At 33.1% G+C, this 57,671-nt stretch carries 49 protein-coding genes and 2 tRNA genes (2 of these 51 running past the window's edge); 37 read left to right on the top strand and 14 right to left on the bottom strand.

Annotation, left to right across the window (positions count from 1 at the left end):
• The 3 genes in view from gltB to AC2TDS_RS08835 are tightly spaced (at most 20 nt apart) and all read right to left on the bottom strand, a layout consistent with a single transcriptional unit that may run on beyond the window.
• Positions 1 to 3,584 carry the 5' portion of a glutamate synthase large subunit gene (gltB, locus tag AC2TDS_RS08845; protein ID WP_484738732.1) on the bottom strand. Its footprint begins 928 nt before the window's first position, so only the first 3,584 of its 4,512 coding nucleotides appear in the window; it begins with the start codon at positions 3,582 to 3,584; the stop codon falls past the left edge of the window.
• A 20-nt stretch (positions 3,585 to 3,604) separates the two neighbouring features.
• On the bottom strand, positions 3,605 to 4,843 hold the full coding sequence (locus AC2TDS_RS08840; RefSeq protein ID WP_484738731.1) for an ammonium transporter: 1,239 nt from the start codon (positions 4,841 to 4,843) through the stop codon (positions 3,605 to 3,607).
• 15 nt (positions 4,844 to 4,858) lie between these two features.
• The gene (locus tag AC2TDS_RS08835; RefSeq protein ID WP_484738730.1) at positions 4,859 to 5,197 is read right to left on the bottom strand and encodes a P-II family nitrogen regulator; all 339 of its coding nucleotides are present in this window, start codon (positions 5,195 to 5,197) and stop codon (positions 4,859 to 4,861) included.
• Positions 5,198 to 6,061: 864 nt separating this feature from the next.
• Here AC2TDS_RS08835 and AC2TDS_RS08830 point away from each other — a divergent pair.
• Positions 6,062 to 6,847 carry a tRNA pseudouridine synthase A gene (locus AC2TDS_RS08830; RefSeq protein WP_484738729.1) on the top strand — a complete coding sequence of 262 codons (786 nt, stop codon included), beginning with the start codon at positions 6,062 to 6,064 and terminating at the stop codon, positions 6,845 to 6,847.
• 154 nt (positions 6,848 to 7,001) lie between these two features.
• Here AC2TDS_RS08830 and AC2TDS_RS08825 read toward each other — a convergent pair whose 3' ends face one another.
• Positions 7,002 to 8,144 carry an acyl-CoA dehydrogenase gene (locus tag AC2TDS_RS08825; protein ID WP_484738728.1) on the bottom strand — a complete coding sequence of 381 codons (1,143 nt, stop codon included), beginning with the start codon at positions 8,142 to 8,144 and terminating at the stop codon, positions 7,002 to 7,004.
• A gap of 100 nt (positions 8,145 to 8,244) precedes the next feature.
• Here AC2TDS_RS08825 and AC2TDS_RS08820 point away from each other — a divergent pair, with 100 nt between their 5' ends.
• The 33 genes from AC2TDS_RS08820 (at position 8,245) to rfbB (ending at position 38,179) form a co-directional block, all read left to right on the top strand.
• Positions 8,245 to 9,315, top strand: coding sequence for an anhydro-N-acetylmuramic acid kinase (locus AC2TDS_RS08820; protein ID WP_484738727.1), 1,071 nt, complete (start codon positions 8,245 to 8,247; stop codon positions 9,313 to 9,315).
• A 332-nt stretch (positions 9,316 to 9,647) separates the two neighbouring features.
• Positions 9,648 to 10,874 (top strand): Glu/Leu/Phe/Val dehydrogenase dimerization domain-containing protein, encoded by a 1,227-nt coding sequence (locus AC2TDS_RS08815; RefSeq protein ID WP_484738726.1) that lies wholly within the window; start codon positions 9,648 to 9,650, stop codon positions 10,872 to 10,874.
• Positions 10,875 to 10,896: 22 nt separating this feature from the next.
• Positions 10,897 to 12,369, top strand: a complete 1,473-nt coding sequence (nhaB, locus tag AC2TDS_RS08810; protein ID WP_484738725.1) for a sodium/proton antiporter NhaB — start codon at positions 10,897 to 10,899, stop codon at positions 12,367 to 12,369.
• A gap of 113 nt (positions 12,370 to 12,482) precedes the next feature.
• A complete protein-coding gene (locus AC2TDS_RS08805) occupies positions 12,483 to 13,169 on the top strand; it encodes a MotA/TolQ/ExbB proton channel family protein (RefSeq protein WP_484738724.1) in 687 nt (228 codons plus the stop codon).
• Positions 13,169 to 13,561, top strand: a complete 393-nt coding sequence (locus AC2TDS_RS08800; RefSeq protein WP_484738723.1) for an ExbD/TolR family protein — start codon at positions 13,169 to 13,171, stop codon at positions 13,559 to 13,561. Before AC2TDS_RS08805 ends, AC2TDS_RS08800 begins: the two co-directional genes overlap by 1 nt.
• Before the next feature lie 7 nt (positions 13,562 to 13,568).
• On the top strand, positions 13,569 to 14,390 hold the full coding sequence (locus tag AC2TDS_RS08795; RefSeq protein ID WP_484738722.1) for an energy transducer TonB: 822 nt from the start codon (positions 13,569 to 13,571) through the stop codon (positions 14,388 to 14,390).
• Between the two features lie 41 nt (positions 14,391 to 14,431).
• Entirely contained in the window at positions 14,432 to 15,640 is a 1,209-nt protein-coding gene (locus tag AC2TDS_RS08790) for a bifunctional folylpolyglutamate synthase/dihydrofolate synthase (protein ID WP_484738721.1), read from the top strand.
• Positions 15,641 to 15,800: 160 nt separating this feature from the next.
• Positions 15,801 to 15,875: transfer RNA gene (locus AC2TDS_RS08785), tRNA-Val, on the top strand.
• 31 nt (positions 15,876 to 15,906) lie between these two features.
• A tRNA-Val gene (locus AC2TDS_RS08780) sits at positions 15,907 to 15,981 on the top strand.
• Positions 15,982 to 16,188: 207 nt separating this feature from the next.
• Positions 16,189 to 17,466 (top strand): nucleotide sugar dehydrogenase, encoded by a 1,278-nt coding sequence (locus AC2TDS_RS08775; protein ID WP_484738720.1) that lies wholly within the window; start codon positions 16,189 to 16,191, stop codon positions 17,464 to 17,466.
• Positions 17,466 to 18,398: a Gfo/Idh/MocA family oxidoreductase gene (locus tag AC2TDS_RS08770; RefSeq protein WP_484738719.1), complete on the top strand. Its 933-nt coding sequence runs from the start codon at positions 17,466 to 17,468 to the stop codon at positions 18,396 to 18,398. The genes AC2TDS_RS08775 and AC2TDS_RS08770 overlap by 1 nt, the downstream gene beginning before the upstream one ends.
• A gap of 124 nt (positions 18,399 to 18,522) precedes the next feature.
• Positions 18,523 to 18,957: an adenylyltransferase/cytidyltransferase family protein gene (locus AC2TDS_RS08765; RefSeq protein ID WP_484738718.1), complete on the top strand. Its 435-nt coding sequence runs from the start codon at positions 18,523 to 18,525 to the stop codon at positions 18,955 to 18,957.
• A 4-nt stretch (positions 18,958 to 18,961) separates the two neighbouring features.
• On the top strand, positions 18,962 to 20,287 hold the full coding sequence (locus tag AC2TDS_RS08760) for a UDP-glucose dehydrogenase family protein (protein WP_484738717.1): 1,326 nt from the start codon (positions 18,962 to 18,964) through the stop codon (positions 20,285 to 20,287).
• A 145-nt stretch (positions 20,288 to 20,432) separates the two neighbouring features.
• Entirely contained in the window at positions 20,433 to 21,056 is a 624-nt protein-coding gene (locus tag AC2TDS_RS08755) for an SIS domain-containing protein (protein ID WP_484738716.1), read from the top strand.
• Positions 21,053 to 22,048: a Gfo/Idh/MocA family protein gene (locus AC2TDS_RS08750; protein WP_484738715.1), complete on the top strand. Its 996-nt coding sequence runs from the start codon at positions 21,053 to 21,055 to the stop codon at positions 22,046 to 22,048. The genes AC2TDS_RS08755 and AC2TDS_RS08750 overlap by 4 nt, the downstream gene beginning before the upstream one ends.
• 56 nt (positions 22,049 to 22,104) lie before the next feature.
• On the top strand, positions 22,105 to 23,022 hold the full coding sequence (locus AC2TDS_RS08745) for a phosphoglycerate dehydrogenase (RefSeq protein ID WP_484738714.1): 918 nt from the start codon (positions 22,105 to 22,107) through the stop codon (positions 23,020 to 23,022).
• 8 nt (positions 23,023 to 23,030) lie between these two features.
• Complete coding sequence (locus AC2TDS_RS08740) at positions 23,031 to 23,780, top strand: SDR family NAD(P)-dependent oxidoreductase (protein WP_484738713.1); 750 nt, start codon at positions 23,031 to 23,033, stop codon at positions 23,778 to 23,780.
• Entirely contained in the window at positions 23,758 to 24,843 is a 1,086-nt protein-coding gene (locus AC2TDS_RS08735; protein WP_484738712.1) for an AroB-related putative sugar phosphate phospholyase (cyclizing), read from the top strand. Before AC2TDS_RS08740 ends, AC2TDS_RS08735 begins: the two co-directional genes overlap by 23 nt.
• A gap of 5 nt (positions 24,844 to 24,848) precedes the next feature.
• Positions 24,849 to 25,301 (top strand): NanQ anomerase/TabA/YiaL family protein, encoded by a 453-nt coding sequence (locus AC2TDS_RS08730; protein WP_484738711.1) that lies wholly within the window; start codon positions 24,849 to 24,851, stop codon positions 25,299 to 25,301.
• Positions 25,301 to 25,978 carry an acylneuraminate cytidylyltransferase family protein gene (locus AC2TDS_RS08725; protein WP_484738710.1) on the top strand — a complete coding sequence of 226 codons (678 nt, stop codon included), beginning with the start codon at positions 25,301 to 25,303 and terminating at the stop codon, positions 25,976 to 25,978. The genes AC2TDS_RS08730 and AC2TDS_RS08725 overlap by 1 nt, the downstream gene beginning before the upstream one ends.
• Before the next feature lie 55 nt (positions 25,979 to 26,033).
• A complete protein-coding gene (locus AC2TDS_RS08720) occupies positions 26,034 to 27,221 on the top strand; it encodes a hypothetical protein (RefSeq protein WP_484738709.1) in 1,188 nt (395 codons plus the stop codon).
• Between the two features lie 133 nt (positions 27,222 to 27,354).
• Positions 27,355 to 28,629, top strand: coding sequence for a hypothetical protein (locus tag AC2TDS_RS08715; RefSeq protein WP_484738708.1), 1,275 nt, complete (start codon positions 27,355 to 27,357; stop codon positions 28,627 to 28,629).
• A gap of 50 nt (positions 28,630 to 28,679) precedes the next feature.
• Positions 28,680 to 29,780: a 6-hydroxymethylpterin diphosphokinase MptE-like protein gene (locus AC2TDS_RS08710; RefSeq protein WP_484738707.1), complete on the top strand. Its 1,101-nt coding sequence runs from the start codon at positions 28,680 to 28,682 to the stop codon at positions 29,778 to 29,780.
• Between the two features lie 8 nt (positions 29,781 to 29,788).
• A complete protein-coding gene (locus tag AC2TDS_RS08705; protein ID WP_484738706.1) occupies positions 29,789 to 30,454 on the top strand; it encodes a cyclase family protein in 666 nt (221 codons plus the stop codon).
• A gap of 12 nt (positions 30,455 to 30,466) precedes the next feature.
• Positions 30,467 to 31,225 carry an HpcH/HpaI aldolase family protein gene (locus AC2TDS_RS08700; RefSeq protein WP_484738705.1) on the top strand — a complete coding sequence of 253 codons (759 nt, stop codon included), beginning with the start codon at positions 30,467 to 30,469 and terminating at the stop codon, positions 31,223 to 31,225.
• Positions 31,222 to 32,376 (top strand): hypothetical protein, encoded by a 1,155-nt coding sequence (locus AC2TDS_RS08695; RefSeq protein ID WP_484738704.1) that lies wholly within the window; start codon positions 31,222 to 31,224, stop codon positions 32,374 to 32,376. Before AC2TDS_RS08700 ends, AC2TDS_RS08695 begins: the two co-directional genes overlap by 4 nt.
• Entirely contained in the window at positions 32,373 to 33,290 is a 918-nt protein-coding gene (locus AC2TDS_RS08690; protein ID WP_484738703.1) for an NAD-dependent epimerase/dehydratase family protein, read from the top strand. The genes AC2TDS_RS08695 and AC2TDS_RS08690 overlap by 4 nt, the downstream gene beginning before the upstream one ends.
• Entirely contained in the window at positions 33,287 to 33,970 is a 684-nt protein-coding gene (locus AC2TDS_RS08685) for a PIG-L deacetylase family protein (RefSeq protein ID WP_484738702.1), read from the top strand. The genes AC2TDS_RS08690 and AC2TDS_RS08685 overlap by 4 nt, the downstream gene beginning before the upstream one ends.
• 10 nt (positions 33,971 to 33,980) lie before the next feature.
• Positions 33,981 to 34,544, top strand: a complete 564-nt coding sequence (locus tag AC2TDS_RS08680) for a sugar transferase (RefSeq protein ID WP_484738701.1) — start codon at positions 33,981 to 33,983, stop codon at positions 34,542 to 34,544.
• An 11-nt stretch (positions 34,545 to 34,555) separates the two neighbouring features.
• Positions 34,556 to 35,395, top strand: a complete 840-nt coding sequence (locus tag AC2TDS_RS08675) for a formyltransferase family protein (RefSeq protein ID WP_484738700.1) — start codon at positions 34,556 to 34,558, stop codon at positions 35,393 to 35,395.
• A 1-nt stretch (position 35,396) separates the two neighbouring features.
• On the top strand, positions 35,397 to 35,981 hold the full coding sequence (locus AC2TDS_RS08670) for a PglD-related sugar-binding protein (protein WP_484738699.1): 585 nt from the start codon (positions 35,397 to 35,399) through the stop codon (positions 35,979 to 35,981).
• 35 nt (positions 35,982 to 36,016) lie between these two features.
• Positions 36,017 to 36,904, top strand: a complete 888-nt coding sequence (gene rfbA / locus AC2TDS_RS08665) for a glucose-1-phosphate thymidylyltransferase RfbA (RefSeq protein ID WP_484738698.1) — start codon at positions 36,017 to 36,019, stop codon at positions 36,902 to 36,904.
• Positions 36,905 to 37,129: 225 nt separating this feature from the next.
• The gene (gene rfbB, locus AC2TDS_RS08660) at positions 37,130 to 38,179 is read left to right on the top strand and encodes a dTDP-glucose 4,6-dehydratase (protein WP_484738697.1); all 1,050 of its coding nucleotides are present in this window, start codon (positions 37,130 to 37,132) and stop codon (positions 38,177 to 38,179) included.
• Positions 38,180 to 38,315: 136 nt separating this feature from the next.
• Here rfbB and AC2TDS_RS08655 read toward each other — a convergent pair whose 3' ends face one another.
• The 6 genes from AC2TDS_RS08655 to porU form a co-directional block, all read right to left on the bottom strand.
• On the bottom strand, positions 38,316 to 40,160 hold the full coding sequence (locus AC2TDS_RS08655; protein WP_484738696.1) for an amino acid ABC transporter substrate-binding protein: 1,845 nt from the start codon (positions 40,158 to 40,160) through the stop codon (positions 38,316 to 38,318).
• 130 nt (positions 40,161 to 40,290) lie between these two features.
• Entirely contained in the window at positions 40,291 to 41,826 is a 1,536-nt protein-coding gene (gene guaA, locus AC2TDS_RS08650) for a glutamine-hydrolyzing GMP synthase (RefSeq protein ID WP_484738695.1), read from the bottom strand.
• A gap of 56 nt (positions 41,827 to 41,882) precedes the next feature.
• Positions 41,883 to 42,947, bottom strand: coding sequence for a 3-oxoacyl-ACP synthase III family protein (locus AC2TDS_RS08645; protein WP_484738694.1), 1,065 nt, complete (start codon positions 42,945 to 42,947; stop codon positions 41,883 to 41,885).
• Between the two features lie 111 nt (positions 42,948 to 43,058).
• Positions 43,059 to 43,541 (bottom strand): cytidine deaminase, encoded by a 483-nt coding sequence (gene cdd / locus AC2TDS_RS08640; protein ID WP_484738693.1) that lies wholly within the window; start codon positions 43,539 to 43,541, stop codon positions 43,059 to 43,061.
• 77 nt (positions 43,542 to 43,618) lie between these two features.
• Positions 43,619 to 44,698, bottom strand: coding sequence for a type IX secretion system outer membrane channel protein PorV (gene porV, locus AC2TDS_RS08635; RefSeq protein WP_484738692.1), 1,080 nt, complete (start codon positions 44,696 to 44,698; stop codon positions 43,619 to 43,621).
• A 45-nt stretch (positions 44,699 to 44,743) separates the two neighbouring features.
• Positions 44,744 to 48,130 (bottom strand): type IX secretion system sortase PorU, encoded by a 3,387-nt coding sequence (porU, locus tag AC2TDS_RS08630; RefSeq protein WP_484738691.1) that lies wholly within the window; start codon positions 48,128 to 48,130, stop codon positions 44,744 to 44,746.
• A gap of 204 nt (positions 48,131 to 48,334) precedes the next feature.
• Between porU and gldJ the strand changes: the two genes are divergently transcribed.
• From gldJ to AC2TDS_RS08615, 3 genes are all read left to right on the top strand, one after another.
• Positions 48,335 to 50,044, top strand: a complete 1,710-nt coding sequence (gldJ, locus tag AC2TDS_RS08625) for a gliding motility lipoprotein GldJ (protein ID WP_484738690.1) — start codon at positions 48,335 to 48,337, stop codon at positions 50,042 to 50,044.
• 62 nt (positions 50,045 to 50,106) lie between these two features.
• Positions 50,107 to 51,363, top strand: a complete 1,257-nt coding sequence (locus AC2TDS_RS08620; RefSeq protein WP_484738689.1) for a UDP-N-acetylmuramoyl-tripeptide--D-alanyl-D-alanine ligase — start codon at positions 50,107 to 50,109, stop codon at positions 51,361 to 51,363.
• Positions 51,364 to 51,444: 81 nt separating this feature from the next.
• The gene (locus AC2TDS_RS08615) at positions 51,445 to 52,200 is read left to right on the top strand and encodes a tyrosine-protein phosphatase (protein ID WP_484738688.1); all 756 of its coding nucleotides are present in this window, start codon (positions 51,445 to 51,447) and stop codon (positions 52,198 to 52,200) included.
• Positions 52,201 to 52,327: 127 nt separating this feature from the next.
• Here the strand turns inward: AC2TDS_RS08615 and AC2TDS_RS08610 are convergent, their stop codons facing one another.
• From AC2TDS_RS08610 to AC2TDS_RS08595, 4 genes are all read right to left on the bottom strand, one after another.
• A complete protein-coding gene (locus AC2TDS_RS08610) occupies positions 52,328 to 54,691 on the bottom strand; it encodes a GumC family protein (protein ID WP_484738687.1) in 2,364 nt (787 codons plus the stop codon).
• A gap of 7 nt (positions 54,692 to 54,698) precedes the next feature.
• A complete protein-coding gene (locus AC2TDS_RS08605; RefSeq protein WP_484738686.1) occupies positions 54,699 to 55,466 on the bottom strand; it encodes a polysaccharide biosynthesis/export family protein in 768 nt (255 codons plus the stop codon).
• Between the two features lie 30 nt (positions 55,467 to 55,496).
• Positions 55,497 to 57,404, bottom strand: coding sequence for a polysaccharide biosynthesis protein (locus AC2TDS_RS08600; RefSeq protein ID WP_484738685.1), 1,908 nt, complete (start codon positions 57,402 to 57,404; stop codon positions 55,497 to 55,499).
• Positions 57,405 to 57,465: 61 nt separating this feature from the next.
• A protein-coding gene (locus AC2TDS_RS08595) for a DUF2892 domain-containing protein (protein WP_484738684.1) crosses the window boundary here: on the bottom strand, positions 57,466 to 57,671 show its 3' portion. Its footprint extends 310 nt past the window's final position; only the last 206 of its 516 coding nucleotides appear in the window; its start codon lies off the right edge, out of view; it ends in the stop codon at positions 57,466 to 57,468.

The raw sequence follows: 57,671 nt of genomic DNA, 5'->3' as shown, positions 1-57,671 counted from the left end.
TTTATTGCCTTGTTCGAATTTAACTTGTAACTTTTTCCAATCATTTCATCTAAAGTTCTGAATCCTAGTTGCGCCATAATTTCTCTCAATTCTTCGGCTACGAAATACATAAAATTTATTACGTGTTCTGGTGTTCCTTTAAAGTTTTTTCGTAGCTCTGGGTTTTGAGTAGCAATACCAACAGGGCAGGTATTTAAATGGCAGGCACGCATCATTATGCAACCAGACGCAACCAATGGAGCTGTTGCAAATCCATATTCTTCAGCACCTAATAAAGCTGCGATAGCAACATCTCTTCCTGTTTTTAATTGACCATCACATTCTAGAACTACTCTGTTTCTCAAGCCATTTAAAACTAAGGTTTGCTGAGCTTCTGCTAATCCAAGTTCCCAAGGCAATCCGGCGTGCTTTAAAGAGGTTAAAGGAGAAGCTCCAGTACCTCCATCATATCCAGAGATTAAAATAACATCAGCCTTTGCCTTAGCAACACCAGCTGCAATGGTACCAACACCAATTTTAGAGACTAATTTCACATTAATCCTTGCTGTTCTGTTGGCATTTTTTAAATCAAAAATTAGCTGTGCTAAATCTTCGATAGAGTAAATATCATGATGTGGAGGAGGAGAAATTAACCCAACATACGGGGTTGAATTTCTCACAGCGGCTATCCAAGGGAGTACTTTTTCTCCTGGTAATTGCCCTCCTTCACCAGGCTTCGCTCCTTGAGCCATTTTAATTTGAATTTCTTTAGCGTTCGTTAAATAATTACTAGAAACACCAAACCTTCCTGATGCCACTTGTTTAATGGCACTATTTTTCCAATCTCCGTTTGTTTCCTTCACAAACCTTGCTTTGTTCTCACCACCTTCACCGGAATTACTTTTTCCACCAATTCGATTCATTGCAATAGCAAGGTTCTCATGCGCTTCCTGACTAATGGAACCGTATGACATGGCACCTGTTTTAAAACGTTTGACGATTTCAGTCCAAGGTTCAACTTCATCAATAGAAATGGGGTCTAAGTTGTTGAATTCAAACAAGCCTCTAAGGGTCATGAGGTTTTCACTTTGCTTGTTGATTTTCTCTGCATAAACCTTATAGCTTTCTTTGCTTTTACTCCTTACGGCTTGTTGAAGTTTAGCCACTGTTGTTGGATTAAACATGTGTTTTTCACCGTTTCTTCTCCATCGATAGTCTCCACCAATTTCTAGATCTAAAACAGAGGGGTAGTTTTCAAGTTTAAAAGCTCTATCAAACCTATTTTGAATGTCTTTATCTAAGATAACGAGCCCAATACCACCAATTCTTGAAGGAGTAAAAGGAAAATATTTCTCTACAAAAGTCTTTTTTAAACCCAAAGCTTCGAAAATTTGAGAAGCTCTGTAGGAATGTAAGGTTGAGATTCCTATTTTGTTCATTATTTTTAAAATCCCTTTACCTATTGCTTTGTTAAAGTTTTCAACGGCGGTTTCTTCATCAATACCTTTTATAACCTCGGTTTTTACTTGTTCTCTAATGATTTCATTTACCAAATATGGATTGATGGCACTTGCACCATATCCGAAAAGTGTAGCAAAATGATGTGGCTCTCTTGCTTCAGCGGTTTCAATAACAATGCCGAATTTTGATCTTTTTTGACGATTATTTAAGGAGTGATGTACATATGAACAGGCTAATAATGCGGGAATAGGTGCATTGTGTTCGTCTATATTTCTATCTGAAAGAATAATAATATTAGCTCCTTTGAAAACAGCTTTTTCAACGGCTTGTAAAATAGTATCGAGTGCTTTTTCTAAACCGTTTACTCCTTCATTAATAGGGTAAAGAATAGGTATTGATACAGCTTTAAAATCCGGATGATCTACATTTTTAATTTTATCTAAATCGTCATTTGAAATTACCGGATTTTGGATTCTTAATTTTTTTGCTTGTTCAGGAATGACATCAAAGATGTTTCTATCTCCTCCAATAGCAAGGCTTATATCCGTAATTAATTCTTCTCTAATTCCATCTAATGGAGGGTTTGTTACTTGTGCAAATAATTGTTTAAAGTAATTGTATAATAATTGAGGTTTGTCTGATAATACGGCAATTGGGGTATCAGTGCCCATGGAGCCAAGAGCTTCTTTAGCCTTTGTTGCCATTGGTTTGATAATGGTATTAATTTCCTCAATCGTATAACCAAAAGCACGTAATCTTGTTTTGTAGTTTGTAGGTTCAATTGGACACATATTATTGGTGTATGGAACATCTGATAAGGGTAAGGTATGTTCTGAAACCCAATTTTTGTATGGCTTTTTTGAAATAATTTTTGATTTTATTTCTTCATCTTCTATAATTCTACCAGCATTCATATCCACCAAAAACATTTTACCAGGTTCTAGTCTACCGTGTCTTTCTACATTTTCTGGTTTTACATCAACCACCCCAATCTCAGATGACATAATTACAAATCCGTCTTTAGTAACCGTATATCTTGAAGGTCTTAAGCCGTTTCTGTCCAGAAGAGCTCCAATGTAATTTCCATCGGTAAAAGGAACGGATGCAGGCCCATCCCACGGTTCCATAATACAGGAATTATATTCATAAAAAGCCTTTTTGTCGTCAGACATTGTTTGGTGTTTTTCCCAAGCTTCGGGTACCATGATCATCATTACTTCTGGAAGAGATCTCCCCGTCATTAATAACAACTCAACAACTAAATCCATCGAGGCAGAATCAGACTTACCATCTCGTACAATTGGAAAAATCTTTTTAATGTCTTCACCGAATAAATCACTTTCCATCAACTCTTCACGAGCACGCATTCTGCTTACATTACCTCGAAGTGTATTAATTTCTCCATTATGACACATATATCGAAATGGCTGTGCCAAACTCCATGCAGGAAACGTATTGGTAGAAAATCGTTGATGTACTAGTGCCAATCTAGTTATTACATCTTTTTCTTTCAAGTCTGTATAATATCTTCCTATATCTTCTGGAATTAATAGTCCTTTATAAATTAATGTTGTGGTAGAAAGACTAGGAACATAGAAATATGCAGCCTGAGATAGCTTTGATTTTGAAATGATATGCTCAGCAACTTTACGCGCAGCAAATAGTTTTGCGTTAAATTGTAAACTACTTAACTCGAGATCATTTTTATCAACAAAAAGTTGCTTTATTTTTGGTTCTGTTTTCGCGGCAATTTCCCCCATAAAAGACGTGTCGACAGGTACATCTCTCCATCCAATGATTCGTAATCCTTGCTTTTTTATTTCTTCTTCAAAAACAGAAATACAATAATTAGACTGGTTTGAGCTTTTGGGTAAAAAGACCATCCCAACCGCATATTTTTTGGGCTCAGGGATAGGAAAAGCACATACTCGTTTAAAAAACTCATGGGGAATATCAATTAAAATGCCTGCACCATCACCTGTTCTGCCATCTGAACTCACGGCTCCTCGGTGTTCTAGTTTTACTAGAATTTCTAATGCATTATGAATAATGGTGTTAGATTTCTCTCCTTGCAAATTACAAATGAAACCTGCGCCACAATTATCTCTTTCAAATTCGCTCAAATACAGTCCCTGATCTTTCATATAGTTGTTGTTTTAGTATTCTAGTGTTCGTTTAATCTAAAATCTGGATAAGCATTGATTCCGTGTTCAAACTTATCTAGACCTTCTAATTCTTCTCTTTCACTTACTCTAATTCCAAGAGTTTTCTTTAAAGTAAAAATGATCACGAATGATGAGATTATGCACAAAAAAGCATAGGCTAATACCCCTATTAGCTGAGAAATAAATTGACTCCAACTGGCTAATTTCCCGAAAACACCTACGGCTAGTGTTCCCCAAATACCACAAAATAAATGAACAGCAATGGCACCAACTGGGTCATCTAATTTTATTTTGTCAATCAAACTTACCGCAAATACAACGAGTAACCCCGAAACAGCTCCGATGATAATAGCATCTGTCGGCAGCATTTGGTCTGCTCCCGCAGTGATGCCCACTAAGCCTCCTAAAATACCATTCAAAAACATGGTTAAATCAAAATTCTTATACCATAATGTTGATGTTACAAAAGCAAAAACACCTCCAGATGCTGCTGCTAAACAGGTAGTAACAAGTGTTAATGAAGTTGCTTTTGGGTCAGCAGAAAGAACAGAACCACCATTAAAACCAAACCACCCTAGCCAAAGGATTAATACTCCGGCTGTTGCAAGAGGTATATTATGGCCTTGAATAGCTTGTGGTTTTCCATTTTTAAATTTTCCAATTCTTGCACCTAGTAGATAAACAGTTACTAGAGCTGCCCATCCGCCTACTGAATGAACTAGAGTAGAACCGGCGAAATCGTAAAAAGGAGTAGTTCTCATGTCTAAAAATCCACCACCCCATTTCCAAGACCCGGCAATTGGATATACAAGTCCTACATAAATAATCGTAAAAATTATAAAAGGACCTAATTTCATGCGCTCTGCAACTGCACCAGAAACAATGGTTGCTGCTGTTGCCGCAAACATTCCTTGAAATAAGAAATCGGTCCAATAGGTGTACCCTTGGTTATAGCTTAAGTCTAGCATACCATTTTGTAGAGGAGCGTCCAATCCGAATCCGGAGAACCCCAGAATTCCCAAAGAATTTTGTGTAAAACCGGGATACATTAGATTGAATCCTATTAAGCAATACAATAAGAGTCCAATGGTGATGATAAAAATGTTTTTAAACAAAATGTTTATGGTGTTCTTTTGTCTAGTTAACCCTATTTCGAGAAGAGCGAACCCCAAGTGCATCATAAACACAAGTGCTGTACAGATCATCATCCATACATTATTAATCGTAAGTATTTCCATAATCTAGTAGTGTTGTTAGTTTAAAGTATCTTTTCCTTTTTCTCCTGTTCTAATTCTATAGCATTCATCAATGTTTGAGATAAAAATTTTCCCATCACCTACTACACCAGTGGCAGCGGCAGACAGAATTGCATCGATAGCAGGTTTTTTGAACTCATCATTTACTACGATAGATAAGTACCTTCTTTGTATATCACTGGTACTATAAGAAACACCTCTGTACACATGCCCTTCCTTTTCATTTCCTAAACCGGTTACATCCCAATAGGAAAAGAAATTGATTCCTACCTGATGCAAAGCTTCTTTAACTTGATGGAATTTTGATTTCCGAATAATAGCTTCTATTTTCTTCATTGATTAATTTGTGTTAATTAAAAATGGTTACTTGTTATTCACTGTTCAACATTTAACTCTATAAAGGTTGAACTTTAAAACGGATAAAATTTCATTTGATGTTACCGTAGAAATTTTAAATAGTCATTTCAAATAGATACATTAATTGCTTAAGGTTTCTTAAGGTCTAGCTCGTTAGTTTTATTGTAAAGCTATCGAGACGGTTTTACTAGAGATAGTTTACAAATCATCATACAGTATCTCCGAAGAGGGTAAAACGGACTGTAATTTGACTTTACGAAAACAGAATAGATTAAGAAATGTATAGGTGTTTTAATGTATTTGGAAGTTAAAATTGTAACTACTTTTCGGTCTATTGTTAAAATGGATGGAATTGCAATTACGAGATTTTTTTTATCTGTTTTCAACCATGCAATTGTTAGAAAACAGATAAAAAAAACGTATAATATGACTAAATATGTAGTGTACAGAATGAATGTTTATTAGTTGGTTATATGACAAAGTTCATTTAAAACTCGCTAATAAACAAATGCTTAGGGTGGTTTGAGTGGTCGAAAACGATTTCAAAAAGGACTAAGGTGTTAAAAAATTGCACTCAAAAATGCTAATACATTAAATTGAGGTAAACTGATACGTATGAAAATGCGAACTAGTTAAAAAAGAAAAGAAAAATTACGGATCTCATAAAAATGCATTTTTTTCAAAAAAAGTATGTTTTTATCGTTTTTTATTGAGGTTTTTTTATCGTTTGGCATTTTTTGATAAATAAAAAATGTTAAAATTCGATTTTGTTTGCGAATATTGTAATTATTTATACTGAATAAAAATAAGAAAGACACTAAAATCACCTTAGATTTGCATTTTATGAATTATAAGTATTCTTATTTAGTAAATATCCAGTATTTAGGTTTTCGTTTTCATGGTTGGCAAAAGCAGCCTAATTTAAAAACAGTGCATTGGGCGATTGACAAAACACTGAAGTTCGTTTGTAAAGGGGTAAGAAGTAAATCAGTGGGAGTTGGAAGAACGGATGCCAAGGTTTCTGCTATTGACTACTATTTTCAACTATTTGCTGATGAAAAGGTGAAAGAAGGCCATTTTATAAAAACCTTTAATATAAATTCACCTTCAGATGTTCGAGTAATGAGTGTTGAAGAAATAGTAGATGAAACATTTAATATTATCCAACATCCTAAAATAAAAGAATATCGATATTATTTTTCTTTTGGAGAAAAGAATCATCCCTATTGCGCTCCTTTTTTGACAGGAATGATAGATCATCTGGATATTGATTTAATGATGGAAGGCGCAAAATTATTTGAAGGGTACCATAATTTTAGAAGATATTGTACAAAACCTTCGGAGGAAACAAGGGTAGAAAGGGAGATTAAGGAGTGTAAAATTGTGGTCAATAAAGAATTAAGCGCTTCTTTTTTTCCCGAAAAAAGTTATGTGTTAATCATTAGAGGTGAAGGTTTTTTACGAAATCAAATTCGATTAATAATGGGAGCATTATTTGAATTAGGTAAGGGGCATTTTGATATAGATTTTATTGAGAAGTCATTAAACCCTGAAAGTGATATAGAGTTTTTAAAAACAATAGCCCCATCTTCAGGGTTGCACTTACATTCGGTTAATTTGAAGGAATAAATACAGAAGGAATACCACGATGTTAACAATGCCATTATAATGTTCTGAGTATGTATTGATTTAATATAATAATTCGAGTTGAAAATAGTTGTTAAATGAAAAACCCATCAATATTGATGGGCTTTTATAGTTTTTTAGAATTTGAGAGGTGTATTTAAGCATTAATTAAACTTCTCGAAATCACAATTTTTTGAATTTCAGAAGTTCCCTCGTAAATCTGCGTGATTTTAGCATCACGCATTAAACGCTCTACATGGTATTCTTTAACAAAACCATTACCGCCATGTATTTGAACAGCTTCAACTGAATGTTCCATAGCTACTTTAGAGGCATATAATTTAGCCATTGCACTCGATTGATCATAGTTTTTACCTGCATCTTTGTCACAAGCAGCTTTCATAACAAGATGACGTGCCGCCGAAATATCTGTGTACATATCAGCCAATTTAAAGGCAATAGCTTGGTGGTTGCAAATTTCTGTACCAAAAGCTTTACGCTCTTTTGAATATTTTAAAGCTAATTCATAGGCTCCAGAAGCGATACCTAAGGCCTGAGCAGCGATACCAATACGCCCACCAGAAAGAGTTTTCATGGCAAACTTAAAGCCAAATCCGTCTTCACCAATTCTATTTTCTTTAGGTACTTTAACATCATTAAACTGTAATGTATGCGTATCAGAACCACGAATACCTAACTTGTCTTCTTTTGGACCGATATGGAAACCTTCCATTCCTTTTTCTAAAATAAAAGCATTGATTCCACGATGCTTTTTACTCCTGTCGGTTTGCGCAATAACTAAATAAACATCGGCGCGACCTCCATTTGTAATCCAGTTTTTAGTACCATTTAATAAATAGTGATCACCTTTGTCTTCAGCAGTTGTTGCCTGAGAAGTTGCATCACTTCCAGCTTCAGGTTCACTCAAACAAAATGCGCCTATCTGTTCTCCCGTAGCTAATTTTGTTAAGTATTTTTGTTTCTGCTCTTCAGATCCATAAGCTTCTATACCGTAGCAAACTAATGAATTGTTAACAGATACCATTACAGAGGCAGAGGCATCAATTTTAGACAGTTCTTCCATAATCAATACGTACGAAACACTATCCATTCCACTTCCTCCATATTTTGGATCTACCATAATACCCATAAAACCTAGCTCACCCATTTTTCGAACTAATTCGTTCGGAAATTCTTGTTTCTCGTCTCTTTCAATAACTCCTGGTAACAATTCGTTTTGCGCGAAATCACGGGCCGCATCACGAATCATTAAATGCTCTTCAGTAAGATTAAAATCCATTATTAATTAATATAAAATATTTGTTAAATTCGTAAAAAATGTTCCCAAAGATACTTTTTTAATGTGAAATATTCAATATACTTTTCTATTTTTACTGAATATGATAGGAGATAGTCTTAATATTATCGGATTAATGTCTGGAACATCGTTGGATGGAGTTGACTTAGTGTATACTAGGTTCCAAAAAAGTGATTATACAAATTTCAAGATTGTACACTCAGAAACAATTTCGTATTCCGAAAATTGGAGATCAAAGTTGCAAGAAGCTATCTTTTACCCAGAACAAAAGTTAAAAGCTTTGAATATCTCATATGGCGTTTTTCTGGGAGAAGTTATGAATGACTTCATAGGTAAACATGCTATTGAAGAAATTGATTTTATCGCTTCTCATGGACATACCATTCTTCATCAACCAGACAAAGGGATTACTTTACAGATAGGAGATGGGCAAACCATGGCGAACGCTACAAAACAAAAGATAGTGTGTGATTTTAGAGTACAAGATGTGCAATTAGGAGGGCAGGGAGCTCCTCTCGTACCTATTGGGGATAAGTTGTTGTTTTCCCACTACGATTATTGTGTTAATTTGGGTGGTTTTGCCAATGTGTCCTACAATTTTGAAAACAAACGAATTGCTTTCGATATATGTGCAGTGAATATTGTATTAAACCATTATACCAGGAAACTTGGTTTAGCCTATGACGATGAAGGAAAGATAGCGGCTAAAGGAACCGTTGATACTGAGCTTTTGAATCAATTAAACAGCCTTTCTTTTTACGATACGCTTCCTCCAAAATCATTGGGATTGGAATGGGTGCAAAAATATATTTTCCCGTTATTGGATGCCAAAGAAATGGATACTTCTACTCTACTAAGAACCTTTGTTGAACACGTCGCAATACAAATTAGTAAAATTATACAAAAGCCTTCAACAATTTTATATACTGGCGGGGGAGTATTTAATACGTTTTTAATGAAAAGAATAGAATTTTACACAAAACAGAGAGTAGTATTAGTAGAAAAGAAGCTTATAAACTATAAAGAAGCTTTAGTGTTTGCTTTTTTGGGGATGTTACGTGTTAAAAATCAAATTAATTGTTTAGCTACAGTAACAGGGGCTTGTAGAGATCATTCATCAGGGAAAATTTACCATCCTAATATTGATTTGTAAAGTAGATACTTAACATACGTCTTAAATGGTATAACTACAGGAACGTTTTTTGTTTTTAAAACTTTATTTGTGTTTTTATACGACAGTTTTGTAGTGAGCTTAGCCCTTTTAAGAATGAAAAAATAATTAACTTTTTAAAAAATAAGGCATAACGAATTTAGAGTGCCAAAAATATATTTTTTTATGGTAAGTTTGTGAAGTAAATAAATGTTAAAAAACAACAAAAATGAATCAGCTTTAACACCCCATTTTAGGGGTAGAATTTTAAATTATGGTGGATGCTATTAGAAAAGAAAATTAAGTAAAGTTGAACATTATTTATATACTTTAAAATGAAAGAATTATTAAAAAAATACGAAGAAAAACAACCAGAGATTGTTTTTAATTGGAAAGATGCAGAAACAGAGGCTGAAGGATGGACTGTTATAAACTCATTAAGAGGAGGAGCTGCAGGCGGAGGAACTAGAATGCGTAAAGGGTTGGATAAATACGAGGTGATGTCGTTAGCCAAAACAATGGAGGTAAAATTTACCGTATCAGGACCTGCAATTGGAGGAGCAAAGTCAGGGATTAATTTTGATCCGCATGATCCTCGTAAAAAGGGAGTGTTAGAACGTTGGTATAAAGCCGTTGCACCGTTGTTGAAAAATTATTATGGAACAGGTGGTGATTTAAATGTTGATGAGATTCACGAAGTTATTCCAATCACAGAAGATAGTGGTGTGTGGCACCCCCAAGAAGGTGTGTTTAATGGGCATTTTAAGCCAACAGAAGCAGACAAAATAAATAGAATTGGGCAACTGCGTCATGGAGTAATCAAAGTACTGGAAGATGAAAGCCTATCTCCTAACGTTTTAAGGAAATATACCGTTGCAGATATGATTACAGGTTATGGAGTAGCAGAGGCAGTACGTCACTATTACGATATATATGGAGGTAGTGTCAAAGGAAAAAGAGCAATTGTTCAAGGTTTCGGAAACGTTGGTTCTGCAGCAGCCTATTATTTATCGCAAATGGGAGCCAAAGTTGTTGGGATTATTGATAGAGATGGTGGTGTGATCAATGAAGAAGGTTTTTCTTTTGAAGAAATCAGAGACCTTTTCTTAAATAAAGACGGAAATACGTTAGTTGCTGAAAACATGATCCCTTTTGAAGAGATGAATGCTCGTATTTGGAATTTGCCTTGTGAAATATTTACTCCTTGTGCGGCTTCTAGATTAGTAAAGCAAGAACAAATAAATCAAATGATCCAGACTGGATTAGAGGTGATTTCATGTGGTGCAAATGTTCCTTTTGCAGATAAAGAGATATTTTTCGGGTCAATAATGGAAGATACAGATAAAAAAGTAAGTTTAATTCCCGATTTTATTTCCAACTGTGGTATGGCAAGAGTTTTTGCATATTTTATGGAAAGAAGAGTTGAAATGAGCGATCAAGCTATTTTTGAAGATACCTCAAACACCATAAAAAAGGCGTTACAAAGAACTTTTGCTAGGAGTGCGTCAAAAACAAAAATAAGTGAAACGGCTTTTGAAATAGCATTGAAAGAGCTAGTTTAAAAGCAATAAATTATTATATACTATGTTTAAATATTTTTTAGGAAACAGCCCTAGATGGTTCAAAATGGCCATGATTGGCTTTTTAATCTTTAATGTTTTTTCGTTTTTCGTCTTGGGAAAAACAGTTACTGCTTGGCTTTTTATAGCAGAATTTATATTTACCTTGGCAATGGCGCTAAAATGTTACCCGCTTCAGTCAGGAGGATTATTAGCTATTGAGGCGTTAGTATTAGGATTAACAACACCTAAAAATGCATACCATGAAGTTGATCAAAATTTGGAAGTTATTTTGCTTTTAGTTTTTATGGTAGCGGGTATTTATTTTATGAAGCCTTTGTTAATGTATATATTTAGTAAAGCATTCACTAAAATAAAATCTAAACTAGTTTTATCGCTTCTATTTGTATTCATGTCAGCAGTGCTTTCGGCATTTTTAGATGCGTTGACTGTAACAGCGGTTTTGATTAGCGTTGCTGGTGGTTTTTATGGAGTTTATCACAAGATTCATTCTAATTTTTCCGATTATGACCAAGACGGTGTTTTAGATCAAAAAGAACTAAGCGGAGAAACTTTAGAGCAATTTCGTAGTTTTTTGAGGAGTTTAATAATGCATGGAGTGGTAGGTACCGCTTTAGGAGGCGTGTGTACCTTAGTTGGAGAGCCTCAAAACTTACTCATAGGAGAAAGAATGGGGTGGGATTTTATTGAATTCTTCATGAAAATGGCCTCTATTACGATTCCTGTGTTTTTTGCAGGATTACTGACTACAGTTGTTTTAGAAAAAACAGGATGGTTTGGCTTCGGAGCAAAATTACCAAAAGTAGCCGCGGAAATTATTGCGGGATATACTATCGAAGAAGATAAAAAACGAACTGACAAACAAAAATATGGTTTAATAGTTCAAGGTGTTTCTGGAATATTATTAATTGCCGGTTTAGCAATGCATTTAGCGCCCGTAGGATTTATTGGTTTAGCGCTAATTATCATTCAAACATCGTTTATGGGTATCATAGATGAGCATCAATTGGGTCCTGCCTTTGAAGAAGCTCTTCCTTTTACCGGGTTGTTAGTAGTGTTTTTTGTGATTGTGGCAATGATTCATGATCAACATTTGTTTAGCCCTATAATTCATTGGGCATTAGCACAAGACCCACATTCTCAACCAGCCTTGTTTTATGTAGCCAATGGTTTCTTGTCTGCTATTAGTGACAATGTGTTTGTAGCTACGGTTTATATTGGTGAAGTTGAAAGTGCTTTTAAAAGCGGAGCAATTGATAGAGAGCATTTTGAGAAATTAGCAATAGCAATTAATACAGGAACAAACCTGCCAAGTGTAGCTACACCAAATGGTCAAGCCGCATTTTTATTCCTATTAACATCTTCTTTAGCTCCCTTAATTAACTTATCATACGGAAGAATGGTCAAGATGGCTTTACCGTATACTATCGTTTTAGGAGGTTTAGGGTATATAATGGTTAAATTAATACTGTCTTAAATTTAAAACACGTATATTTTATATTTTTAAATCCTGAATGAATTAATTCGGGATTTTTTTGAACAATTAAAAGTTAACTCAATCGTTAGTAATTAAAACATAAATCTATTTTAATGTTAGCATATTTCCAAGAACAAACAGAATTGTTAGAAGAAACGACGCAAGAGAGAACATTATCTATTTACAACTTGATAATGGATGGTGGAGTTGGAGGACAGATAATTATAGCAATACTATTCGTGTTGTTAGCTGTTGCTTTGTATATCTATTTTGAACGATTTTTTGCTATCAAAGCAGCTTCAAAAGTAGATAAGAATTTTATGAATCAAATTAAAGATCATGTAACTAATGGTAAACTTGAAAGTGCAAGAACATTATGTGAACATACAGGAACGCCGGCTGCGAGATTAATAGGTAAAGGAGTTTCAAGAATCGGAAAACCATTAGATGATATCAATAAAGCCATTGAAAATGCTGGGAAATTAGAGATATATAAGTTAGAGAAAAACGTAAGTGTTTTAGCTACAATAGCAGGGGCTGCTCCTATGATTGGGTTTTTAGGGACAGTAATTGGAATGATTGTTGCCATACACGAAATAGCAAACTCGGGAGGGCAGATAGATATAAAAATGCTTTCGGATGGACTATATACTGCGATGACAACAACAGTAGCAGGGTTAATCGTAGGGATTATTGCGTATATTTCGTATAACCATATCGTGGTTCGCACAGATAAAGTGGTGTATCAGATGGAGGCAAAGTCGGTTGAGTTTTTAGACCTTTTAAATGAACCAGTATAATGAATCTAAGAGGAAGAAATAAAGTAGATCCAAGTTTTAATATGTCGTCAATGACAGATATAGTTTTTTTGTTATTGATCTTTTTTATGCTTACGTCGACATTGGTTACGGTAAGTGCGATTGACGTTCTACTGCCAAAAGCAGGAGGTAAAACTGAAAATCAAACCTCAGTAGCTGTGACAATTACCAAAAATTCTTCTTTTTATCTGAATAAATCAAAGGTAAGTGCCTCGAATTTAGAAAGAGAACTCTTAATGAAGGTAGGGGCAGATAAAAAGAAGACAGTAGTAATACGAGGAGATCAGAATGTTCCTTATAAAAATGTGATGAAGGTGATTGATATTGCTAATAGAAATAAATTAAAAATGATTTTAGCCGTAAAAGGTAAGTAGGATTGGTATGTCAATATTAGATACAAAACATAAAAGAAAATCAGCATTAATTACGGTAGGTATCCTACTATTGTTGTTATTTGCAATGTTCAACTATGGAATGAAATACTTGGATCCACCTATTGAATATGGACTGGCTATTAATTTTGGGAATTCTGATACTGGAGCAGGAAAGCCCGTGGAGAAAACTAAACAAAAAGCTAGCCCAGAAAAGGTAGAAGAAGTGGTGGAGGAAAAGCAAGAGGAAACGTCTGATAAATCCCTAAAAGAAGATGTGATTACAGATGATTTAGCAAAAGATGTACCTGTAGTTGAAAAAAGTGTAGAAAAAAAAGAGGTCGTAAAAGAAATACCCAAAGAAATAAAGCCTAAGGAGAAACCAAAGCCTAAGCCCTCCAAAGCAACAACGGATGCCTTAAATAGCTTGTTAAAAGGAACCTCTAAAGAAGGAGCAGCCTCTGGAGAAGGAGATGATACTAAACAAGGAGTTAAAGGAAATAATAAAGGAGATTTAAACTCTTCAAAATATTATGGAAACTCAGGGAGTGGCTCTGGAGGAAATTATAATCTTGCAGGAAGAAAAGCTTTGGATAAACCTATAGAAAAACCGGATTGTCAGGAAGAAGGGGTTGTAGTAGTGAGTATAGAAGTAGATAAGAATGGAAAGGTTATAAAGGCTATTCCTGGAGTAAAGGGGTCTACGAACACCGCTCCATGTTTGCTAAAGCCAGCAAAAGAAGCAGCACTGAGAACAAAGTGGAATCCAGATGGAAATGCTCCTACAAAACAAAAAGGGACTATAATATACAAGTTTTCCTTAACGCAATAACTGCCTATTTATTATATAGATTAAAGAATTTAGCTGAATTAATGACTTACCAAGAGACTATAGACTGGATGTTTGCTCAGTTGCCAATGTACCAACGTCAAGGAGAAGCAGCCTTAAAAAAAGATTTGACGAATATAGTTGCACTGTCAAATCATTTAAGAAACCCTGAAAAAAAGTTTAGAGCAATTCATGTTGGGGGCACTAATGGCAAAGGATCTACTAGCCATATGCTAGCTTCTATTTTACAAGAAGCGGGCTATAAAGTCGGATTGTATACATCACCACATCTAAAAAACTTCACAGAACGCATTCGTATTAATGGAGAAGAAATTTCTAAAGAGTCAGTTGTTGAATTTATTTCAAAAAATAAGGTCTTTTTGGAGAAACAAAAGCTTTCGTTTTTTGAAATGACGGTAGGCCTAGCTTTTAATGAGTTTGTAAAAGAAAAGGTAGATATCGCTGTCATAGAGGTTGGCCTTGGAGGAAGATTGGATTCAACGAACATTATTTTTCCTGAGGTTTCGGTAATTACAAATATAGGACTAGACCATACGCAGTTTTTGGGAGAAACATTGCCTGAAATAGCTTTTGAAAAAGCAGGGATAATAAAACATAAAGTCCCAGTGGTTATAGGTGAACGTCAAGGTGAAGTTTCGAATATTTTTGTAAAGAAAGCAGAAGAATGTCAGTCTGAAATTGTATTCGCTTCAGATATGCAGGAGCAATATGCTACTGATCTGTTGGGTGATTATCAGTTAAAGAATGTTAAAACAGCGATAGCAGCTATCAAACAACTGAGAAGTTTTACTGTTTCTCAAGAAGATATAAGAAACGGACTTTTAAGAGTAGCTGAGAATACCAATTTAAAAGGAAGGTGGCAAATTTTACAAGAAGTGCCTAAAATAATATGCGACACAGCACATAATAAAGAAGGGTTGTTTTATACGTTGAATCAATTAAAAAAAGAGGCGTACGAAAAATTGCACGTGGTATTAGGTGTAGTATCAGATAAAAATATAGATGAAATATTGCCAATGTTTCCTAAAAAAGCAAGGTACTATTTTTGTAAACCAAGTGTTTCAAGAGGGCTTTGCGAAATCGAACTAAAAGAGAAAGCAGCAGTCCATGAATTGATGGGTGAAAGTTTTGTTTCTGTAAAAGAAGCTGTTAGGGAACTGAAGTTAAATATGAATAAAAACGATGTAGGATACATAGGAGGAAGTACGTTTGTTGTGGCAGAAATTTTGTAAAAAAATGACGAAAAATATTGTCAATTCTAAAAACAGTTATATATTTGCATCCGCAATTAATAAGCAAGAGCCCGGAGCTAAGTTTGTAAAGTATATCCTGAATAATTACAAAGGAAGTTAAAATTGCGAAACTCGATCCTTTGAGAGTATAAAAAAATAAGGGCGCGTAGCTCAGTTGGTTCAGAGCACTTGGTTTACACCCAAGGGGTCGGGGGTTCGAATCCCTCCGCGCCCACAAACTCATCCTTAGAGAGTATAAAATATAAGGGCGCGTAGCTCAGTTGGTTCAGAGCACTTGGTTTACACCCAAGGGGTCGGGGGTTCGAATCCCTCCGCGCCCACGAGAGAAAAGCTACCTTTTTAGGTAGCTTTTGTTATTTATAAAGCTATGATTTATTTTGGGTTAAGAACAAACTATTCTTAAACTTCAGCAATTGTTCTTGAGCCCCAGACTTGGTAACTTATTCTATTTATAATGATGATTTTTTTAAGATAATTGTAAAAAACCTTTTTCGTAACTTCGTCAGTTCAAAATTATTTATGATTTAATGAGAAACCCAGTTATAGCAATTATTGGATTAGGATACGTAGGATTACCATTAGCTAGGCTTTTTGCTACTAAATATAAAGTAATAGGTTTTGATATAAAAGAAAAAAGGGTTTCTGAATTGAAAGATGGAGTAGATGTTACCCTTGAAGTTGATAACCAAATTTTAAAAAGTGTTCTAATAAATGACTTGGAACATGAGAAAGGTCTTTTTGTAACATCGGATTCAAGTATTTTAAAACACTGTAACTATTATATTGTTACGGTACCTACTTCCGTGGATAAAAATAATCAACCAGTTTTAGAACCACTTATTTCTGCTAGTAAAACTATCGCAAAGTATTTACATAAAGAGGATATTGTCATTTACGAATCAACAGTTTACCCTGGAGCAACTGAGGAAGATTGTATCCCGGTTTTAGAGGCTGTATCAGAATTGAAATTCAACCATGACTTTTTTGTTGGGTATTCCCCTGAGCGAATCAGTCCAGGGGATAAAGTCAGAACTGTGGAGAATATTTTAAAAGTAACTTCTGGTTCTACACCTGAAACAGCAAAAAAAGTTGATGATTTATACAAGTCTGTCATAAAATCAGGAACGCATTTGGCCTCTTCAATAAAAGTGGCAGAGGCTTCAAAAATAATAGAAAACTGCCAAAGAGATATCAACATTGCTTTTGTTAATGAGTTAGCTAAGATTTTTAGTTTAATGAATATTGATACGAGTGAAGTGCTTGAAGCAGCTGCTACAAAATGGAACTTTTTACCCTTTAAACCAGGGTTGGTGGGAGGTCATTGTATCGGAGTTGATCCTTATTATTTGGCGCAAAAAGCACAGCAATATGGGTATTATCCAGAAATTATATTATCAGGTAGAAGATTAAATGATGGAATGGGGGCTCATGTGGCTTCTGAGATTGTTAAATTGATGATAGATAAGGAAGTGAAGGTAAAAGGCGCAAATGTTTTAATTTTAGGAATAACATTTAAAGAAAACTGCCCTGATACAAGAAATACAAAGGTTGTTGATGTGATTCATGCGTTAACGAGTTTCGGGGTAAATGTGGAAGTGTATGATCCTTGGGCCAAAAACGTTGAAGTAAAGAATGAATACGGAATAGCCCTTCTTGAGGACATTCGTGGAAAAAAATATGAAGCGATTGTTCTTGCAGTTTCTCATAGTGAATTTAGAAACATTGATATCTTAAATTTAAAAAGTAAAAAATCAGTAGTTTATGACGTTAAAAACTTCCTGAAACTTAAAGACAAAAGTTTGTAATGAAAAATTTCGCAATGATTGGCGTGGCAGGTTACATAGCTCCAAGGCATTTAAGAGCTATTAAGGATACAGGGAATACATTGATAGCAGCATTGGATAAATTTGACAGTGTTGGTATTATGGATCGTTATTTTCCAGAAGCTGATTTTTTTGTTGAATTCGAACGTTTTGATCGGCATATTGAAAAAATGAAAAGACAAAATAATGTTCAATTAGACTATGTAAGTATTTGCACACCTAATTATTTACATGATTCTCATATCCGTATGGCGTTAAGAAGAGGGGCAAATGCCATTTGCGAAAAACCATTAGTGTTAAATCCGTGGAATATAGATGCGCTACAAATGATGGAAAAGGAATCGGAAAGCAAAATAAACACGATACTTCAATTACGTTTGCATCCCAGTATTATTAGGTTAAAAAACAAGGTTGTAAACGAAAACAAAAAAGAAAAGTACGATGTTGATCTCACCTATATAACCTCAAGAGGAGGATGGTACCATGTTTCATGGAAGGGAGATGAAAGTAAGTCCGGAGGTATTGCTACCAATATTGGAATCCATTTTTATGATATGTTGTCTTGGGTGTTTGGTGAAGTTCAAGAGAATATAGTGCATTTAAGAGAAAAGGATAAGACGGCTGGCTATTTAGAATTTGAGAAAGCGAGAGTACGATGGTATTTGTCTATTGATGAAAACTCCCTTCCCAAAGAAATAAAAGAAAAAGGAGAACGTACGTATCGCTCAATGATAGTAAATGAAGAAGAAATCCAATTTAGCACAGGATTTACAGAGTTGCATACAGAGAGTTATGCGCAAATTTTAAAAGGAAAAGGTTTTGGTTTAAAGGAGGCTAGGTCTTCAATTGATATTATATATAACATAAGGAACAAAGAAGTGGTAAATTTTGGAGAAAAACATTTTTTTTTGTAAAAGAACCTAATATATTTGTCTTTTAAAAAGAAAGAAGAAAATGAAACCAATATGTTTAAAATGAATATTCATTTTAAACAGGAAGGGTTACATGTGACCAGATAAAACAACTAACTATAAACACATGAAAATCGGAATTACTTTCAGTGCTTTTGACTTATTACATGCAGGGCACATAAAGATGTTAGAAGAAGCTAAACGTCAATGTGATTATTTGATTTGCGGACTTCAAACGGACCCCACTCTCGATAGACCTGATAAAAACAAACCTGTACAGTCTGTAGTTGAACGTTATATTCAACTAAAAGGATGTAAATATGTAGATGAGATTGTACCCTACGCAACGGAGCAAGATTTAGAAGATGTTTTACGATCTTTCCATATAGATATTAGGGTAATAGGTAATGAATATGCAAACAAACAATTTACAGGAAGAGATTATTGTGAAAAAAAAGGAATAAAGTTATATTTTAACAAAAGAGAACATCGTTTTTCAAGTACTGGTTTACGTAAAGAGGTGCATGAAAAAGAAAGTCTCAAGGATAAAGATAAGAAATAGATAGATGAATATAGCCGTTATAGGTGCAGGCTACGTGGGTTTAGTTTCAGGAACTTGCCTTTCTGAGATGGGTAATAAAGTTACTTGTGTTGATGTTGACCTAGATAAAATAGATAAACTTCGTAAGGGTATCATTCCCATATACGAGCCTAGTTTAGAGTCTCTTGTTACAAAGAATGTAGCCATGGGTAATTTGTTTTTTACAACAAGTTTAGAAGAGGTGATAAAGAATGTTGAGATGGTTTTTATTGCGGTAGGAACCCCTATGAGAGAGGATGGCTCAGCGGATTTACAATATGTGCTTTCTGTAGCGAAAGAGATTGGAGGAAAAGTAAATGATCGTCTAATAGTGGTGAATAAATCTACGGTACCTGTGGGAACCGCCGATAAGGTGAAAGAGACGATTCAACAAGAGTTAGATAAAAGAAATGTGAAAGTAGAGTTTGATGTAGTTTCAAATCCTGAGTTTTTGAAAGAAGGAGATGCTATTAATGATTTTATGAAACCAGACCGAGTGGTGATTGGCGCCGAAAGTGAGTATGCTTTTGGAAAAATGAAAGAAGTTTACAGTCCGTTTTTTAGAACGCATGATCGCTTTATTACCATGGATATTCGATCGGCAGAAATGACCAAATATGCTGCCAATGCCATGCTAGCTACAAAAATTTCATTTATGAATGAAATAGCTAATATTTGTGAAAGAGTTGGAGCAGACGTAAATAATGTCCGTATTGGTATAGGTTCCGATAAGCGTATAGGGTACAGTTTTATTTATCCTGGTATTGGTTACGGAGGAACTTGTTTTCCCAAGGATATCGCGGCTTTAAAGAAAACTAGTTTGGATAATGGATATGAGCCGAGTTTGATAAATGCGGTAGAAAAAATAAATCAAAATCAAAAAATATTTTTTGTTGAAAAGATTTTACATAGATTTGGTGAAAATTTATCGAAAATGGTGTTTGCTATTTGGGGCTTGTCGTTTAAACCAGAAACAGATGATATGAGAAAGGCTCCATCAACCTATGTTATAAAGGAGCTTGTAAGAAGAGGAGCCAAAGTTAGAGCCTATGATCCGAAAGCAATGGGACAAGCAAAAAACATTTATTTAAAGAATTTTAATGATATTGAATACGGCGAGTCTAAATATGAGATTTTGAAGGATGCAGATGCCTTGATATTGTTAACCGAATGGAAAGAATTTCGCTCACCTGATTTTAATAAAATAAAAAGCCGACTAAAATATCCTGTTATTTTTGACGGAAGAAATCAATATCAGATTTTTAATATGGAGGGTAAGGGCTTTGAGTATTTCTCTATTGGAAGAGGGTAGAAATCAATTTTTGATAAATTTAATAATGATACGAATTCTTTAATTGTAGTTCAGTTACAATAAGAATAAATATAGTAGGAATATTGTCCAATTAGATCAGTGAACTTTTGTTCAGTTAATTGAAAAATTAGAAAATAAAATAAGAATGATACAATACGCAGAAAAGTACCTAGGGTCCATAGAACAAGGAATGAGGAACTCTAAATATAAAGTCAATGGAGAAAAGAAGGACATGGAAAGCTTCTTTGATGATTTAAATGATTTTACCAAGGAGGTTAGGTCTAGTGGAGGAAGATTGTTTTTCTTCGGTAATGGAGCGAGTGCGGCTTTTTCAAATCATATGGCACTAGATTGGTCAAAGAATGGAGGGATATTAGCTCTTTGTTTAAGTGATAGTGCTATGTTAACAGCTTTGGCTAACGATTACGATTTTGAAGGATGTTTTTTAGAATTTTTAAAGATTAATAAGCCTAGTCCTAATGACTTGGTAATTACTACAAGTTCTAGCGGAAATAGTAAAAACGTTGTAAATGTTTTAGAATATTGTAGAGAGAATGATATAAAAACTTTTGGGCTTAGTGGTTTAAATGAAGGGAATAAAACGGAATTAATTGCTGATTTTTCTCTTTTTGTACCAATGAAAACCTATGGAATGGTAGAGTGTATACATCAAGTTTTTCATCACTTAATGCTTGATAAATTTATGGAAGTAGAAGAGTGGGCTAAAACGGAATCTCAAAATATGGATGCTGAAAATTTTAAATTATGATTAGAATAGGGATTGCTGGGTTTGGTAAAATAGGTCAATTGAGAGCGCAAATTTTATCAGAAAGAAAAGATGTTTCCATTGTAGGGGTTTATGACGTTAAAAAACCTGAGGAACTTAATTCTATGACATTTTATGATTCTTATGAAAAGCTTATAGAAGCAGATATTGATGCAGTGTTTATTTGTGCTTATAATACGGTTTTAGCAGAGTATACAGCTAAAGCTTTGAATAAAGGAATTCATGTTTTTTGTGAAAAGCCGCCAGCAATGAAAACAGAAGACTTAGGAGTGGTTTTTGAGGCTTTAGAGTCTTCTAAGAAAGTGCTGAAGTATGGGTTTAATCATAGATACCATTATTCGATAATGGAAGCTAAAAAAATAGTGGATTCTGGAAAAATGGGAAAACTTCTTTGGTTGAGAGGAGTTTATGGAAAAGCTGGAAGTATAGATTATGATAAGAACTGGAGGAATTATAAAAAGTATTCTGGAGGAGGGATTTTGATTGATCAAGGAATTCATATGTTGGATTTAATGAGGTATTTTTCGGGAGAAACCTTTAATAAAATTAATAGTTATATTACTACGGCATATTGGGATATTAAAGTAGAGGATAATGCTTTTATTTTAATGCAATCAGAAAATAATGTAATTGCTAGTATGCATTCCAGTGCTACACAATGGAGGCATAAATTCCTTTTAGAGATGTGTTTTGAAGAAGGATACTTAAACTTAGATGGAATTCTGTCAGGAACAAGGAGTTATGCTCCAGAGAAATTAGTTATTGGACGAAGAGAGTTTGAGGATGTTACATTTGCAATGGGGAAACCAAAAGAGACGGTTGTATCTTTTGAAAATGATCACTCTTGGAACCTTGAAGTCGAAGAATTTATGAATGCAATAAAGGGAGAAGGAGAGATTAAAGAAGGTACCTTACAAGATGCCTATGATACATTATCTTTAGTGCAAAAAGTTTATGATAACAGTGAAATTTAGAGTCTATTTAAGTCAGTTTTTAAATAAAGTCAATTAAAAAATAAAATATTATAACTATGAAAGTTTTAGCTTCTCCATCTTCAATAGGACAAATAACTACTGAGCCTTTTGAACTTTTAGAATCTCATGGCTACGAAGTTGTGAAAAATCCCTACGGTAGAAAGTTAACAGAAAAAGAAACGATAGCTTTAGGTAAGGATTGTGTTGGGATTGTTGCCGGAGTAGAAAGTTTAAATGTTAAGGTTATTGATTCATTACCAAATTTAAAGTGCATCAGTAGAGTAGGCGTTGGAATGGATAGTGTTGATGTCTCTTACGCGGAAAGTAAAGGGATTAAAGTGTTAAATACACCTGATGGGCCAACCAGAGCCGTAGCGGAACTAACTTTAGGATTAACATTATCGCTTTTAAGAAAAATTCCAAACGCACATGCAGATCTTAGAAATAGAGTATGGAAAAAGCAAACTGGAAATCTCCTTTATGGAAAAAAAATAGGAGTATTAGGTCTTGGTAGAATAGGAAGAATGGTAGCAGAAACATTTAAGGCATTGGGGAATTCAGTTGTTGGTTATGATCTTTATCCAAATAAAGCATGGGCAGTGGAAAATGGAGTAGAACTATTAGAGCTTAAAAACCTGTTATCTTCTTGTGATATTCTAACAATTCATGTTCCTGCAAAGAAAGATGGCTCTGCAGTGTTAGGCAAAAATGAATTAGATTTGTTAAAAGAGGATGCTTTCGTAGTGAATGTTTCACGAGGAGGTGTAATTGATGAAGAAGCTTTATACACTATTTTAAAAGAAGGGAAATTGTCTTCTGTTGCTTTGGATGTTTTTAGTGAAGAACCTTACGAAGGGAAATTATGTGACTTAGAAAATGTAGTGTTAACACCTCATATTGGTTCGTATGCAAAAGAAGGAAAGTTAAAGATGGAGATAGACGCAGCAATGAATTTAATTAATGCTATAAAGTAAATAAGTGAATGGCAGTTGAAATTGATTTAAAAGGGAAGGTTGCATTAGTTACAGGAGGAACAAGAGGAATTGGAAAGGCAATTTCCGAACAACTCTTGAAGGCTGGAGCGAAAGTGTTAGCCACTGGTACAAATGATGCTAAAATTCAAAAAATGAATCAGGAGAATGATAACGCATCTCTTAAATATTTACAATTAAATCTGAGTGATTTGGATAATGTAAATGACTTTATTAAGAATACGTTAGAAACTGAGGAAGTGGATATTTTAGTTAATAATGCTGGTATTAATATTGTTTCTGAAGCGACGGATATTTCTAATGATGATTTTATAAAAATTCAAGAGATTAATGTTTACGGACCATTCTTATTAGCTAAGGCTTTTGGCGAAAAGATGATAGACAAAAAATGGGGTAGAATAGTAAATATAGCCTCCATTTGGAGTGTTGTAACACGCCCAGGACGTCTTTCCTATTCAACAAGCAAAATGGCTCTGTTAGGAATCAATAAAACTTTGGCAGTAGAATGGGCAAGACACAATGTTTTGGTTAATTCAGTTAGTCCAGGGTTTACATTAACTGAACTAACAGCTACAACTAATACAGAAGAAGAGTTAAAAACAATAGAAAATAAAATCCCGCAAAACAGACTTGCTTTACCTGAAGAAATAGCTAATGGTGTTTTGTTCTTATCAAGCAACCTGAATTCATATTTAACGGGACAAAATATAATAATAGATGGAGGATACACTGCAATATAACTTTACTGTTAAATCTAATATTCACGATTATGAAGTTCAATTTATAGATGACGTTAAAGCAACGCTAGTAGCAGAACTTAAAAAAGGAGACTTTATAATTATAGATAATAAAGTGAAGGCTCTTTATTCGGACTGGTTTGGAGAAGCTCTGCAAAACTTTAATCATATTGGAATTGATGCTACAGAGCCACAAAAAAGTTACCAAGAAGTAGAACATGTCATAAATACACTTATCGAAGGAGGCTTCCGAAAGAATCATAGATTGATAGCTGTTGGAGGAGGAATAACTCAAGATGTTACAGCATTTATTGCATCGATACTATATAGAGGGGTGCAATGGTACTTTTTCCCTACTACTTTGTTAGCTCAAGGAGATAGTTGTATTGGAAGTAAAACATCAATCAACTTTGGGAAATTTAAAAACCAAGTAGGGGGCTTCTATCCTCCCAATAAGATCTATGTTGAACCTAAGTTTTTAAATTCATTACCTCATAAAGAACTTCAATCTGGTTTAGGAGAGATGGCACATTATTATGTCGTAGCAGGTGAAGAAGATTTTGAAAAGTACAAGAACGATTATGCAGAAGCATTAACTGACAAGAAAGTTTTAGGAGGATTAATAGCGCGAAGCTTAGAAATAAAAAAAGGGTATATTGAAATAGATGAATATGATAAAAATGAACGTCAAGTATTTAATTATGGGCATTCTTTTGGTCATGCGATTGAGAGTTTAACTCAATATGGTGTCCCTCATGGTATTGCTGTGTCATTTGGAATGGATATGTCTAACTTTGTTTCCATGAAAAAGGGATACATAACTTCTGATGTTCGTCAAAATTCAAGAGAGTTGTTTGAGAAAATATGGGATGGTTATGCAGATCAAGTAAAAGAACTTGATATAGATACTTACTTGGTAGCATTAAGTAAAGATAAGAAGAATAAAGGGCCTTTATTAGGACTTATTTTGAATAAAGGTTATGGTAAAGTGTTTAAAGATTTTACTGAGAATGATGCTACTTTCAGAACTTGGATGGAAGAGTATTTTGCAAATGAATTAAAATAAAACGTATGGTTGTTGATACATTAAAGAACATAGATTTATATAAAGGTTTATCACCAGATATTTATGCAGGATTACAATTTCTAGCTAACGCTAATGCTAATATTGAACTAGGGGTATATCCAATAAATGATAACGTAAAGGCTATTGTTTCTTCATACGAAACCGTAGATGATTTTGTAAGAGGGTATGAGTCACACAAACATGTAATAGATATTCAATATCCAATTCAAGGTTTAGAAAGAGTAAAATGGTCTCCAATTGAAGGAATGAATGTTAATATTCCGTATGATAAAGAAAAAGATAGAACTTTTTTCAAAGATCCCTCAACACAAGGCACACATGTTGATATAGGAAATGGAATCTTTGCAATTATGTTTCCTGAAGATGGGCACGGACCACAACATAAAGTAGGCGAAAAAGGAGTAATTAAAAAAATTACAATTAAAGTTTCGATATAGTGAAAAAATTAAAAGTTACAGCTCTTGTTCCTATGAAAGGGAATAGCGAAAGAGTTCCAAATAAAAATATTAGAGCTTTAAATGGGAAACCGGTTTGCCATTGGATTATAGAAACACTTTCAAAAAGTAAATATGTTGATGAGATAATTATTAATACAGATTCTCCGAAGATTAAAGAAATTGTAGCGGGTTTTGATTTGGTAAAAGTGATTGATAGACCAGATTGTTTATTAGGAGATGCTGTAAGTATTCAACCATTGATTGCACATGATATTGAATATGCTAAGAATGAATATATCATTCAAACACATTCAACAAATCCATTATTAACTATTGATACCATAGATAAAGCAATTGAAACTTATTTTGAAAATTTAGATAAGCACGATGCTTTATTTTCGGTAACTCCATTACAACAGAGGTTTTATTTTAAAAACGGAAAACCCGTGGGGCACGATCCGAACAACTTAATACAAACGCAACTTTTAGAGCCTATATACCATGAGAATTCATGTATGTATATTTTTTCTCGTGAAACCAATAGAAAAGTGCAAAATAGATTAGGAAATAATCCTTATTTATTTGAAATGGATCATTTAGAGGCCGCGGATATCGACGAATGGCATGATTTCCTTTGGACAGAATTTCTAATGACACAAAAAAGCAGAAACAAATAAAGAAATTCATTAAATTAAAGATAGTTAATTTAATCATCATAAAATATGAAGGTGGATGAAAAGTATGTATTATTTTTTGGCTATTATTTTTTGGCCTCTTTACTATATTAGTTTGGAATTAACCAAGAGTAGTTTAATTAATAGTCTTACTATTATTTTAATTAGTACTCCAGTGTTAATGGTGTCACTTCTAAAATTGGCAAAGACGCCTACGATTAGACTAAAAAAGGCTCAGCATTTTTTTTTTCTTTTCATATTTTTCTTTTTATTCCATAAACTCATTTTTGATAAATCTTCTGTACTTTCTCAAGTTTCAGATTTATTTAATGTTTTTACATGTATTTTTTTTTGGTATAACATAGATTCATTAATAGGAAGTGAAAAAACAAACAAAGCTTTATTGATTTCGTCAGGGGTGGTTTTATTTGTTCTATTACTACCGCAGTATTTAAGTCAGCTATATTTAAATGAAGGTATTATTAATGCATTTAAGAGGATAGATTTAGAAAAATTAAGGTTTGCTAAATCTACAATTGAAGTATATTTATGGATTGGGATTTTTTTATCTTTATTTATAACAAGAAAGAAAACATTTATTTATTTACTGTTATTTGTTGTTTTAACTTTATTTATAGTTGCTTCGGGAAAAAGATCTTTGGTGATTTTTTATTTGTTAGTTATTGTTATTACTCAAACTAAACTTTTAAGGAAGTCTTTGTATTCACTCTTTTATTTTATTCCATTTTTACCTGTTTTATTTTATTTTTTCAGTTATGTAATCCTGTTTTTATTTAAAGAGAATGATTTCATTTATTTAATTTTTATAACCACTTCATTAGAGAATTTTGAAACAGGGAGTGGAAGAATTGTTATGTGGTATGATTTGTTATTAGTGTTTTTTGAGTTTAATTTTTATAACTTATTTAATGGGGTTCAAAATTTTCAATTTTGGAAGTATTTTGATGATTCAATTTATTTCAATTTACATAATACCTATTTACAGGTTTTTTATAAAAAAGGATATTTATTCTTTTTCTCAATCGTAATTATTTTTTTTAAATATTTGAAGCAAGTTAATCAAAGTTTAAAGAATCAGAAATTATTGTATAACTCTAGAAGTTTTTTGTTTCTTTTAGTACTAGTTTTTTCAAATACTGAGGCTCTTTTAAGAGTTGAAACAAATCACGCTTTGATAGTTATAACTATTTTATCATTGAAAAACGAAATACAAGAATATGCTTAAGTCTTTATTTAGTAAGGTATTAGATAGTGTAGAGATAAATTCTTGGATGCTACATGTGGTTAAGAGTGTACAAGTTTTAGTTTTTTACCCAATAGTATATACTTACTTGCCTTCGGGAGAATCTGCTATGTGGATGATATTTATGCTTTTTGTGTCCTTACAAAATTTATTCGACCTTGGATTTCAAAATGTTTTTGTAAGAATAATATCTCAGGCAAACACAGGAAAGTGGTCATTACATATGGGGAGTCAATCCAATGAGCAATTTAGTAAAGGTGCTAAGGAAGTATTATTGTCTAGAATTGATTCAACTTTAAAATTTATTTATTCAACTCTAGCAATAATGTTTTTACTTTTAGTTTTAAGTATTGGCACATACTATGTTGATAAAAGGTCAGTACAATTGACATTAACTGAGTTTGAACTTTATTATTGGTTTTTGTTTATTATAGGGTTAGTCGTTTCATTTTATAATAGAAGATACGTATCTTATCTAATCGGTGTTAATTTTTTATCTTTAGTTAAAAGAACCGAGTCGCTAGTTTATTTTTGTAGTCTATTATTAGGTCTGTGCTTCTTTTTAATTTTCCCAAATTTAATTGTGTTGATAATTAATTATACCTTTTGGCAATTAATTTTAAATCTAAGTTTTAGAAAGTTGTATCGCAAGCATAAAGTTTTAAATTCAAATAAAGTTTATCTAGATAAAGAGATTTTTCTATTTGTATGGCCAATGGCATGGAAAGGAACTATTTCTTCATTAAGTTCTTATGGACTTGTTAATGCATTTGCATTATGGTTTGGTAGTTACGCAAATGCAAAAGAAATAATTTCTTTTACATATGCTTTAAAAATACTGGATTCAACTAGAATGTTCTCAAGGGTGCCTTTTTATAGTAATATACCTAATTTGAATGCAATTAGAATATCCAAGCCTTATATGGTATTTTTTAAAGTAGCATTGAAACATATACAACGAAGTAATTTTATGTTTGTGCTTATATCACTAAGTTTTTATTTTTTTGGGTTTGATATTCTGAGTGTGTATTCTAGCTCATTTAGTAAAATAGATGGTTCATTATGGCTTTTACTATGTTTAGCTTACTATTTGCATCTTAATGGTGCATATCATACGCATATCTATAGCATGACTAATAAAGTAAACTCTCATATAAGTGACTCTGTAAGTGGTGTTTTAATTCTACTTTTTTTATTCCTTTTTTTTAATAAAGATCATTTGATTTTATTCCCTATAGCACTAATTATTGGCTATGGAATATTCTATTTACCTTGGGCAATATTTTTTTCTAACAGAGTATTAAAAGACAAATTTTTTAAATTTATTATATTATCAACTTTAGTTCCATTTATTCTTTTACTATCAATTTTGCTATTTAAATTCTATTGATATGAAAAATAAATGTAATTGACTATAAATGATTAAACTACTAACAAATAATGAAAAATAAAATATTAGAAACATATAAAAAAGAAGGTATTTCTTCGGTGTTTAAAAAAGCATATTATCGGATTAGTTATCTATTGATTCGTACATTTGAAAATAGTTCTTCTGAAAATAGTAGGTGGCTTGAAATTAAAGATAAATATAAAGGGAAAAGAGTGTTTTTAATAGGGAATGGACCTAGTTTGAACGAAACACCTTTATATATGTTAAAAAATGAACATGTGATTTGTTTTAATCGATTTTATATAATGAAGGAGCGTTTGAATTGGGAGCCTGATTTTTATATGTGTGTTGATGATTTGGTGCTAAACGATCTTGCCCCAGAAATAGATCAGGTTATAGAGAAAACAAAATACGCATTTTTTCCTGACCGTCATTTCAGAAACAAGAACTTTAAAAAAATCTTACCTAATTTAAGTAATATGTATTGGCTTAAACCGATTTTTGGACAAGGTTTTTCAAATGATCTTCCTAGAGTAAACCAAGGAGGTTCTGTTATATATGAAGGAATGCAAGCCATGAATCATTTAGGATTTGATGAGATTATTCTTCTCGGAGTAGATATGAATTTTAAAATTCACGAAACTGCTAAAACTATCGGAAATATAAGAGGTACTAACATTACTTCTCAAGACGATGATGACCCAAATCATTTTGACCCAAGATATTTTGGAAAGAATAGAAGTTACCATCAGCCTAAGGCACATATAATAGAAAACATTGTAAAGAACTTAACTTTTTTAGGAGCAAACCTCAAAAGATATGGTGTAAATATAATTAATTCAGGTTTCAATAGTAAAGTCGAAGCATTTCCTCGAAAAGATTTTTTTAGTCTGTTTAATAAAACCTCTGAGGAAATAAGAGAGGTTTTTGAAGAGTTACTTCAAGATAAATCGGGAAAAACCATAGCTGATTTTGAATCTAAATATCCATTTATCGATAATTTGGACGTATTGCCAGAGATTGATGGGGTTAGTTCATTTTACACTAGTCAGGAAAATGGAGTGAACCAAGTGAAAAAAAGGATACATAATTATTTACCTTTAGGTCCTTTCGATAATAAATATTATTTTATAATTAGAGAAAATAAATAATTTATAGAATGAGTAGAATGATTTTTATGTCTCATCCATTAACAGAGAATACACCTACCTATGGTGATAGAGACAAGTTAACAATATCAGTTAAAAGTGAAATAATAGATGGGGTTGGAGCAAATACTTCAACGCTTAATTTTTCTAACAACCATCTTGGTACTCATATGGATACACCGTTCCATTTTTGTTCAAATGGTAAAAAGACTTTAGAATATACTGCAAATGATTTTTTCTATAGTAAAGTAGCGATTATTAAATGTCCATGCGAACAGGCTAAATTGATACAAAAAGATGATTTAGATTTAAACTCTATTCCTAAAGATGTGGATTTTCTACTGATTGATACAGAGTTTGAACAATATAGAAACATAGATAAATATCATAATGATAATCCTGGGTTACATCCTTCGTTAGCAGATCATTTAAGAAAAAAATTTATAAATTTAAAAGCTATTGGTTTTGACTTTATATCCTTGACTTCATGGAAATTTAGACCAGAAGGGCGAGAAGGCCATAAGGCATTTTTATGTGGTCCGAATCCATTTTTAATTATTGAAGATGTTTCTTTTCAAGAGTTAAAAGGTGAGGATATTCAATGGGCAGTAATCGCTCCTCTTAGAACAATCGACGGAAATGGTGGCCCCGTTACAATAATGGCTAAAACGGTATAAAAGAAAAGATATATGAAAAGCACAAATATTAGATCAAAAATAAAGAAGGGTGAGACAACTATTGGTACTTGGGTAACTATAGGTCATAGTTCTGTTGTCGAAATTCTAGCTCAAGAAAAGTTTGATTGGTTAACTATCGATATAGAACATAATTTAATAGATTTATCTACACTACAACAACTAATAATTGCTGGACAATCACATAATAAAGCGATGTTTATTAGAGTTCCAAAGAATGAAGAAGTATATATAAAACATGCTCTAGACGCTGGTGCTGATGGAGTAATAGTTCCAATGATAAAGAATGCTTCAGATGCAAAGTTGGCTGTGGACTATTCTTATTACCCTCCTATAGGAAAAAGAGGTGTCGGCTTATCAAGAGCCCAAGGGTATGGTAAAAAATTCAAGGAATATCAAGAATGGGCTAAAAACAATTTAGTGATAATAGCTCAAATCGAGCATTATGAAGCCATTGATAATCTTGAAGAAATAGCAAAAGTAAATGGAATAGATGCCCTTATGATTGGACCATATGATTTATCTGCTTCTATGGGTAAACCCGGGGAGTTTGATTTACCTGAGGTTAAAGAAGCGATGTCAAAATTTAGAAAAATATGTAAAGAAAACTCTATGCCATCAGGTCTTCATATTGTGCCTATAGAGAATGAAAGATTTAAAGCAGCTGTTGAAGAAGATTATAGTTTTATCGCATTTGGTACAGATTTCCAATTTATTAACCATTCTTTAAGTGTTTCAGTACAAAAATTATGAAAATTGTATTTTTTGATACACAAGCAACACTCTTAGCGAAAAATTTTTTAAAATTTACAGATTACTGTTATCAGCGAGAGAAAAGCTTTGAGGCAGTTTTTGTAAGTGCTGATTCGGCTAAGGTAAATTTAGAGTATGAAGAAAAGAGTAAAAAACAAATTGAGAGTAAACCTTATGCTCAATTTCACATAATTAAAACTTTTGATAAGAGTAAAATCGAAGCTTTTTTGCAAGAAGAAAATGCAGATTTTTTCATGATTGATTGTTATAGGGTCGTTGATCAATTGTGGTTGAGTATTGCAAAGAAGTACTGCGTATCTACATTAATGTTACAACATGGAATGGAGATACAAAATCTAAATTATAAAGCTTCAAGAATTTGGAATAAAATACCAAAATTATTTAGATATCTCTCTGCTATATATAGTCTTTCTTCCGTAATTAATGTTAACTTTTTTAATTTGGTTATACGTTATTTACGATCTCTTTATAGAGGTAAGAATAAAAAATCAATGTTTTTTGGGGATATAACTACTCCTGATGAGGCTTTCGTATATTCCAATTATTATGAAGATTATTACAGAAATATTTTGGGGTTTGGAGCAACAAAATTTCACCGAATAAGGTATCCAGATCTTGATTTGGCGGATAAAGTTTTGGAGCAACCATTAATCGAAGGAGCATGTTATATTACTCAGACTTTAGTTGAAGATGGTAGAATGGATAAAAAGGAATTTGCTCATTTAATGAACTCTTATAAAAAGATGACCAAACACTTTTCAAAGTTTTACATTAAAATTCACCCAAGAGCTCAACTGGATTCATATAAAATGTTTGAAGGTTTAAGTAATGTAGTTATTACACGGGATTTGCCTCATTGCGAGGTCTATATTACGCATTATTCATCCATGGCCTTTGTAGCATATTATTTGAATAAAATAGTTATTTTACACGAACTTAAAGATCATAAAACCCCTGAAATTTTTGAGAAAATAGCGGATTATATAATAAAGGATCCTAATGAGTTCGATTTTTTATCCACCAAGAAAATTTATAAAGAAGATGTTTCAGACATAATGTTCTCAAAAAAGGTAAATAACAATGAAGTAATATTTAATAGGTTAGTTAAGTTATTAGACGGAAATATATGAGAGAAACAATTATTGTATCAGGAATAACGGGCTTTGTTGGCTCAAATCTAGTTAAATATTTAGATGGAAATTTCAGGTTAATTGGTCTTTCAAGAATTGGCGGTGAAAATCTAATTTCTTACGATGAATTAAATGAAGAAATTATGGATAATTCAAGGTCGTTTATTCATTTGGCTGGGAAAGCCCATGATTTAAAAAACACTTCGAAGTCTCAAGAGTATTTTGAAGTTAATACCGAATTGACGAAAAGAATGTTCGATTTATTTTTAAAAAGTAGTTGTGATAAGTTTATTTTTATTAGTACTGTAAAAGCAGCCGCAGACACCTTGGAGTCTACTCTTACAGAAAGTATGATACCCAACCCACTAACACCTTATGGTCAATCAAAATTAGAGGCAGAAGAATATTTATTAAAGTGTAAAGTTCCTGATGGAAAGAGAATATATATACTTAGACCATGCATGATACATGGTCCTAATAATAAAGGGAATCTAAATTTGTTGTACAAGTTTATAAGTAAAGGACTTCCTTATCCTCTAGGTGCCTATAAGAATAAAAGATCGTTTCTTTCTGTAGAAAATTTATGTTTTGTTATAAAGAGGTTTTTAGATAATGATGTGCCATCAGGAGTTTATAATGTGGCTGATGACGAACCTGTTTCTACTAATGATTTAGTTAAATTAATCGGAAAAGAGATTGGAAAAACTACTACCCTATTAAATTTACCAAAATGGATGGTCGATACACTAGGGAGGTTGGGGGATGTTTTGAAATTACCAATAAACACACATAGAATTAACAAACTAACAGAAAGTTATGTTGTTTCAAATGAAAAATTAAAGAAAGAATTAAAAACAGAACTACCCGTTTGTTCAATTGAAGGATTAAAAAAAACCATAAATTCATTTAAATGAAAACGTACCTAACAGTAACTGCTCACCCAGATGATGAAGCACTAGGATTTGGAGCAAGTTCATTCGTGCTAACTCAAAAAGGACATACAGTATTCAACTGTATTCTATCGGGTAGTGTAGATGCAAGAAGACATAGACCTGATGTTGAAGAATTAGAAAAACATACAAATAACGCTCAAAAATTTATGGGAGCTGAACCTCCAATCTTAGGTCCTTTTCCAAATATTAAATTTAATACGGTGCCACATTTAGAGTTGGTTCAATTTATTGAAAAAGTTATTGAAGAAGTTCAGCCAGATGTAATCGTTACGCATCATCCTTATGACCTAAATAATGATCATTACCATACTTCAAAAGCATGTCAAGCAGCATCTCGATTATACCAAAGGAAGCCATGTAAACCCTTGAAAAGTTTATATTTTATGGAAATCCCTTCATCAACTGATTGGGCATTTCCCGTTGATGGGCAAAATTTTACTCCGGATACATTTATTGAAGTAGGAGAAGAAGGAGTAGAACAAAAACTAAAAGCGCTGTATGCATATGAAGGAGTTATGCGTCCTTATCCTCATCCACGAAGTGATGAAGCTATTAAAGCATTGGCAATTTTAAGAGGATCACAAGTTGGAAAACATTATTGCGAGGCATTCCAAACAGCAATGAATATTATAGAACCTTAAAAGAAATAGAATGTTTTTAGTTTTTAAAAGACTTTTTGATCTAATTTTATCAATAATTTTAATTATTGGGTTAGCTCCAGTTTATTTAATGATCGCATTAATCATTTTTTTACAAGATTTTGGCACTCCAATTTTTAAGCAAATACGCATAGGGAAAAATGGAGATGAATTTATGTTTTATAAGTTTAGGAGCATGCCTTTAAAAACTCCAACTGTAGAGTCGCATGAAAGAGAAAAATTAAAGATCACTCCATTTGGGAAATTTATAAGAAGGACAAACATTGATGAATTACCTCAGTTTTTTAATGTTTTAAAAGGAGATATGAGTTTTATAGGTCCTCGTCCTCCAATTCCATCACAAAGGAAATTAATAGAATTACGTAAAAATAATAAGTCACTGTTTTTGAAACCGGGATTAACAGGATGGGCACAAGTGAATTCATATGATAATATGCCAGAAGAAGTAAAGGCTAAATTTGATGGAGAGTATGCTGATAGAATTTCAATGGGAATGGATTTACGAATTTTAGGAAAAACCGTAGTTTATTTTACAAAAAAACCACCAACATATTAATACTTATAGATATGAAATTTGCATTTGTTACTTGTGTTCAAATTGGATTAAGTTGTATGGAAGCCATTTATGAAATTAATGGTGAATTAGATTTAATTATTTCTATTCCTGATGAAAAAGCAAAGAAAAAATCAGGAAGAATTTATATAGATGAATTCGCTTCTAAGCACGACATTCCAGTGGTCAAATCTAATCATATAAATGACGATTTGGTAATAGAGGCAATTAGAAAATATAGTATTGATTGGTTATTCATTATTGGGTGGTCACAAATTGCTTCCAAGGAAGTAATTAAAGCTCCAAATATGGGAGCTATTGGTGCTCATCCAACATTACTTCCTGTCGGGAGAGGAAGAGCGGCTATCCCTTGGGCAATTATAAAAGGGTTAGATAAAACGGGAGTTTCTTTTTTTAAAATGGATGAAGGTGTTGATACTGGCCTTTTGCTAGCTCAAGAGGAGGTGTCTATACTATCAGATGAAACCTCTACCACACTTTATGATAAGATCAATAAAGCGCATGAAACTTTAATTAAAAGGTTGTATGTTGATTTATTAAATGATAACATAAAAGGTATTGTTCAAGATGAGTCTAAGGCAACATATTGGGAGGGGAGAAAACCAAAAGATGGAGAGATTTTTGATTCAATGTCTGTGAATGATGTTGACAGGTTGGTACGAGCTACAACAAAACCTTATCCAGGTGCTTTTGTTATTGAAAAAGATAAAAAAGTAATTATTTGGAAAGGGAAAATAGAAAGAAAAAAAATGGAATCAACCAATTTGTTTTTCGAAATTTCTCTTCAGGATGGATATTATTATGCAACCAATTATGAAGTAGTTGATTTGTAAGATGGAAAAGATAGCTGTTATTGGTTCAGGAGGGTTAGGAAGAGAAGTATTGGGGATTCTTGAATGTTTAAATGAGAAGAATAAAATTTGGGATATCCAAGGTTTTTACGATGATAATGTATCGGAAGATTTAGTGAATGGATACCCCGTTTTGGGTGGCTTAGAACAGTTAAATTCCTTGAAAGAAGAATTAAATGTTGTCATTGGTATCGGAAACCCGCTAACAAGAAGTACCATAAAGAGCAAGTTAATAAACCCAAAAATTTCCTACCCTACTATAATTCATCCTTCAGTAGAGATTTATTCAAATAAGAATATTAAAATTGGAAAAGGTGTTGTTATTGGAGCAAACTCGGTTCTAACAGTAAATATTAATGTGGGCAACTTTACTCATATAAACTCTTCCGTTGTTTTATCGCATGATACCAATATTGGTGAATATTGCATGATAATGTCTTCTGTTTGCTTATCCGCAGGAGGTAAAATAGAAGATAAAGTTTACGTGGGAAATGCGGTAAAAGCAGATTGTCCTGTTTTTTTTAAAGAAAATGATCGGATAAAAATTGGTTCTATTATAACCGAGTAAATTTACTTATTTTTACAGGTGAACAAAACACTTTCATGAAAGGCATCATACTAGCAGGTGGATCAGGAACCAGATTATACCCTATAACAAAAGGAGTATCGAAACAATTGTTACCTATTTATGACAAGCCGATGATCTATTACCCATTGTCGGTATTGATGCTTGCTGGCATACGAGATATACTTGTAATTTCTACACCACAAGATATTCCTAATTTTAAAAATCTATTAGGAGACGGTAAAGACTTGGGGATAGAATTAAGTTACAAAGAGCAACCTTCGCCAGATGGTTTAGCGCAGGCGTTTATTATCGGAAAAGAGTTTATTGGAACTGATGACGTTTGTTTGATTCTAGGAGATAATATTTTTTATGGTCATGGATTCTCTGAGATGCTACAATCAGCAATTTCAAATGTTAAAAATGAACGAAAAGCCACCATTTTTGGGTACAATGTAAAGAATCCAGAACGTTATGGCGTGGTGGCATTTGATAAGAAAGGGAATGCCACATCAATCATCGAAAAGCCAACCAATCCTGAGTCAAATTTTGCGGTTGTTGGATTGTATTTTTATCCTAATAATGTTATAGAAATAGCTGAACAAGTGAAACCTTCAGAAAGAGGAGAGTTGGAGATTACTTCTGTGAACCAAGCCTATTTACGTAGTGATACTTTAAAAGTTCAAGTAATGGGTCGTGGTTTTGCATGGCTAGACACAGGAACTCATGATTCTTTGATGGAAGCGGGTCAGTTTATCGAAACCATTGAAAAGCGACAAGGTCTTAAAGTAGCTTGCATAGAAGAAATAGCTTATAACATGGGCTATATTGATAAAGAACAGTTAAAAGAGTTGGCTTCACCACTTTTAAAAAGCGAATATGGACAGTATTTGCTAAATTTGATAAAAACAAGTAAGTTACTATAAATTGCTTCAAAGTACATTTAATAGTGATCCAGGTTAGTTTTGAGCATTGGTTGAAACTACCCTGCGAAGCAGTCGAAAGGTTGATTTTGAATTCGTTTGCAGGTGACACCTTGAGCGCCAGTCGAAGGGTTGGATGTTTTCTACTATGTAATCAAGTTTTTTCGTAGGTTTGTTCTATATAGTACTTATAAATTTTTAAATAAAGGTGACAAGCACATATATAGTATGAAAAATATTTTGGTAACCGGAGGAGCAGGTTTTATAGGTTCTCACGTAGTACGATTACTGGTTAATAAATACCCTAATTACAAGATTATTAATTTAGATAATTTAACCTATGCTGGTAATTTGGAAAACTTAAGAGATATAGAAGAAAAACCAAATTATTCTTTTGTTAAAGCTGATATTTGTGATTATGGTTCTGTTAAGTCAATATTTGAAAGTAACAACATAGATAGTGTTATACATTTAGCAGCTGAATCTCATGTTGACAGATCGATCATAGATCCATTTTCTTTTGCAAAAACTAATATAATGGGAACGTTAAGTTTATTAGAAGCTGCAAAAAATCAATGGAGTAATGATTTAGATACTAAACTCTTTTATCATATTTCTACTGATGAAGTTTATGGTAGTTTAGGTGAAAATGGTTTCTTTACTGAAAAAACAGGGTATGACCCACATTCACCATATTCGGCATCTAAAGCCTCTTCTGATCATTTTGTGAGAGCGTTTCATGATACATATGGTTTACCTGTGGTAATCTCTAATTGTTCTAATAATTATGGGGCATTTCAATTTCCTGAAAAATTAATTCCATTATTTATTAATAATATTTGTAAGTCAAAACCCTTACCAGTATATGGTAAAGGAGATAATATAAGAGATTGGTTATATGTTAATGATCATGCAAGAGCTATAGATCTAATTTTTCATAAAGGAACTAAAGGAGATACTTATAATATTGGAGGATTTAATGAGTGGAAAAATATTGATTTAATTAAAGTATTAATTAAAACAGTGGATAGACTCTTAGGAAGAAAAGAAGGGGAATCTGAAAAATTAATAACTTTTGTTTCTGATAGAGCTGGGCATGATTATAGATATGCTATAGATTCTTCTAAACTTAAAAATGAATTAGGTTGGGAACCTTCACTACAGTTTGAAGAAGGTATAGAACATACAGTTAAATGGTATTTAGAAAATCAAGATTGGATAAATAATGTAACTAGTGGTAATTACCAAAAATATTACAAAGAGATGTATGGAAAGTAAAAAGGGGGATCTAAAAAGTAATTATGAAAAAATTTACTTTTGAAGTAATCTCTTATTATTAGAAATATATACTTGAAAAAATTCATTCATTTTATTCGGAATGACTACTTACTTTTTAGATATCCGTCTTTTTATTTTATTTAAGTCTACTTAAGCTTAAATCTTTATTGTATTTGATGATAAACAAACCTTTATTACTTGTTGCACCAAACATTTTCTTATGATAATCGAATTTATTTTCGATTCGCAAAGAGGCGCCTTGTTTAAAAGTCTTGCCTAAATCGTTTCCTGAAGACAATCTCATCAGAATATCATAGGTTAAATCAAACCCTTTAATAGCATACTCTGAAGGCAATGCATTATTTTTTTCTCTAAATTTAGTATAGAACTGTTTTATATCATCAGATTTTTCATCAGCATAAATTTCTGAAACATACGTGAAGTTAATATCTGCTAGTTTATTATTGTCAATCTTGTCATAAGCTTCGTCCTTATAAGTTGCAAATACGCGAACGGATACATCATCAGGTAGACCGATCATGCTATTTAAAGCATCGGCAATAGATACATTATCTTCAGAGGTGACAATCACCCAATTTGGTTTATCTGTACTCATTTTATCAGTAAAACGCTCTTTTTTAATATAGCCATCTTCAGGTTTTAAAACATGAATCGAAGAAATAGAATCATGCTTTTTTAAGGATGATACCATTTCATTAATGGTGCTATTTGAATAGTTTTTCCCATCGCCTACCACAAAAATAGTTTCACCTTGATAGTTGTTTTTTAAGTAGGAGATCAAATACCTCGCATAGGTCGATTTTTCTGGAGCTGCTTTTACAATTTGAGAAGAGGACAACTTATTTTGTTTACTTGAATAATGAGGGAAAATAACAGGAATACGAATACTCTTCGCTAGTTTTTCAACTTTATTCCAATAAAATGGGCCGATAACCACATCGATATCCTCCAATTCTTGGTTTTCTATAATTGAGGCGATGTTTTCATCTCTATTACCAGTGTCAAATACTGATGTGTTTATTTCAATGCCTTGTTGTTGTAAAGAATCTATGGCCATCTCAGCACCTAAATAGAAATCAGTAACCATATTGGTTAACTTATTATTTCTAAAGATGTTTTTGGGTGTTAACGTATCATATTGTTGCGCTTTAAAAGGTAGTAATAATGCAAGTTTTATAGAAGCGTTTTCCTGAATACTATCTTGGTAGAAAGCAATTTTTTCATCTTCATTAACTTCTTCGATGGGTTTAATTTTTAATAATTGCCCAGTTGAGAGTTTATTATCAACTAAATCTGGGTACTCAGGATTAAGGTTTATAAGATTTTCTTTTGTGATATTATAGAATCTAGTTAAACTAAACACAGTTTCTTTGCTCTTTACAATATGGGTTAGGTATTGTAGCAATACTTCTGCTTTATTAATAGTTATAGTTTCTTCTATAGCTTTAACTTTAAGGAGTTGGCCAATACTGAGTTTATTATCCCTAATTCCTGGGTGTTCCGGATTTAATTTGCATAACTCATCTTTAGAAATAGCATAAAACTTAGTGATTCTATACACTGTTTCACCAGGTTTTACTTCATGCGTTTTATAGCTTTTTATAACTGTTGTTTGGTAAACCTCATTGCCATCTTGTTGGGCATCTTCGGAAGAAGTACTCGTAACGTTTTCCTTAGGTTCTTCTATAACAGCATATTCTTTGGTAGTATTTAAAGCTTCTGAAGAATTTCCTTTTTTTGTACTAGAGCTAGGTATAACTATAACTGTATTACCCCTTGGTTGCGGACCGACATCAGGATTTAATCGTAATAGATCTTTTGTATCCATGTCTAGTCGTGTAGCAATATCTTCCATTGTTTCACCTTCCTGTACTTTATAAGAAACATATCGTTTTTGTTGACCACATGAAATGGTGAAGCTTAGTATCCCTGTTAAAATAAAAAATTGTAATTTCCTCATGTACTTCTTAAATATGCTTTATGGAGTGTTATACTCTTTTAACTTTAAATTTACCGAATTGCATAATACCGATACATCTTTGAGAGATCCTATTCCCTCAAAGACTCCTCGGTTATTATTTACATAAACGTTATTCCCACTCAATTGTTGCAGGTGGTTTTGAACTGATATCGTAAACAACTCGATTCACACCTTTTACATTATTGATTATTTTATTCGATATTTTCTGTAAAAACTCATAGGGTAAATTAACCCAGTCGGCAGTCATACCATCGGTACTTTCAACAGCTCTAAGAGCTACTACCTTTTCATAAGTTCGTTCGTCTCCCATCACACCTACTGAGTTGACAGGTAGTAAAATAGCTCCGGCTTGCCAGACCTTGTTATACAATCCATCTTCTTTTAGTCCATTGATGAAAACAGCGTCAACTTCTTGTAATATACGTACTTTCTCAGCAGTGATATCCCCCAAGATACGAATAGCTAAACCAGGGCCAGGAAAAGGATGTCTTCCTAAAAGGTCTTTATCTATTCCCATAGATGCACCCACTCGACGCACTTCATCTTTAAAAATCATTCGTAAAGGCTCTATGATCTTTAACTTCATAAAATCGGGTAAACCACCTACATTATGATGGCTTTTAATGGTAGCCGACGGTCCTCCATTTACAGATACTGATTCAATAACATCTGGGTAAATTGTTCCTTGTGCTAGCCATTTAGCGTCCTTTATCTGGTTTGCTTCATCATCAAAAACATCAATGAATACTTTACCTATTGCTTTACGTTTAGCTTCTGGATCAGATAACCCAGCTAAGGCATCCAAAAAACGTGCCGAAGCATCAACACCTTTAACGTTTAAGCCCATACCTTCGTATTGTTTCAATACATCGGTGAATTCATTTTTACGTAATAAACCATTGTTCACAAAAATACAATGTAAGTTAGCACCGATAGCTTTGTGCAAAAGAACAGCCGCTACGGTGGAATCTACACCTCCTGACAGGCCTAAAACGACTTTATCATTGCCAACTTTTTCTTTTAATGTAGCGACAGTTTCGTCGACAAAAGAATCAGGAGTCCAAGTTTGTGCTATTCCTGCGATAGAAACCAGAAAGTTTTGTAATAGTTGCTTTCCATCAGTAGAATGGTATACTTCTGGATGAAATTGGATGGCATAAGTAGTTTCACCTTCAATTTTGTAAGCAGCATTTTCTACATCGTTAGTGCTGGCTAATAATACAGCGTTTGTAGGTAGTTCTTTAACGGTGTCGGAATGACTCATCCAAACTTGACTTCCCTCAGAGATATTCGAAAAGAAGGTTTCTTCTTTTTTTATAAAAGAAAGGTTGGCTCTACCATATTCCCGAGTGTTAGAAGGTGCTACTAATCCTCCTGAAAAATGCGCTAAATATTGTGCGCCATAACAAACAGCTAATAAAGGTTTTTTTCCTCTGATTTCTGATAAATCTGGATGAGGAGCTTCATCTGAACGCACAGAAGATGGGCTACCTGAAAGAATAACTGCTTTGAAATCGTTTAAGTTTTGTGGTATTTTGTTATAAGGATGAATTTCACAATAAATGTTTAATTCCCTAACACGGCGCGCAATTAATTGCGTGTATTGCGATCCGAAATCTAAAATAAGTACATTGTGTTGTTGCATCCGCAAAAATAATATTTAGAATTTAGATTTGCGATATTTGATGATTTATTTTTTCGCTAATATTTATAAACAATTGCATTGATATTCATCCCAGCTCCAACGGAAGCTAACATGATAACATCTCCTTTTTCTATATGTTGATTTTCTATTGCTCCCTTTAAAACTAGATCTAGTAAGGTAGGTACGGTAGCCACTGAACTATTTCCTAATTTACTAATGCTCATAGGCATAATGTGTTTTGGCACAGGTTTTTTATACAAACGATAAAAACGTTTTATAATAGCTTCGTCCATTTTTTCATTGGCCTGATGAATAAGAATTTTCTTTAGTTTATTAATTTCTACACCACTTTCATCCAAGGCTTTTTTCATGGCATTAGGTACATTATTTAAAGCAAATTCATATATTTTACGACCGTGCATTTTAATATAACGGATGTCGTCATCACTATTTTCATTGTGAGATTTTCCGAAAAACAAGTGATAGGCTTCATCTTTAGCAAAGGTCTGAGACGCATGACTTAAAATTCCAGAAAGATTATTGTCTGAGTTTTCTACAATACAAGCCCCAGCGCCATCACTGTAAATCATACTGTCTCTGTCGTGATGATCGATAACTCGAGATAAAGTTTCACCACCAATAACCAGTATTTTTTTGGCGATATTTGCTTGTATAAAGGCTTGCGCTTGAATTACACCTTGAATCCATCCAGGGCAACCGAATAATATGTCATAAGCAACACAATTAGGGTTCTGTATTTGCAACAAATGTTTTACTCTTGTTGCTAAACTTGGTAAAATATCACTTTGAACAGTGTTACATTTTACATCTCCAAAGTTATGAGCAAAAATGATGTAATCCAGATCTTCTGGATTAATCTTTGCGTTTTCAATGGCTTTTTTAGAAGCTAAATAACCTAAATCAGATGCGGTTAAATCATTTTTCGCATAACGTCTTTCTTCAATCCCTGTAATAGACTTAAATTTTTCAATAATTACAGTATTGCTGTTTTCAAAAGGTGTACCATCAACATTTAAAAAATGATTCTCATTAAATTGATCATTTTCTTTTGTAATACTAGGAATGTAAGATCCAGTACCGGTAATTATTGCATTAATCATGGTCGTTCTATTTTTCTAATCACTAAATAAAAGAAATTTATCTAATTCTGAAGTGTTTATGGGATGATTTCTGTTTATTTTTGTGATTTTTATAAAAAAAGGTGAAAAATATTACAAATATGATTTGTCAAAGGAAAAAGGCAGTAATGACAAGAGAGATTCTGTCTTTACTATTTTACCAACTTCACCCATAAATAAAATTTCAATAGGTTGTTTTTGATTAATTTCATACTCCGATAATGTTTGTCTGCAGGCGCCACAAGGCCCCACAGGTTTATCGACTGTTGATGTACTTGAAGCAGCAGTAATAGCAATTTTCTTCACGACCATATTTGGGTTTTCAGAACCAGCTTTCCATATAGCAACACGCTCCGCACACATTCCAGAAGGATATGCTGCATTCTCTTGATTGTTACCTGTGATAACCTTCCCGTTGTCGAGTAATATAGCGGCTCCAACATGAAAAGAAGAATAAGGGGCATATGCCTTAGCGCGGGCTTCAGTTGCCTTTTCCATAAGCATTGCGTCTTGAACTGATAATTGAGAAATATCATCAAAAATAATAGCTGAAGTAGAAATGTTTGTTTTTTTCATAATATAGTGAGTCGAAAAAAGCTGTCTCAAAAGAGACAGCTTTCATATTTTGTGCTAATTTACTAAAAAAATAAATATTAATAGTCTTCGTAAATATCACCTAAATCAAACGACAGCGAAAAACGCAAAGTGTTTTCTAAAGGATTATTATTAACATCGGATGTATTCATGAGATACGAAAGATCTACATTGAAAGATCGAGCCTTAAACCCAGCTCCTAACGTAAAATATTGACGTTGTCCTTTGTTCTCACTTTCATGAAAATACCCACCTCTTAAAGCAAAAGCGTTATTGTATAAGTATTCAGCACCTAGAGCCCAAGTTACTTCTTGTAACTCTTCGCTAAAATCTCTATCACCTAAAGAGGTAAACATTCCTTCAAACCATCCTCTGGTAGAGTTAGGGCTTGTAGGAACTAATAGTTTTGTAAATTCAAGATTTAATCCCAATAAGTTATAATCATCGAAGATAAAATCAAAACCTCCACCAAGTTTTACATTGGTTGGAATGAAATTTTCTGTATCTGTAGAATAACTTACTTTAGGGCCAATATTGGCTACATTAATACCTACACGATAACGACCATTAAAGGTCCCGTAATTTTCTTCTTCTGAACGATAGAAAGCAGATACATCAACAGCAATTGAGTTGACCGCTTTTAAATTGTTAGAAACATCCAAATTTGAGTTTATGTATTTTAAGCCAACTCCCATAGAAAACTTTTCACTTAATTTCATAGAGTAAATACCAGTGACAGCAAATTCATTTGGATTTTCATACCCAGCAGGTAAACCAGTATTGGTAGTTAGTTCTATTTGACCTAGAGAAAAATATTTAACATCAACTCCCCAAGCCGCATTTTCTTTAAATCTATTCACATAAGATAGATTTCCGGCGAAAATGTCATCCGTCAGGTTACGAAGCCATGGCGTATAATTTAGACCAATACTTATCTGATTTTCATTGAATGCCGTTTTTGCAGCATTATGAAAAATAGAAAAAGCATCTGATGAGGTTGCCACCCCAATGTCACCCATACCTCCAGCGCGGGCATCCGACGTTATTAATAAAAAAGGAGTTGCTGTAGTGATACCTTGTTGTGCCGCAGTTTTAAAAGTTACCGCTAAAAACAGTAGAAGAAATGTTAATTTTTTCATTTATGATTTGATTGTTGATGTTACAAATATATAATTTTTAGTGTTTTAAAGTATTACCAATTTTTCATATTTCTTAGATACTATGTTTGTTGTTGTTGATTTTACTTTTAACTTATAAATATATATACCTTTCCCTAGTTTGTTCCCAAAATCATCCAAACCATTCCAAGTTATATTTCTTGAAAGATTTCCAGATGTTTGTGATAATTGATTAATTGTTTTTACGAGTTTTCCCGAAACCGTAAAAATTTGTATTTGAACCTCTAAAGGTTCGTTTGGTTTGTTGTGGTTGAACCAAAATTCTGTGTAATTAACAAACGGATTAGGATAATTTAATACATTCGTTAAGGTCAATCCAGTATCGCTCACAACCACAAAGGTTAACGTTGTTTCCGAAGAATTATTGTAGGTGTCCCACGCTTTTATTTTAAGTACGTGCATACCAGTTGAAAGATTTCTCAATTTGTAGGAAACTTCGCCTTTAGTAAAGTCGTCTAATTCTGTTTGATAGTAGTCATTTAGAACAATGGGTTCAGCCTCATTACCATCAAGAATGGCAATAATGTCGTGATCTACAGCTGTAATAGAAGTATTTATTCCGCTAATGTCAGATAGTTTTATAATTAAGGTAGGAGATGCGTTGGTGTTTCCACCATCAACAAATGATTCATCATTCATATAAGCGTTTATCTCTGGTCCAGTAATATCTGCAGGGGCATCCTGGTTAATACCCCCTACTGTAACGTCGAAATTAGCACCTCCTTTGTCGATTAAGTCGCTGTTGGCGTACATACTAATTTTACCTTTACCATATGCTATTTTTATGTCTTTCGGAACGATAAATTCAAATTTAAATTTTCCATTTGTGACAGATGATTTACCTCTGAATAATTTGCTTTCCTGTGAATCAAAGGTGTTTACGATTCCAAAACCATCATTGTCTAACGTCTGTTTGTCTATTGATTTGTCGAAAATAGTGGTTGATAAGACACCGTTAAAGTTCGTTAAAAGGGTATTTGTATTGTCAATTACTTCACCTTCAAAAGACACTCTTGATAATGCTTTTAGAGTGTCAATAGACTCTGATATGTTTTTTTCGTTCATTTTGGTGATTCTTATATTGGGCTTAGGAATAGCCAATTTCATCGCTGGGTCTCCAAAAAAATAAATAAAAAACTTTTGACTACTAGATGTAATGTTTTTCGTTTTTATCAAGTTTTGAGCGATAGAGCTACTTGTATTATCATACTCCAAAACGTATCGACTTAAGTTTTTATTAAATTGCTCACCGAGTGAGATATAAACATCTCGAGTGGTAGTAACCATGCTTACAGCCCCGCCATTTCCATTTAGAAATAATTTTTCTCCTGCTGTATCTCTCAATGGATTGTCAAATCTTGAAAACTCACAGGTTACGGTAATAAATAACGGGAGTGTGTTTGTATTGTTTAAAGCCTCTATTTGAGGGATTTCTAAAAGTCGTTCATCAGCTAAACCATCTTCGCCACCATGTCCAAAATAATTAAATACCAAAGTTCCGTTTTCAATGGCATTACTTACTGCATTTTTAACTTGAGGATATCGTTCTCCACCTGATGAATTTTCTTGCTTATAAGCATCTGCATATAGTTTGTTGAGGTTAAAAAAAGGCTTGTATTTTTTGATTGAATCAGCAACTTCCTCTAATCCAGATTGCAGTGTTTTATCAGCTTCTTGATCAATGTCATCTGCTAACAGTGTAATACGGTTGCGCCAGTCTCCAAATGATTGAACATCATAATAACTTAAAATTTTATCAACAACGATTTTGGCTTCGATAGCTGAGCTAACCGGAATTCTCCCTGATGCAATATCAATAGAGTCAGAAGTAAGCATCTCTCCATCGTTGGTATCTATCATTACGTAATAATCGTCTGTAACATATGAAGAAACCAAATCAAAACTTTGAGTAGCGTGATAGGTTGGGACAATATTATTGTTATTGTTAATTCTGTTCTTATAGTCATAGGATGAATCACCAAAAAAACACACATAAGTGAGTTTATTACTTATTGATGAGTTGTCGTAAAGATACTTAATGAAGTCTCTTATTCCTGTGATATCAGGAGAGCCAGAGGAAAATTCATTGTAAATTTTATCAAGAGTAACAACGGTGGCTGATAGATTAGAATTAGTGGTGTGATAATCGGTAAGTCTCTTTGCTTCAGGATACAACTCGTTAGTTGTTATTATAAGGTATTCTATGTCTTTTAAGCGATGTAAGTTCTGGTTTTCAATTTTTGAGTTGGCTTCAGCTGTTGGTAAGAAGGTGTCATTGAGATTAATAACTATATATTCTTCCAATGAATTTCCATTAGCTTTAAAAGTGAATAAACTACTAGACCCTTGGTTGTTTATGCTTTCTGGATGTATAGGGTTTGTAACATTCCAAAGATGATCAATATTATTGCTGTTTTGGATTTCATATTGTAAAACACCTGAAGTATTGTTTGCTTCGAAACTTCTAAATGAAAACTGTTCCCCAGTAGCTTTAAGTTCTTTTTTACCTAGAATCTCTATATAATCTAAATAAGCTTTTGCAGCAGGAAAACCACCATTGTCGTAATTTATAGTAAGTTCTATATATTCTGAAGAATTACTGGTAATGGTTCCTTGGTTAGTTCTTTGAACAGCTAGTGAACTTATTCCTGATGTAGATGCTGGAGGAAAGCTCAAGGTAGTGATGTTACTACCATTGACGAATACATTCATAGCAGAAGGAAGAGATGAAATAGTCACAGCACTTACTACTACTGTTAATTGAGAATTCGGGAGCTGATTTGGGAATTTGATCCTAAAATTTTTCGAACTCTCAAAACTAAAATCTTCTCCAAACCACTTTCTTCCTACAGCAAAAAGATTGGTGTTCTCTGTTTCATAGAAAGTAAAATCATCAAAAGAGGAAATTGTTTTAATACTGCTTTGGTTAAGGTCACCTTTAGTACTAATTCTTTTTCCTTCCGTATTTCCAATCGTTACGTAGTAATATGATTTATCACTATAGATATTTTGTCGATGAGCAGCACTAGCGTTTGATGGATCAATTACCCAATCATGTGGACCAACGCCATAAAAAAGGATATAATCATCATTATTAAAAACACCGTCGTTTTCACCGTGAACAAGTATTGCGTTTTCTTGCAAGTCGTTGAATCGCTGAATGCTACTGTTTTGAGGAAGCATTTTTCCTCCATTCCCATAAATTTTTATGTTTTTGGGGTTTATAGAATTTGTGTCAATTCCAAGCTCATTTAAAAAGGTACGATCAATTTTGAATACTCCTGTGGTATCAATTGAAAACGAATACCAATTTCCTTCCGACAAAACCGAATTTGTCTGACAAAAACCTAGAACAGAAATAAGTAAACAGAAAAGAGTTGTATATATTTTCATAATTCGCTACAAAATAACGAATTTTAATGTTAGTTATTTTAATCTTTTTCTTAGATTCGTGATAATAAAGTTTAGAAAGTATCGTTTGAACACTAGTAAAGATCATGTTTATGAATGAAATTGTGTTTGAAAATAAAATTGAATTTAGTTGCAATAAGTCATAAATATTGTAAATTGCAGCACCCTTAAAATAGTTTAAAATAGATGAAAAGTACATTAAAATTATTTAGTTTATTAGCCATCACAGGATTGTTTATTCTCTCATGCACCAGCAAGAGAGGCGGTTCTTCGCAGTCCTCCCTAACTGGATGGAACTTTAATGATCCCAATTATGGAGGTTATTTAAAGGGAAAGTATAAAGAAGGCAGTGATACTCCGCCAGGTATGGTCCACATTGAAGGAGGTACCTTTACACAGGGATTAGTGCAGGATGATGTTATGTTTGACTGGAACACGACTCCAAGACAAATGCACGTGCGCTCTTTTTATATGGATGAAACTGAAGTAACCAATTCAGAGTATCTGTTGTTTATGCAGTATACAAAAGATGTATTTCCGCCGGAGGATCCACAATTTAAACATATTTATTCGTCAGTATTGCCAGATACATTAGTTTGGAGAAAAGGACTAGGAAACACAAATTTATTGTCAGAGAGTTATTTGCGCCATCCATCCTATGCAGAATATCCTGTAGTAGGTGTTAGTTGGATTCAGGCTAATAAATACTGTAAATGGCGTACCAATGCTGTTAATTTGAAAATATTAATGGATAAAGGTATTATAAAGAATATTTTTAAAGATGACTCTCTAGCTTTTAGAGGAAAAGATAATTTTGATACTGAGACATATTTAGCAAATCCATATGCGTTGTTTGACGGTGATTCAACAATATATAAAAAGGGATTACCAGTTACTAGAAAAAAAGGTGCTTCGAAGCCAGCTAAAGGATCTTTTACAGGTAGACAAGTAACCTCTACAGATGGAATTTTAGCACAAAAATTTAGATTACCAACAGAGGTTGAATGGGAATATGCTGCAAAAGCTATTTTTGAAAACAGAGAATATAACAACATTAGAGGAAGAAAAAAGTACGCTTGGAATGGTAAGTATACAAGAGATAGAGGCAAAAGACAAAGAGGAGATCAATTAGCGAACTTTAAACAAGGCAAAGGAAATTATAGTGGTATTGCTGGATGGAGTAGTGATGGTTCTGATATTCCTAACGCAGTTAGAAGTTACCCTCCAAACTCTTTTGGATTATATGATATGTCTGGTAATGTTGCTGAATGGGTGTCAGATGTCTATAGACCTATTATCGATGCTGAAGCTAATGATTTCAATTATTTTAGAGGAAATATATTCACCAAGAAACTAATTAATGAAGAAGGTAAAGTAGTGATCGTAGGAGATGATATTGAAGATATTGAATATGATACATTAGAAAATGGTAGAATTGTTCCTAGGGATCTGCCTGGTAGTGTAAAGTATATTCCAGTTACGAAGGAAGATACTTACATGAGAAGAAATTATAATTTGGCGAATAACTCTAATTTAGGAGATGGAGATCAAGCGTCTTCAAGATTTTATAGCTTAGATAAAGATCAATTAGAAGACAAGCCGAGAATGTATAATTCACCAACCAAACCAGAAGAAGAGAAAGATTCTTTAGGGAGAACTATCAATAATTACAAATACGATGCTAAGAGAAGAACAACCTTGATTAGTGATAAGTCAAGAGTTTTTAAAGGCGGTTCTTGGGCGGATAGAGAATATTGGTTAGATCCTGCTCAAAGAAGATATTTCCCGGAATATATGGCAACTAATTATATTGGATTTAGGTGTGCTACAGATAAAATGGGGCCTATGATGATGAATAAGAAAAAAACGGCAACACCTAGGTATAGAGGTAGATAAAATTGTTAATATAATAGTAAATAAACCTCATTGTTTTCAATGAGGTTTGTTATTTTTATACAATGGATATTAAAGAACTTTATAGGTTATATACCAAAAACTATTTAGTAGATATAGACACCAGGTCGATTCGAAAAGGAACTATCTTTTTTGCGATAAAAGGAGAGAATTTTAATGGAAATACGTTTGCAAAAGAAGCATTAAGTAAAGGAGCTGATTTTGCTGTGATTGACCAAGAGAAATATAAGACGGATGATCACACTATGATTTTGGTAGAAGATGTTTTGCAAACATTGCAAAAGCTTGCAAATTATCATAGAAATCAATTGAAAATACCAATTGTTGCCCTTACGGGAAGTAATGGAAAGACAACGACAAAAGAGTTGATAAAAGCTGTTCTTAGTAAAAAGTATATTGTTACAGCAACCAAAGGAAACCTTAATAATCATATTGGTGTGCCTCTAACGTTGTTATCAATGAATGATAATACTGAAATAGGAATCGTAGAAATGGGAGCAAATCATCATAAAGAAATTTCATTTTTAGCGAACATTGCCAATCCAGATTATGGGTATATCACGAATTTTGGTAAAGCTCATTTGGAAGGGTTTGGCTCAGTAGAAGGAGTTATTGAAGCCAAGTCAGAACTATACGATTTCTTGAAAAATCACCATAAAATTGCCATTGTAAATTCGGAAGACACAGTACAACTTAATAAAACTATAGATATTGAGCGTATTTTTATTGACAAATCAATAATGTATATGGATGCTAATCCTTGTGTAAAATTGAAGTACCAAGAGATGACGATTGGAAGTAACTTAATAGGAGCCTATAATTTTAATAATATACGTGCAGCTATAACGATCGGTCAAATTTTTATGGTTACTAGAGAAGATATTAAGCACGCGATAGAGAGTTATATACCAAGCAACAATAGATCTCAGATAATTCATAAGGGAGCTGTTAAGATTATATTAGATGCGTATAATGCAAACCCTTCAAGTATGGAGTCTGCTTTAGATAGTTTTGAGGCACTTAATGAAGAATGTAAACTGGTGATTTTAGGAGATATGTTTGAATTGGGAAGTAACAGTCAAAATGAGCATCAAATGATAGCGAATAAAGTAGAAGATTTAGGGTTGGATAAGTCTATCTTAGTCGGTGATACTTTTTTTGGAGTGAGAACGAAACTTCAAAAGTTTAGTAACTTTGATGGTGTCGCTCAGTATTTAAAAGATCATAAAATTATGTCTGGCACGATTCTAATCAAGGGATCTAGGGGCATGGCATTGGAAAGGTTGATTGGTATACTATAAGGGTTCAATAAGTTGGTTTTTAGATGGATAGTAAAAGAACAAGAAATATTAAGTAAATTTGCACTTTAAATTAAACAATTTATGTTTTTCCGTAAAAAAAAAGAAATTCCTTTAAAAGAAGTTTTTAGTGATGATTTTGTCGATATACATTCTCATTTGTTACCTGGAATCGATGATGGTGCTAAAGATTTAGATAATTCTATGGAATTAATTGAGCAGATGTATGCTTATGGCATAAAGAATTTTATTACAACTCCTCATGTTCTAGGGGATGTGTATCCGAACTCTTCTGAAATAATTATGGAAAAGACGGATATAGTAAGAAATGAACTACTGAATAGGGGTTTTGCGGATATCAGATTTACGGCCGCCGCGGAATATATGCTGGATGAACAATTCTCCGAGCGTTTAAAAACAAATGACATTTTAACCTTAAAAGATAACTATATCTTGGTAGAGATGTCTTATTTTAATGCACCTTATAATTTGTTTGAAGTCCTGTTTGAAATACAATTAAAGGGTTATAAACCCATATTGGCACATCCAGAACGATATAATTTTTATCATAACGATTTTGAAAAGTTTTACAAACTAAAAAAAGCAGGGTGTGTTTTTCAATTGAACTTACTTTCGTTAACAGAACAGTATGGCAAAGGTGTTCAAAAGACCGCCCAAAAATTATTAAAGAATAATTTATACGATTTTGTGGGTACGGATACCCATCATAGTAATCATTTGCGATTGCTAAAAAAGATAGGTGACCCTAGAATTATTACTCAGATTGAAGGTTTAATTGAAAGAAACGAGATCTTCAAACATAAAGAATTGGCGAAATAAGTAACAATAACTGGTATAAGATTGAAGCTGAAGTACCCATTACAAAATTAAGATTATTGCCAGAAAAAATAAACACCCTCATTTTTAATAAAAGATGAGGGTGTTTGTTTTATAGTTGGGTTTTGTTTTAGTTAAACATTCGTTTGTACCATGGTTTATCATCATCATCCGCTACGCCGTATCCATAGCCGTATCCATAACCGTATCCATAACCATAACCTCTTTTTAGATCGGTGTCATTTAAAATGATCGCTAAATTTGGTAACTTTTTCTCTTTGTATAAAGTTTGAGCTACCACTAACATTCTTTTATCAAGGTAATTCGCTCTGGCAACATATAATACAATATCAGCATATTTTGAAATAAGCAAAGTATCCGTTACCAAGTTGATAGGTGCTGTATCAATAATGACGTAATCATATTCCCCACGTAATTGATCAAATAATTTTTCAATTTTTGAGGTCATCAAAAGTTCAGCTGGATTCGGAGGAATGGCTCCTGAAGCAATGATATCTAATGATGGTATCTCAGGAATGGAGAACTTTAAAGAGTCTAATGTCAGATTATCGTTGGTTAGAAAGTTCGTGATACCTTTTCGATCAGGGATTTCTAAGTATTCCGTTATTTTTGGAGCTCTTAAGTCCATTCCAACTAGAATAACATTCTTTCCAGATAAAGAAAGAGACGCTGCTAAATTTATAGAGGTAAAAGACTTTCCTTCTCCACTGGTAGTGGAGGTAACAAAAATTGTTTTGCCTAGTTCATTTTTAGCGCTGGGAAGCATAAAATCGAGATTGGTTCTTATCAATCTAAAAGCTTCGGCAGCACTGGATCTTGCGCCCGCATTGATCACGATTTTTTGTCTGGATTCCGAGTGAGGTATATCTCCAAGGAAAGGTATCGTTGTTAAGTCTTCAATGTCTTTTTTAGTATGTACTTTGGTGTCTAATAAATCTCTTAAATAGAGAATGATAAAAGGTATGATTAAACCTAAGAGTAGTGCAGCTAAATAAATTATTTTATTTTTAGGGCTTACAGGGATGTTAGACCCATAGGCTCTATCAATAATTTTGGCATTAGGAACAGTATTAGCGGTTAAAGAAATAGCCGTTTCCTCTTTTTTCTTGAGCAAATACGAATACAATCCTGCGATGATTTCTTGTGAACGGGCAATGTCCAGAAAATCTCTTTCTTGAGCCGGCATTGATGCTATTTTGGAAGTAAACCTAACTGCTTCTTTTTTCAATTCATTAAGATTAATTTCCAAAAGGCGTTGCCTATTATCTAAACTTCTTTTTAACGAGGATTTTAAGTTGGCAATGTTATCTTGTATACCTATGACAATGGTGTTTTTTTTACCAGCACTTTTTAACAACCTATTTCTTTGTGTAATCAATTGGTTGTATTCTGCAATTGATTGAGCTATATTTGGGTCATCTAACCCTAAATTTGTCGGTAGAAAATCGTCTTTTAAGTTGATTTCATCACTTAAAGCCTTGACCAAGTTAAGTTCAGTAGAAGCTTGAATTACTTTTTGCCTATTCAAGGTGTTTGTTTGCAAGATTAATTGCGCTTCTGAAGCGATATCGGTAATGTTGTTTTTGTTTTTGAAGTTTCTTACATCGTCATCTAATTTGGCCAATTCTGTACCGATATCTTGAAGTCTCTCTTGTATAAAACTACTGGTTTTTTCAGAAACCAATTTTTTGTCTTGAATAGCGTCGTGATTATACTGGTCAACAAGTTCATCTAAAATGTGTTCCGCTTTTTCCTTAACTGCTGATTGTAAAGATAACTTTAGAACACTTGATTTTTTGTTAATCGGACTTACCGAAATAGCCTTTTGTAGTTCATCAATAACTTGATCTAAAGGAGTAATTGATATTTGAATTGTCTTTCCGATATTGGTGTCTAAGAAATGAGACGTTCTATCAATGACTAAATTATTAATTGATGAGTTTTTAGTAGTACTAGCAAAATTGTACTCTGAAATTTCATTATGATCCCCATCATATAGTAAGTATTTTTTCTTAGAGAGGATCTTAATAGAAAAAGTGGTGTCTATTGTCTTATCGTTCTTTGCAAAGTTTATTTTTATCGGGAGTTCCTTATAAATTTCAGAGGATTTAATTCTTCCTTCGCTGAAATAGCGGATATCTAGAGTAAGTTTTTTGATAACATCAGAGATTAATTTTCTAGATTTTATGATCTCTATCTCGTTATCCATGTTTTTACCAGATCCGCCAATACCAAGATCTTCGAAAGCCGCTAGTTCTTCTGATAACCCTCCTTTTTTGTCATCTTTTATGAGAATGGTGGTAGATGCGTTATATTTTGGAGTAGCGTACCTTAAATACAAAGAAGCGACTGTAATAGCAACTAAAATGCCGAGAGCGAACCACTTCCAATGGATGAAATATTTTTCCAGCTCTGCTCTAATATTTATGGTGTCGTTGCCTTTTATTTGATGAGAATATTGTTCTTTTTCCATAGTATGATTATCGGGTTAAAATAGAAATTAGTGAAATAAGTACTGATCCTATTGAAATAAATAAACCTGTGTTTTGATTGTATGAAGCAGATTGAGATCTTGCTTTGTTTGGCTGAACATATACCACATCATTTTGCTGCAAATAGTAAGCAGGAGACGTAAATAATTTGTTAGATCTCAAATCTATTTCATAAGATGTTATTTTCGTACCTTCTTCTCTTTTTACTTCAATATTTCGTACTGCAGATATGTTTAAATCTCCAGCAAGGCCAACTGCTTCTAATACCGTGATTCTTTCATTAGGAATGATATAAGTTCCAGGTGTTTTTACATCACCAAGCACCGTTACTGTAAAATTAGAAATACGAATGTTTATGGTTGGGTTTTTAATATAGTCAGGGTCTAACTTCTTTTTAAAAAGAGTTATTGTTTCTGATCTTGTTAACCCTGCTACCTTAATTCTTCCTAAAACAGGAAAATCTATATAACCCCCATTATCTACTAAATAAGATTGTTGCTGCGGTGTGCCAACGACTCTGTTCGTAGTCGTTGCGAAAGCAACAGCGGGTAAGTTAAAAGGTTTGACTGCTTCTATGTCTAAAGCAGAAACAGTTATTTGAAGCAAGTCATCTGGTTTAAATACCGTTTTATAACTATTGGTAACCTTAGCTTGATCTATTTGGTCATGTTGAAAGTAAAGAATTTCTTTTTTAGAGACACATGAAGAGAGGACTGTTATTAGGAATACTAAAACAATTTTTTTTACTTTTTGCATTTGATAAAATTTTTTCGCGGAAGTACTGATTTAATTTTTTATACTAGAGTCTAATTTTTCATAAATAGAATTGTTAGAGATATATTCAGGAACTATACTTTTTATGAGTTGAACAGTTTTTTGATTATTATGCTCGCTGTTTTTGGTGCATAATTCAATTATATTTTGATATACATTCACATAATTAATTTCTTGATTTTTGGCGATCATAATTTTCTCATGATATGTAGCACTGGTGTTTTCTCCATTAGCTAATAATTCTTCAAAGAGTTTTTCACCAGGACGTAGCCCAGTTATTTTGATGTCAATATCTTCAGGGAAACGCAATCCAGATAAATGAATCATCCGTTTCGCTATATTGTAAATTTTCACAGATTTGCCCATGTCAAATAAATAAATTTCCCCACCTTTCCCCATGGTTCCAGCTTCCAAAACTAATTGGCAAGCTTCAGGAATCGTCATAAAATAGCGAGTTATATCTTTATGAGTAACCGTTAAAGGCCCTCCATTTTTGATTTGTTTTTTAAACAATGGTATAACGGATCCATTAGAACCTAGAACATTTCCGAAACGAGTGGTGGTAAACTTTGTATTGTGATTTTGCTGATTACTTAAACAACTAATATACATTTCAGCAACGCGTTTTGTCGCCCCCATAACATTGGTAGGGTTTACTGCTTTATCCGTTGATATCATAACGAATCTGTCAATTTGATGTTCAATAGATAAATCGGCTATATTTTGAGTACCGCCAATATTTATTTTAACGGCTTCATATGGGCTTAACTCCATTAAAGGAACATGTTTGTATGCAGCGGCATGAAAAACTTTATTGGGTTTATAGGAGGTAAAAATGTCAGCCATTCTTGTTTTATCTCGAACATCACCTACGATTGCTGTAAAGTTTTGTATATTATTTTGAATGAGCTCTTGTTGTAAATCGTATAGTGCAGATTCGGCTTGGTCTACTAAAATAAGATGTTTGTAATTATAATTACTGAGCTGCCTAGATATTTCTGAACCTATTGAACCTGCAGCACCGGTGACCAATATTACTTTATTATTAACGTCTCGTTTAACAATTGGATTGTCAATTGAAATAGGCTTTCTGTCTAACAAGTCCTCAATCTTAACTTGCTTTATTTGATTTGCTTCTAGATCACCATCGATCCATTTTGATAATGGAGGAACAATTTTTATTTTTATTCCTAACCTTAATAATTCGTCCGTCAGATATAGTAATTTTTCTGATTTTATATTTTGAATTGATATGATGATTTCATCAATTTTTTGTTTGTCAATAAAATGACTATCAATTCTAGTACTTGCATAAATTTTTATGCGATCAATTTTCTTTCCAATTTTCTTGATATCATCATCTACAAAACCAATCACCTGATAATTGTTTTTGGTGTCACGATTTAAAGCGCCATAAGTAATTAAACCAGAGTCTCCTGCGCCGTATATTAATACGTTGGTGATATCATCAAGTTCCGAAGAAATAATTTCAAAAAAGGCTTTGAAAACATATCTACTGATAACCAGAATCAGTACTGAGATCAAATAATGAATTATGATAACAGACTTAGGTATCGTAAAGTTTGGGATAATTTTAAAAGTATTGTTTAGTAAAACAATGCTTGTAGCAATTATCGAAAGCAGCGTCACGCCAACAAACACATTAAAAGCATCTCTTGTACCAGTATGCCTAATGATCCCTCTATAAGAACCAACAATTAAAAAACTGACAAGAGAAACGATAGCAATAAAAGGGAGTTGATTGTAAAGGCTGCTTAGGTTGAAGTTTAAGCTTGCGTCAAATCGCACGGTATACGCGAGCACAAAAGATATACATACTAATACAATATCAATAACCAACACGACCCAACTGGAAGCATGTTTTTCTAAAATCCGCAGTAGAAATAAATTTTTACCCATTCAAACCTTTAATATCGTGTAAATTTACAAATTTATTATAGAATGCATTTTCTAACAAGAACTATATTTTTTTCATTTGTTGTTTCATCATTTGCATCTGTTCTTTCAGCATTCCATGTTTATCTAATTTTTTAGCCTCGGCCATTAAATTAGTAGCCTCTCTTTTGCGTCTTTTAGTCATGGCAATACCAGCTAGCTGTAATTTAGCCATTGCCAAATCATGATCCATTGAAAGTCCTAATTTTACCGCTTTTTTAAGGAATTTTT

The sequence above is a fragment of the Tenacibaculum profundicola genome (genome assembly GCF_057220795.1).
This window is presented reverse-complemented; position numbering and strand designations above follow the sequence as displayed.

Bases quoted from the DNA above. Each gene is read 5' to 3' on its own strand.
- AC2TDS_RS08795 (WP_484738722.1), top strand. From the start codon at position 13,569: ATGTCAATATTAGATACAAAACATAAAAGAAAATCAGCATTAATTACG.
- AC2TDS_RS08600 (WP_484738685.1), bottom strand. From the start codon at position 57,404: ATGGGTAAAAATTTATTTCTACTGCGGATTTTAGAAAAACATGCTTCC.
- AC2TDS_RS08685 (WP_484738702.1), top strand. From the start codon at position 33,287: ATGAAAACGTACCTAACAGTAACTGCTCACCCAGATGATGAAGCACTA.
- AC2TDS_RS08645 (WP_484738694.1), bottom strand. From the start codon at position 42,947: ATGATTAATGCAATAATTACCGGTACTGGATCTTACATTCCTAGTATT.
- AC2TDS_RS08755 (WP_484738716.1), top strand. From the start codon at position 20,433: ATGATACAATACGCAGAAAAGTACCTAGGGTCCATAGAACAAGGAATG.
- rfbA (WP_484738698.1), top strand. From the start codon at position 36,017: ATGAAAGGCATCATACTAGCAGGTGGATCAGGAACCAGATTATACCCT.
- AC2TDS_RS08840 (WP_484738731.1), bottom strand. From the start codon at position 4,843: ATGGAAATACTTACGATTAATAATGTATGGATGATGATCTGTACAGCA.
- gldJ (WP_484738690.1), top strand. From the start codon at position 48,335: ATGAAAAGTACATTAAAATTATTTAGTTTATTAGCCATCACAGGATTG.
- AC2TDS_RS08805 (WP_484738724.1), top strand. From the start codon at position 12,483: ATGTTAGCATATTTCCAAGAACAAACAGAATTGTTAGAAGAAACGACG.
- AC2TDS_RS08790 (WP_484738721.1), top strand. From the start codon at position 14,432: ATGACTTACCAAGAGACTATAGACTGGATGTTTGCTCAGTTGCCAATG.
- AC2TDS_RS08765 (WP_484738718.1), top strand. From the start codon at position 18,523: ATGAAAATCGGAATTACTTTCAGTGCTTTTGACTTATTACATGCAGGG.
- AC2TDS_RS08655 (WP_484738696.1), bottom strand. From the start codon at position 40,160: ATGAGGAAATTACAATTTTTTATTTTAACAGGGATACTAAGCTTCACC.
- AC2TDS_RS08800 (WP_484738723.1), top strand. From the start codon at position 13,169: ATGAATCTAAGAGGAAGAAATAAAGTAGATCCAAGTTTTAATATGTCG.
- AC2TDS_RS08605 (WP_484738686.1), bottom strand. From the start codon at position 55,466: ATGCAAAAAGTAAAAAAAATTGTTTTAGTATTCCTAATAACAGTCCTC.
- porU (WP_484738691.1), bottom strand. From the start codon at position 48,130: ATGAAAATATATACAACTCTTTTCTGTTTACTTATTTCTGTTCTAGGT.
- AC2TDS_RS08680 (WP_484738701.1), top strand. From the start codon at position 33,981: ATGTTTTTAGTTTTTAAAAGACTTTTTGATCTAATTTTATCAATAATT.
- AC2TDS_RS08615 (WP_484738688.1), top strand. From the start codon at position 51,445: ATGTTTTTCCGTAAAAAAAAAGAAATTCCTTTAAAAGAAGTTTTTAGT.
- AC2TDS_RS08700 (WP_484738705.1), top strand. From the start codon at position 30,467: ATGAAAAGCACAAATATTAGATCAAAAATAAAGAAGGGTGAGACAACT.
- AC2TDS_RS08720 (WP_484738709.1), top strand. From the start codon at position 26,034: ATGAAAAGTATGTATTATTTTTTGGCTATTATTTTTTGGCCTCTTTAC.
- AC2TDS_RS08820 (WP_484738727.1), top strand. From the start codon at position 8,245: ATGATAGGAGATAGTCTTAATATTATCGGATTAATGTCTGGAACATCG.
- AC2TDS_RS08730 (WP_484738711.1), top strand. From the start codon at position 24,849: ATGGTTGTTGATACATTAAAGAACATAGATTTATATAAAGGTTTATCA.
- AC2TDS_RS08740 (WP_484738713.1), top strand. From the start codon at position 23,031: ATGGCAGTTGAAATTGATTTAAAAGGGAAGGTTGCATTAGTTACAGGA.
- AC2TDS_RS08775 (WP_484738720.1), top strand. From the start codon at position 16,189: ATGAGAAACCCAGTTATAGCAATTATTGGATTAGGATACGTAGGATTA.
- AC2TDS_RS08620 (WP_484738689.1), top strand. From the start codon at position 50,107: ATGGATATTAAAGAACTTTATAGGTTATATACCAAAAACTATTTAGTA.
- AC2TDS_RS08825 (WP_484738728.1), bottom strand. From the start codon at position 8,144: ATGGATTTTAATCTTACTGAAGAGCATTTAATGATTCGTGATGCGGCC.
- cdd (WP_484738693.1), bottom strand. From the start codon at position 43,541: ATGAAAAAAACAAACATTTCTACTTCAGCTATTATTTTTGATGATATT.
- AC2TDS_RS08745 (WP_484738714.1), top strand. From the start codon at position 22,105: ATGAAAGTTTTAGCTTCTCCATCTTCAATAGGACAAATAACTACTGAG.
- AC2TDS_RS08830 (WP_484738729.1), top strand. From the start codon at position 6,062: ATGAATTATAAGTATTCTTATTTAGTAAATATCCAGTATTTAGGTTTT.
- rfbB (WP_484738697.1), top strand. From the start codon at position 37,130: ATGAAAAATATTTTGGTAACCGGAGGAGCAGGTTTTATAGGTTCTCAC.
- AC2TDS_RS08815 (WP_484738726.1), top strand. From the start codon at position 9,648: ATGAAAGAATTATTAAAAAAATACGAAGAAAAACAACCAGAGATTGTT.
- AC2TDS_RS08675 (WP_484738700.1), top strand. From the start codon at position 34,556: ATGAAATTTGCATTTGTTACTTGTGTTCAAATTGGATTAAGTTGTATG.
- AC2TDS_RS08695 (WP_484738704.1), top strand. From the start codon at position 31,222: ATGAAAATTGTATTTTTTGATACACAAGCAACACTCTTAGCGAAAAAT.
- guaA (WP_484738695.1), bottom strand. From the start codon at position 41,826: ATGCAACAACACAATGTACTTATTTTAGATTTCGGATCGCAATACACG.
- AC2TDS_RS08715 (WP_484738708.1), top strand. From the start codon at position 27,355: ATGATATTTATGCTTTTTGTGTCCTTACAAAATTTATTCGACCTTGGA.
- AC2TDS_RS08690 (WP_484738703.1), top strand. From the start codon at position 32,373: ATGAGAGAAACAATTATTGTATCAGGAATAACGGGCTTTGTTGGCTCA.
- porV (WP_484738692.1), bottom strand. From the start codon at position 44,698: ATGAAAAAATTAACATTTCTTCTACTGTTTTTAGCGGTAACTTTTAAA.
- AC2TDS_RS08835 (WP_484738730.1), bottom strand. From the start codon at position 5,197: ATGAAGAAAATAGAAGCTATTATTCGGAAATCAAAATTCCATCAAGTT.
- AC2TDS_RS08770 (WP_484738719.1), top strand. From the start codon at position 17,466: ATGAAAAATTTCGCAATGATTGGCGTGGCAGGTTACATAGCTCCAAGG.
- AC2TDS_RS08710 (WP_484738707.1), top strand. From the start codon at position 28,680: ATGAAAAATAAAATATTAGAAACATATAAAAAAGAAGGTATTTCTTCG.
- AC2TDS_RS08670 (WP_484738699.1), top strand. From the start codon at position 35,397: ATGGAAAAGATAGCTGTTATTGGTTCAGGAGGGTTAGGAAGAGAAGTA.
- nhaB (WP_484738725.1), top strand. From the start codon at position 10,897: ATGTTTAAATATTTTTTAGGAAACAGCCCTAGATGGTTCAAAATGGCC.
- AC2TDS_RS08760 (WP_484738717.1), top strand. From the start codon at position 18,962: ATGAATATAGCCGTTATAGGTGCAGGCTACGTGGGTTTAGTTTCAGGA.
- AC2TDS_RS08610 (WP_484738687.1), bottom strand. From the start codon at position 54,691: ATGGAAAAAGAACAATATTCTCATCAAATAAAAGGCAACGACACCATA.
- AC2TDS_RS08735 (WP_484738712.1), top strand. From the start codon at position 23,758: ATGGAGGATACACTGCAATATAACTTTACTGTTAAATCTAATATTCAC.
- AC2TDS_RS08705 (WP_484738706.1), top strand. From the start codon at position 29,789: ATGAGTAGAATGATTTTTATGTCTCATCCATTAACAGAGAATACACCT.
- AC2TDS_RS08750 (WP_484738715.1), top strand. From the start codon at position 21,053: ATGATTAGAATAGGGATTGCTGGGTTTGGTAAAATAGGTCAATTGAGA.